This window comes from Natrarchaeobaculum sulfurireducens, from assembly GCF_003430825.1.
GTDB lineage: Archaea > Halobacteriota > Halobacteria > Halobacteriales > Natrialbaceae > Natrarchaeobaculum > Natrarchaeobaculum sulfurireducens.
The window spans coordinates 57,672-115,342 of record NZ_CP024046.1 but is presented as its reverse complement, the minus strand read 5'-3'; the positions used below and the strand labels follow the sequence as shown (position 1 = coordinate 115,342).

The window sequence follows — 57,671 nt, the reverse complement described above, 5'->3', positions numbered from 1 at the left end:
TGTTCCACTATAGTATGATGTTCGATGAGAGTGTATTATCCGACAATCTAAGGGATCGAATCCAGCTGCTCGGCATCCTGTGTATGATCGCCGGTTTCGGTATCGCCCTTTTTTCGATAGTTACTTCTAGATTTGGCATTTGACGACAGTTGTTTGCGGTGAAGTACCTCGGCGATAAGCCCCGAGGCTTCACCGTTTTGCCCATGCCGTCCAGAAACGGACGGATGGGCGCAGGCGAATTGGCTTTGGTGAATCGCCATACAGCATTGGGTTGAAGTGTCTCGCAGTCGTCCTAAGATTGGTTAATCGGTTCGTCACCGTCGGATTCCTAGAGGATACACTCACAATTGCTCCATCGTGACGCCTTGAGTGACAAGATTATACACGGTAAGTCGCCGCCGTCTAGTGATTCACCAAGGTCCTCTCGAAAGACGAAGGTGGTGAGACGGGCCAGTTGAGGCTTTTACAACAGCTGGACGGCAAAGACGAGTCGATTAATCGCTCGTTCCGAGCAAGATATCTATTGGCAGGCATCTCTTAGTAACAGGAGTATGAATGAAATTATCACTGTTATAGTAATTCTGTCGGCCGGAATCATGATGATTGCGTATTCTATCAAACCATTTCGAAAATTGAGAGCGATTAAAAAATCAGATGAAATATCGATATCAGCAGCATTATGTCGGGGAAATATGGTACAAATAAGTGGAACTGTTATAGGTTATGGCAATTCGATAAAATCTCCAATCGAAGGTAAAGAATGTGTTGTATACGAATATAAAATCTCTAAAACTTCAAGAGATAGTGCAGATCCAGAAAATGACCACTATTGGAAAGATTTGGAAAAAACAAAAGAATCTGTTGATTTCATGCTTGAGGACCATACTGGAACGGCCCATATAAATGTCGATAGTTCTGACATTTCACTCACACACGATTCGAGATACACAATATCTGGTTCATCCTCAGTCCCGACTACAGCCACAGGAGACCCGATCCCGTTTGATCCAACAAACTTTGATTTCAAAGACAGGTTGCGATTTACTGAAGGAACCATAAGGCCGGGTGACTGGATATCTGTCATTGGAACATTCAGTGGAACTAAAACGGATGGCCGTGAAAATGTTGAAATAACTTCTGATGATATAATATACATCTTTGATAAAGACACCGGCGACAAAATTAGCAGTTTACAGAAAACAGCAATTGGTACCTTCATATTTGGGTTTGTTTTCACATCCTTTGCATTAGTCTATGTTGTTTTAGAATTATTATAGTAAAATCAAGCATCTAAAGTCCACCACATTACAGCGATTCATCAGAGTCCACGCTTCGGACCGGCATCTTGATACCGGTCAGGCAGCCACCGACCGAAGCTGCTCGAGACGCACCTCCAGCGGGGGATGTGTCGCACGAAAGCCACTCAGATCACCGGCTTCGTTGAGTGTCGGCAGGACGTTGACTGCGCTCCGCGACTGAGTGTGGCGGAGATCAGTCGCTGGTCGTCGTGAGCGACGGTCGGCAAGGCGTTCGAGAGCCGACGCGAGTGTGCCGGGATCGCCGGTTGCCTCAACGGCAGCCCGATCAGCTGCGAGTTCCCGACCGCGCGAGAATACGCCCAGCCCGACGAGCGCGACGGCCGTGATCGTCCAGCCGAATGGATCGAACTGCCACTTCTCGTTCTCGTCGTTCTCGTAGATGAACTCGGCGGCGAACAGTGGGACGAGGAGCCACGAGGTCAACTGCAGATCGTCGTTCCCCACATGGGCGAATTCGTGGGCGAGCACAGCCTCAAGTTCCGCCCTCGAGAGCATCCTGACGACCCCTCTCGAAACTACCACGAACGGCGTTCCTTGCCGTCGAATGGCGACGACGGGATCAGTCGGTCCGGACGTCGTGTACGCAAGCGGCTCGTTCGACGGATGTAGTCGGACCTCGGGTGTAGCGATGCCAAACTGTTTAGCAAGACGGGTCGCCGTAGCCTCGAGTATCCGGGCCGCTTCGGTGTCGACCGAGTCAGTGCTGACAGTTCCCTCGAGCAGATGCTGTCGCTCTCGCCTGATTGCGTGGGCGATGACGAGTGCGAAACAGGGGAGAGTGAGCACGGAACCGACGGCGAGCGCCCACAAGAATCGTGTTTCGGTGATCTCTAGCAGCCCAAGCTGCATCGGGAGAATCATGAGGAACGCCGTGACGAAGACCGTGACCGTGTATGCGCTCACGAGCAACGCCCCGACAGTGATAGTGCCCGCGAGAACGGCACGAGCGGCCAGACCGATTGGTCCCGTCAGTCGCATAGTAGGGCCTCATCCGGCGAGGCGAAAAACAGTTCGACTCCTAATCGTTCTCGTCGGCTGAAATACTATTGTTTGCTCTGTACCGAATCCACGTGTCGTCTCCACCCTTCCGCTCGGCCGATCAGCGGTGGCCTCGAGTTCGTGCAACACTTCTCTCACAGTAGTCTCATCCTCATGAACGAAGTGTGTATTACCCTCAGCTACGTCCGTTCCTGGACATCTTTCCCAGTGTGATCGCTCGTCGAAAGGCAACTCGGTCTCAAATAGACTGTTACTCTCCGAACAGTTTAACTAATTCCGAGAGATATAGTACTCTACCGCTACCCTGCCATGGCCCCTCCACGATTTCACATCACAAGCCCCCACCACACGCAGCATTAAGAGCCAGTGTGTGAAGCGTCTACGAACCCGGCCGGTAGCGCACCCAGCTGTCGATTTCTCGACAGCGGATGAAGTTGACGTGACCGCCTTACGAGAATCCACTTGACTAATGGATGCCCTCGATGTATCGAAACTAACCCTCCGATGCGACCCGCATTTGAAAATGACGAACACGAATTACGCGATCGAGACGTCCGGTTTGACTAAACGATTCGGGACCACCGTTGCTGTCGATGGCGTCGATTTATCTGTTCCCGAGGGAAGTGTCTACGGCTTTCTCGGTCCGAACGGTGCCGGAAAGACGACGACCATGCGGATGTTAACCTCACTGACGAAGCCGACGAGTGGCGACGCGTGGATCGAAGGGAATCCGGTTTCTGACCGTGATGCCATCCGTGCATCGATTGGCTACCTTCCCGAAGACCCACCTGTGTTCGACGAACTCACCGGCCTCGAGCAACTGGAGTACTTCGCTCGATTGCGAGACATCCCCCCGGACGAGGCCGACCAGCGGATCGATCACTGGATGGACCGATTCGACCTGACGGCCGATGCCGGAAAACGAATCGACGATTACTCGAAGGGAATGCGCCAGAAAGTCGGTCTCATTCAGGCCCTATTGCACGAACCTGCGGTCGTCTTCCTCGACGAGCCGACCAGCGGTCTCGATCCTCGAGCGGCCCGAACCGTCCTCGACGTTATCACAGAGGTTACGGCAGCAGGTCAGACGGTATTTCTCTCGACGCACATCCTTTCTGTCGTCGAAGAACTCGCGGATCTCGTCGGCGTCCTCTACGAGGGCCGACTCGTCACGGAGGGGACGCCTATCGAGTTGACTGCTCAGGTCGAGACTGATGCTGGATCGACCCTCGAGGATGTATTCCTTGCTGTCACGACCGATCGTGCGACCTCACCGGACGTCTAATCAATGTTTCAGTGGACACTTCTCAGCACGATTGCCATAACCGAGTTACGTCGGCGATGGCGGGCGCTTACGTCGAACACCGTGCAGCTAGTGGCGAGTGTCGTTGTGCTCGTCGTGTTTCTTCCTTTTTCCCTTGTAGGCCTGGCTGGCGTGTTTTTCTTCGGAGCGGCGATCGGTTCCGGAGAGATCGAGACGCCACTCGAGTGGATTCAGATGGCGTTCGTGTACGGGTGGATCGGAGTCGCTGGCCTCGGGGGATATCGAGCCTATTCGATTGCACTACGTCCCGACAACGCTGACGGGTTACTGACGACCGTGTCCCATCGTGAGTTGGTCGGTGGACTGGTGGTCGCTGAGTTGCTCCTCTGGGGAGTACCGGCGGTGGTGTTCGGTGCGGCCGTCTCTCTGGTGTTCGCGATTGGCCTCGGCTCCCCGTTAGCGACACCGTTTATTCTACTCACCATCTGTGTGGTGTTGGTCACTGCACTCGTGACCGGGTTCATCGTTGCACTCGCCGTGAGAAACAGTGGCGTCCGATCCAAATTCCTCACACGCATTCGGACGGTTCTGCTTGCGGGAGCCGCGATTGCGTATCTGTGGCTGATCGTGACGCAAAATTTGGTATCAGTGTTCGATCCGACATATCAGGTACTTTCTCCAACTCCAGTTGGATGGTACGGTGATCTCGCGACAATTGGCACTAAAGTCGATGGTTCGGCGCTCAGAGCAGGAGGATCACTCGTCATTTCAGGTGTCTTGCTGGCCGCCGCGATTCCTGTGCTCTACCGATTGGCCGAGTGGCTCTGGTACGCAGACGGCGTCTCGATCGAACACGATCGATCCGTGGAACGAACAGAGTCGCGTCGTTCTAGACTTACTGGCATCGTTCCAGCTCCACTGCTCGGTGTAATCCAAGTGGACTGGAAGCGCGCCCGTCGTGCGCCGGTCATGCTATCGTTTACGCTGTACCCGTTGATTATTCTCATCGGACCGATTACGACGGCCGTGCAGACGGGAACCGTCGGCCGCTCGCTCCCATTGTGGGTACTGTTGAGCGGTATCTGGATCACAGGATCGTTGTTTGCGCTGAATATCTTGGGGGCGGAAGGTGCTACACTTCCTGTGACACTGCTTGGAGCCGTTCCTGGACGGGCACTCGTCGGTGGACATGCTGTTGCGAGCGCACTTCTGGGAACTCCGATTACCGTTGGTGCCGTGATAGTCCTCGTTATTTTGAGTCCCCACCAGTCCACAGCGCTCGTTACGTTCTCATTCTCGGCGCTAATACTCGCGGCGGGTTCCGGGTTTATCGCGACGGGGATCGGGACAGTATTTCCACGGTTCGAAGCCGTGAGCGTCTCCCGAAGCACGAAAGCGATTGTTCCCAGCAAGACCGCTTTTGCTGTGTACTCTGTGGTGATTCTCCTGGTAACGCTCCCAACGATTCTCGGTCACTCGGCAATCGTCAGTCATTGGTTGACGTCTGTATTTGGCGTTCACGAAATCGTGATCAACGCTGCTGGTGCCATCTTTTCGGCTCTTCTCGTCGTACTGTTCGGTAGCATCTCTACGTACATTGCGATCCATCGGGTAGAGTCATATCGCTTCGAGTGAACTCGTCTGCCAATCTTCGTTCTGGAATCTGGCTTACGCTCGGCCGACCCGGTATCGAAACGAATCACCGACGCAGAACGAGTACCGAGACTGGTCGACAGAACCGTTGGACTACGTCGTGGACGACCACTCTGAGCTCCAGACTTCGATCGTCGAGTGTGTTCCGTTCGCTATCGATCTGTTCGATCGGGCCACTGCCGTCCAGTCACTCGAGTGAGGCTTCGATCTCGGCGCTCGAATAGTTGGGTCGGCCTCTTCACTAGTCGGTCTCGCGGAGTCGATCGATGCGTTTCTCGGTCGGGGGGTGCGTGCCAAAGATTCGACGCACGATGAACCACCTGGTCCGATCGAAGAAGGGGTGTTCCTCCCACGGTGGCGGCACGATCGAGAACACCGTCGTCGACCGGTGTTCACGAAGGTCCCTCGAGGGACGAGACTTGAGGTCGCGATCCAGCGTCTCGAGGGCACTGGCCAGTGCTGCGGGATCGCCGGTGATCGCGACGGCGCTCCGATCGGCGACGTACTCGCGATAGCGAGCGACGACGGTGCTGACCCACCGACTCAGACCGGCGACGACGAATATGGGAATGGCAACGATCGGGTGGTGGTACGGGTTTCGGTGGCCGTCCTGTTCGGTCTCGAGCATCGTGTGGGCTTTCACCCGCGGGATCGACAGGAACGTCAGTATTGCCGCGTCGCGGTTAAGCACGTGAGCAAGTTCGTGGGCGAGGACGCCCTCGAGTTCACGGTCCGAAAGCTGCTCGCACAGTCCACGCGAGAGGACGATCGCTGACGTCTCTGGCCGGACGCCGACGGTGGCTGCGATCGGCGTCCGTTCACGACCGAGTCGAACGGTCGGGGCCGGAACGCCCGCCTGGTTCGCGAGCCGGTCGAGGCGGGCCTGCAGATCCTCGAGGCGCTCAGTATCGTCGGCGTCCAGTTCGTCGCGCTCAAACACGCAAATCTCCTCCTCGAGTCGTCGCTGGACGCTGCCGCCCTCGCCCAGTTCGTCGGCGATGAGGCGTCCAGTCAGAACGAGCGAACCGACGACCCCGGCGACAACAGCGAGCGGAGCGACGGCTCGAAACGGCGTCAGCGAACTAGTTTCGACGAAAACGAAACCGATGAACCAGGCAACGAGCAGTCCGAAGGCGACGGCGCTTGAGCGAAGCACCTCGCGAGTATCGGGACTCGCGATACCGCGTGCCAGTAGTTCGAACGCTTCGGATAAGGGGTCGTGGCCGAGACGACCGACCACGAGTGGGGCCGGTATCACCCACCGGTAGGCGGTCGCGACGACGAGCCAGGGAACGACGAGAAGCAGGCAGACGGCGAGCGCCCACGGAGCGAGCGTCAAGAACACCACCGTGACGCCAGCGATCATCACGAACTCGATGACGAGCAGCGTTGCAATCCCAAGCGCGGCAATAAGGCTGGCGATAAGCATTCGAAGCCAGAGCCCGAACGTCATCCACAGTGGTTGCATTGGTGTTTTCATCCGTCCCTGTAAACCGGCATCTCTCCGTCCGATTTTGATCTACCATCACACGTTCGACAAAAAAGCGTTCGGTTCCGTCCTCGCGTCCGTCTCTACAGGCGATCCTGGAGGCGTTGAATGCGTCTTTCCGTTGGAGAATGCGTGCCGAAGATCTGACGCGCGATAAACCGTCTGGTCCGATCGAAGAAGCGGTGTTCTTCCCACGGTGGCGGGACTATAGCGAACGCAGCGGCCGTATCCCGTTCGCGGAGGTCTGTCGACGGGTGACGATCGAGGTGGCGTCGAGCGACTCAAGTGCGCTCGCGAGAGGGGCTGAATCGCCGGCGATTGCGACCGCGCCGTCGTCGGCAGCGTACTCTCGGCCACGCGAGATGAGAGCGACGTACCACTGGCTAAGGATTCGAACTAGCATCGAGAGCGGTTCAATGACGGGGTTGTAGCCGTACCGGCTGTGAGCGAGCCGTGCGACGGCACTGGGTACTGACAGTGCAGTGAGCACTGCAGTATCCCGGTTAGCGACGTGAGCAAGTTCGTGGGCGATGACAGCCTCCAATTTGCGATCGCCGAGCGTCTCGATCAACCCTCGAGAGAGAATGAGGGTCGATGTAGTGAGACGATAGCCCACGGTGAGCGCGAGAGGTGTACTGTGCTCGAATATCCGAATCTCAGGGGACGGCAGGTCGGTTTGTCCGGCAAGGCGAGTGACGATCTCATTGAGAGGGGTCTGGTGAATCGCCATACTGCGCCGAGTTGTACTGTCTTGCTCTCTTGCTGAGACCGGCAAATCAGTTCGCCATCGAAGGATTTGTCGAGATTGCAGCCATGATTGTTCCAGCGTGGGGCCTCGAGCGACCTATTTTCCCACCCGGAGTCGCCGCTGTCTAGTGATTCACCAGAGCCCTCGAGAGAGAAATCAGGAAGTGATTTCAACTCTCGACAAAACCGAATTGCTGATCACGGCTACAGCACAGCGATAGCGGCGACGAGGCATCCAAATCCGATAATCCCGACACCAGTTATCGCTTTCCGTCGTGCCTGTTTTTTGATTTGCTCGGCACGTTTCTCGAGATTCCCTACAGCAACGAGCATTGGAACGTTTTCGGTGCCACGAAGCACTGGTGTATCGCCCGTCTCATCGAGTTCACCCTGGACAAGGAGTTCGTCGCCGTCCCGGATGACGGTTGCTTGATACCGGTCTGGAGTCATCGTCTTTCGACCGCTGCTAATCGTAATTTCTAGCTCGCTCAGGAGTCCGTCGTCTCCGGTCAGTCCCCACCGCTCAAGCAGCTTGTTGATCGGGTCGAGTTCGCCAAGTAGGACGTCAAGTTTTGGCTCGCCGAGATAACAGTTTGGTGCCTCGAACGGATCCGTGTGGCCCTGTAGAACACCGACCTCCTCGTCGAGGAGCGAGTCAGTGTCGATAGTAATGTCCTCCCAGTCCTGTCTGAGGGAGAATTCTCCAATCGCGAGACCGCTATCCGAGGTACGCCACGCACTTCCGCCCCTCCTTTTTGCATGTTTCGATCGAACGCGCCACGCCCACAGTGCCGGTTCCCCATCGGTCGTTTCTACCTCCGCAGGCGGGGCTCGATCGGGTCGTCCGGGTGCCGTCACTGAGACTGGTCCTCTGGCTGTCGTCCCGGTCCCGCTATCCTCGAGTTGCTCACCGTGTTCGTGCAGTTCGGTTGCTGTCAAGACTCGATCACGTGTGTTCCGTGCATCACGAAGAACAAGGATACCGAACGCTGCGACCACTCCAGAGAAGACCAGTCCTGCTACCGGCATACGCTTTCATTTTGTGTCCGGAGAATGCTTTCTGACAGATAGTGGTACATTGATAGTATCTAGTGACGTAAACCGAATAAATGTTTTTACGAAGAAAGGTCTGTTGAGCGGCTGAACACTACCAATCGCTACTGGCTGTGAGTGAACGACCGAGGTTGGTACTTTCGAGGTCTGATCAACCTCTGTTCAGGGATACAAAACATTCAAAATTCCAACTTCCGTAGCCAAGTTATGGTCCTCGATAGAGACGACTTCCTCCAGACCAGCAATGTCCACCGTACTACCGAAACCACCACGGTTTCTCGTCGGCGTGCACTACAGGCTGGGCTCGTCACCGTCGTCTCGCTTGCGGGATGTCTGGATAACGAGTCCTCGAGCGACCCAACCAATGGGGGTGGCGACGAGTCCGATAGCAACGGCGGTAGCGACGAACCGGAGGAGGAAGCGACTGACGACGATGCGGAGACAGAAGAGAGTGATGACACGGACGAAGATCCACTGTCCGTAGTCTATGAGTTTCTCGAAGCGGCTGTCGAAGATGACCTCGATCGAATGAGCGAGTTGTCACACTCACTTAATCCATTAGATCCTGTGGCATGGGTCGAGGACGGCTGGGAGTTTCGTGGCGGCGGCGATGAGGAGGACCTCGAGGGACTCGATGCTGAGGTGGTTGACGACGACGCCGTAGTCGAAGATGTGTTTGAGCTAGAAGGCGCGGAGTTCTGGTTTGAAGAGGAAGAACTCACTGAGACGCTTGATGGAGAGGATATGGCAGCAGCGGAAATCACTGTCGATGATCCAACTGAAGATGATACGATCTGGATGCTCGCCACTGAGGATGGTGAGTGGCGGTCTCTGTTTGCTGCACCAATCGATGACAGGCCAGACGATCCTGAAGAAGTGTTTGAGGAACCAATCGAGGACGAAAACGACGACGCAGTCGTCGAGATCGATTGGGAACACGACAGTCCAACAAGCGATATTCAGCAGGCGGCGGTCGTGCTCACCGATGAGCGCGGGGTCGATGCCAATCGGATCGAGATCGAATCTACTATTGAGGGTGCAAGCAACGGGGCGTTTGATCGTGACGATGACGAGTTTACTGCCACGTGGGAGGACGTAACCTTGTACGTTCCTTACGACACTGACGGCGATCAGATCGTCGTCACCGCGATCAATGAGGAGGAAAACGAATCCGAAGTCGTCCACAGAGAGCAGTACATCCCGTAACCGACGTGAATAGTCAGTAGTTAATACAGAGTCAACTTAAAAATCTGTTATGCCGCAGCCAGTGCTCGGTTTGACGGTCGGCTTGATCATCGGTGCATATGCTGTGGGCTGGCTTTGTCGCGTGTTGATTGCAGGCCGCGATTGGCAACCGCGGACACAAGTTAGCGCGATATATTATTCTGGGGTCGGAATCGTCGTCGTGACTGGCTCAGCTATTGTCACGAGCCACTGGTGGTTTGGGATCCGTGACGAGCTCGTGGGATCACTCGCTACCGTTGGTGTACCAGAAGCAGCAGTAGGAATCCTTGCAGAGTCCATCACAGTCCTTTCAGTATTGTTGGCGTTCTCTGCAACGGTTCTCTCTTTGCATCCCTTGTGGGTGGAGACGACAGGTCACGAAGTGTCGATGGCTCAGGCCTCGGCGACCTGGATTTGCATTGCGATTCTCGCAGTCGCACTCTGGATTGGGTTTGACTTCGTCGTGACCGGGCAGTCACTGCTTGGTCCTCTCGGCTTCCTTCTGATCGGATCGTTAGGAGCCTGCATCCTTGCGTATCTCGGTGGCCACCGTCTGCTGGCGAGGGATCCTGAATCACGACCCCCAACGGACGATGAGCGGCGCCGAATCGAGCATGCATTTGATCCACTCCAGGTCGAGCCCGACCGGATCGTCCTCGCGTCTCGTGGCGAGCTCGAGGCGCCAGTCAAGATTCGAGGCCGGCCCGGGAAACGATGGGTAGTCGTCGACGAAGCGTTCCTCGATGAGTTATCTCCTCGAGGAGGGTGTCATACAATAGTTCCCAACAGCCATCGTTCACGGTCTGACCTCTGAATGAAAAAGGCCACTGGCAAGAATTACTGGGAGACACGCGAAATGAGACCAGTATCATCGCCGAGTAGCGGGTATGAGACGTATTCTATGACACGCTCTCCTCGAGAGTTAGGAGTTACTATTGCGCAGGCAGAGGGGCTGTACCGCCGACAGCTGGAACTCCGATATTGGCTCACGCTGTGGATCTTCCTCGCCGGATTTTTGACTTCTCTGTCTCTGCTCATTGGCTGGCTAACAAACTACTGGATCGTCGTTATCTGGATCCTCCTTGCGTTTGTAGCGTTCGCGCTCCACGTCTGGACTGGAATACGAGTCTTTGCCTATGCTGACGATCTTGCCGCTGAGGTCTACGGAGTGGATGCCGTTCGAGAAACGTATGAACGCCATGGGGATACGCTCGCCAACTCCTTCAAAGAGGTTCCCGGCTATCGGTTACTCACGGCAGGGGAGCCGGTTGCGAGACGAATCAATCGGCTCGAGTCCAACCAAAACCGGACCCAGTGAGCATTAGCTGGATCATTGCTTTAGACAGGTCGATTCGATAATATTTTAGACTATTCGTCACAACAGATCTGCGTATGTCACTGGTGGTCACCGCAGTCACCTGGTTCCTCCTCGTTATTTTCGTCGCTGTTAGTGCGATCTGCTCGCTCGGGGTTGGCTACCTGTACGGTCGCTTCTCTCAGAACCGGTCGGACGAAACTGCCGCCAGATGGACGAATATCCTCACGGGTGCAACAGGCTTTCTCGCTGGTGTCGCAACCTGGGTCGTTGGTAATGCCGGCTTCCTCACACCGGCAGACGGACTCCTCGATACACTCGTCACGATTCTTGCCAGCGCCGGCGCTGCGATCGTTGTTGCCGTAGCGACGATCACCGCGATTCTCCACGCCAACCCAGGGTTACCGGGTGTCGACCACGTACCGACGGTCCGTCGTCACTACCTGCGGTATCTGACCGTCCTCTTCGTCCTCATATTCTTGCTCGCTTCCGGCATCCTTACAGCACTTGAGGGTGGACCAGTCGGACTTGTCCTTCTAGTTCTCGGATTCTGGGGTGTAGCCTGGGCTGGTGCGCCGCTGCTGTCCGGACTCTCTTCGAGAACGCGCCGACCAACCGACGACGAGCGAATGCGGATCGATTCGCTCCTCGAGAGCGTCGATCTGTCGGTCCGCGGGGTCCGGGTCATCGAGGCAGATGACAAGTACCTCGCAGTCGAACTATCTGGCGCTCCTGGCGGCCGGTTCCTGTTCGTCTCGAGTAGCGCGCTCGAGACGTTCGACGACGAAACCCTGCGAGCCCTGCTCGCTGCCCGTCGGGAACAAGCGGCCTATTACGAAGCGATCGTCTCGATGATACCATACATTGCTCCCTTGATCTGGGTACTACTGGCAGTCTTTTTCGAGGTAATCTCAATCCTTCCTGCAATACTGGTAGCGATCGTAGCCGTCGTAATCGGCCTTGCTGGAGTCCGGAGATTCCGGTACTACACTGATGCCCGTGCCGGGGAAACCGTTGGGTCGGAGACGCTCGCAGATGCGTTCGAACGTGCCGCGGCGGCCGGTGTCGACGTCGAAGATGGATCACGTCAGAACCTGATCTCGCGAAGACCACCGCTGGGGGAACGCGTTGACCGACTTCGCGATAATCAGTGATCGAGTTGACAGTACTGTAGGAGGGAAAGTATGCCGAAGACGATGAACGGAACCACTTTCGATTGCTTGATGCGTCCTGAGAGCAGTCATAGAGGCTCCTCTCGTCGTAATCCTTGATTCGATATTCACGTACACCGCAGTCTTTCGAATCGGATCGTCCCGTTTAAGTCGCCCTCAAATGCCGGAGTAGAAACATAACACAAGCTACAAATGTGGCAACGGTAAATTTCAATCAATGTCAATTATTGTGAATCCTCGCTCGGTGTCGATGTTCCCGATCGCCAACGTTGCAATCCCTGTCACCCTCATCCTGCTTCTTCTCCTTGTAGGGGGTCTGATTACTGGGGGGCTATTACTCGGTCTCGTCTATCTCTTCCGGAGGTTCACTCGTAGACCTGAAGAGCCTACAGGACAGTGACACGGGAACAGACGCGCCATAGCAAAGACTGGTATAATTGGCTCAGTCGGTACTACGACGTCTTCATCGATCCATTCCAGGGTCGTCTTCGGCGACGCGGAATCGAGTACCTCAACGCGTCTCGCGATGACTTCGTCCTCGATGTGGGCTGTGGAACCGGTCGTGGGGTTGCCAGATTGCAAACCGCTGTTGGAGCCGACGGACATGTCGTAGGGATCGACGTTGCAGAGCGGATGTGCGATCTCACACGTGGTCGCCTCGACAACGGGAGTCCATCAACAGTCGTCTGTGGCGATGCCTTGATGTTGCCATTCGATACTGACAGTTTCGATATTGTTCTCGTGAGCTTCACACTCGAACTGTTCGAGGACAATCACCAGATGACGTTGCTCGAGGAAGTTCGTCGTGTACTTAAACCTCATGGTCGAATCTGTGTCATCAGTCCCTCGAAATCAACGAGCACTATCGTTTCTCCACTTTATGCGCGACTCAACGAGGCTTTTCCGAAACTGGTCGATAGTTCCCCTCTCAGTGTCAGTGCTGTCCTTACCGAGGCCGGTTTCGAGATCGTCCGGACCCAAATCGAGAGGGTACTCATCGTCCCAGTCGAACTCGTCGTTGCTCGCTGTGGATCATCTATATAAAGTCAATCATTCAACACTTCCTGACAGGGTTTGTATGTGGCCCTCCATCCCGTGGGTCGTTCAATGCGCTACCTGGAAAAGACTGGTAAAAACCTCAACACGAGCGGACTGAATGTATTCGGTTCACGCTGAGGACGATCGCTACGACCGCGACGTCGTCAGCCACCGGACGACATACACAAGCGAAGATACCCAAAACGCAGCAAGGAAAACGTACATCGCATCTCCGGCGGGGTTAATCGAGTCAGTGAACGTTCTTGAGAGCACGTATCCGGCAACGGCAACGACGATCGGAGCGCCGATGTACACGACGACCGATGGGTGCCACGCCGCGTCCGCTGGACGGGTACGTTCTCCGTGGAGATACATGGCAACGCCTGCGAACGGAGTCAGTACCATAATCAGGCCGATCAACGCGAGCCCCGATGCCAGGAACATCGCGCCATCTCGTGGACCGAATAAGACGGCCCCGATGACGAGGGGTGTGAAAACAGTGTACACGACGATTAGCAGGGGCCAGCCACCGGGAACCGAAACACGGGGGGCGAACCGATCGACGAGTGCGGGTGTCAGCGGGTATCGCCATGCAGTTCCGAACGTCGCTTTGCCCATTGCAATGAATCCGACAATAAACGTCCAAAACCACACCAGCATCCAGACCGACAGCAATGCAGGGATGAGGACACTGGCGACGGTGGTGAGGGGCGAGGGGAGGACGGCAATGTCAGTGGCACCCTGCCCTGTTAGCTCAGCGTAGGTAAACAGTGAACCGAACGTAAGCACAGTTAATGCCAGTACCGTGAGATGCCAATCGAGCGCATTGCGAGCGTTTCGTTTGGTGAACTCGTTGGTCGAGACGAGATACACCAGCCCGGCTCCGACAGCGCCGGTCGGAATCGCGACGAAATGGACGAAAATACCACCGATCGATCGCTCCTCGAGGAGTTTCGGCCCCTCGGCTGTCGACGGTGGGCCTTGGGTTTGTTGAGGAGGCATGGATATTCTACCAGTATCGTTCGACGAAAGCGATTGACCCAGGATACGTCCAGACCGATCCAAATATCGCCTTTATCGTTGCGACGATTGTGTACACGAACGTAAGCAGAATCGCGATTAGTAGGATGAGCACGAGGAAGAATCCGACGAGTCCAAACACGATATCGAGCGGGGGTGGGAGCAAGGTAACCTCAGTTGTTTCTCCGCCAACAGTGATCTCATCGGCGCCGAGGAAGAACATCACAAAGGCGATGACCATGAGAGCAAAGACGGTGAGATGCCAATTGATAACGTAACGGGCGTTCGTCCGCGTAAACTCGTGATCTGAAACAGCATACAGGAGTATAGGGCCGAAAAATCCAGTAAACAGTCCAAGTAGGTGGACGAGGATACCACCAATGGAGCGTTCATCGAGCAGTTCGGGACCAGGTGGAGTTGATTTAGACGTCATGGGTATGTGGTGATTTGTGATCTGCGATTTGCGGGTGTTTCGTCCATCGATTACGTCGATGGGAGGATATTCAATGGGCCGTATCTCTCGCGAATCCATCGGACCGTCCGCTCTGCAATGAGCAGCGTCAGACTCACGAATAGGAGGTCGAATGCAGTATCCCAGAGGACAATATCGCTCCCCGTACTGCCGACGTCGGTGCCGGTAATCGTGAGCACACCGCCGAGTGCGAACAGTACCAGACTCAACTGGAAGCCAGCGAGCACGAGGGTGCGGATTCCCGCCGTGTCCGAGAGCGTGAGGAATCCGCGGGTGGAGAGCCGATCCAGCGGGGTGTCTGCGTTCAGCGCACGTTTACCCTCAGGCGAGAGTGGCCATTCTGACTCCGGGTGGTTGATGTAGTACAGCGTGATCGAGTCAGGGTACGTCTCCGTTGCGACAACGTCAATCTCCTGTAATTCCCGAAGCCGGTTGCGGACGGTGGCCCTACTGACGTCGGGCTTAATGCGCGCGTGCAGTTGGCGAATCGAGAAAAACGGTCGATCGGACTCGAGCATCGTCTCGACGACGTGTTCCTGTGTGAGCGCATTGTCGAGGTTCCGATCGATTCGTTCGTCGATCCAGGGCGGAATCGCGGACACGGTATCATCGGATAATTGACGGGGGATATTAAAGCAAAGCAGGGATTTCGAGTGCGCGAACTATCGTTTCACGGGCTCGAAACGATCATGATCGTGTTCTCACAAGTTGAGAAAAATCGTATTAAAGCTTGAATCTCGTGATTTCTGGAAGAGATTGCTTCCGTTTCGATTCTACCCACTGTCCGGCAGTTCGAGGTGAAGAAACGCTGCTGACGCCCGTGACTTTGACTCGTGACGGGGTGGGTCAAGCGTCAATCTCCATGACCCGACACCGATACGATCGATTCGGTTCGGAAGCCGACCACTGCAGCTACAAGACTCGGAGCACCCAGCTATCCCCCCGGCTTACGAAACACTATAAAACCCTAGATGGATCAGTCGATGATCTGATGTTATGGCCCTCCAGTTAACGAACGCAGTGTGTGGCGGTATCGACCGGGCAACAACCCGAACCGGCGGGATACTGTTCGGCGTGTTGATCACCCTGCAGTTCCTCACGATCGCGTCGTTCAACACCCTCCTGGAATCTATCGCCCCGCCCGAAGCGATGGAACAGTTCGGACTTACCCTCCCAATTTCGGGATCAGTCGCCGGCATCTTACTTCTCGGGACGTATCTGGTGATGGCTGTGTACTTCGTGGTCGTTGCACGAGCATTCGCTCGTCCAGTCCACCAGCTATCCTCGATTCCGAGCCGACACGGAACGTCGGCGCAAGGCAGCTGCCGAGCGCGGGAGGAATTAAAGTCCGTTGCGTCAGCTGTGCAGGACTAAACGCGGACGCCTCGCGCCACCGTGCGCGGGGTGCTTCACGGCCTACTGGCAGATGCCTACCTCCAACTCTCGGCGGAGAGTGAAGGAAAAACAATCTCAAATGCAATATAAGTAGCCGGCTCGAGGAGATTTATCGGTTTCAATTTAACCGAATGGTTGACTGACAGAGTACCACTGGTGGTCGTGTTCAGATAAGCTGGTTCCATGCGAACGCGAACGATTTGAGCCACTGATCGGCAGTTGTCTCTCTGGCGTTGCTGAAGCAGTTCGAGAACGAGATTGTTCGGCGTTTTATCTCACGAAAGATACGTTCGACGCTGTTCCGATCACCGTGTCGTTCGTACCGAAACTCGAGGCCGTGACGCTCACAGGCGTACTGTAACAAGAGATCACCGTCGATGAGAAACACGGCGTCGTCGACGTCGTGTTTCTCTCGAAGCTCTCGAACGAAGTTGCTTGCAATAACCTTGTTTCTCGTGGGTTCGAGCTTTGTATGGAGCAATTCGTTCGAATCGAGATCGGCGACAGCGTACAGCCAGTACTGTTCGTCGTCGAGTCGAATCACCGTCTCGTCAACCACAACGTGATCCGGATTCCGACCTGATTCCGGCTGTAGATTGGCCTTGTGAGCCCAGTTATGAACGGTCGGTCGAGCCCGTTTAACACCGAAAACATAGAGGACTCGAACAGTATTCGAAAGCGAGAGTCAAGCAAGGTGAAGTTGAATACTGAGCTTCATCAACAGCCGCGGTGTTGCTTCCCGCCCCACAAAATCCAAGTCGATCTGACCGATACTTCCTGCGAGGCGTGCGTTTTCGGGCATACATCACTCAGAAAACGCCACGTCCCACTCCTTGAACCTTATCTGAACACCGCCTTGCTCGTGAGCGTCAAGATTGAACCTCTACTCGGAAAACTGGACGACAGTAGCCCAATCGAACAGATCGATAGCGGTCGGTAACCAGTCGACAAGCGAAGACTGGAACTCAAGAGCGTTGTCCGAAAGGTAAGAGTGGAACTGTTTTTCCCCTGGCCGGTTGAGATTCTACTATGCGACTGACGGGACCGATCGGTCTGGCCGCTCGTGCCGTTCTCGCGGGCACTGTTTACACAAGTACCTTTGTAAGACACCTATATTGAGTTCTCGAACTGCTACGCTCTGCTGTGTTGAATAGCGATTGAATCAGTCGAAATCACGGATTTAGAAGGATGAAGCCGAGGAATTCGATTCTGTCCTATGGAAATCGATCTCCTCGACTTCGTTCAGAAGAGTAAACGGCTGGCCAAACAAGCTTTGGGGAAGCACGCGGGCGAGCCCGCCAGCGGCGGGTTCGCCCGCTGGGTGCATGTTGTTCTTCACTGTTTCAGGCTCGAAGAGGAGCACAGCTTCCGTGAGACTGCAAATCGGCTGAAATACATGGCCGAGATCCGTGAGGTTGTTGAGCTTGATCGAGACGATCTCCCGGACTACACCACGATCTACAAATCGTTCGACCGGCTCAAAATGTGGGTCTGGCGGGCGTTGCTGCGCCTTTCAGCGCAGCAACACCCGCAGTCCGGTCACGTCGCTCTCGACAGCACGTTCTTTGATCGTGGGCACGCCTCAGCATACTACCAGAAACGGTCGAACCGCTCGGTAGAAACGCTCAAAGTGACGACACTGACCGATACAGAGTCACTTGCTGTCCTAGATGTACAGTGCCACGCTCATTGGAGGCATGATACGAAAACTGGACCGCAGGTCGTCCGCCGGAACGCGGACGACCTGCAGTACGTCCTCGCGGACAACGCGTTCCAAAACTGGCAGACAGAATACGAGTACTACACGCTTGGTATTGAGCCCGCGATTTACTACCGCGGCTCGTCGGTGAACGCAGTCAGCAACAACGCACTCATCCAAGAGTACGACTACACGCAGCGATGGATGGCTGAAACGTCGTATTCCTCAGTGAAGCGCTCGCTCGGCGATGCCGTGCGAGCGCGATTCTGGTATCGAGAGTTCCGTGAGATTGTACTCATGTTCGCCATCCATAACATCGAACAGCTTTGTGAGCCACTATGACCGCGACGCCGTACCGCTATTCAACAGAGCACTACGCTCAAGAGTACAATCTCGTAGCCGTCGAAGATCTCAACGCGAAACGGTTGACCGACCTTTATGATAACCCTCGGAATCGTGCTGGAGCAGCGAGGGGGGACGTTCTTCAGCTGGATGAGCCCAAGTGTGAGGGGATAGGACGTACTTCGTCGCCGTTGACCCTACGGAACAACTAAGCGATATGCAGCGGATGCTGGTCCGACAGAGAAACTGTTGTGGATCCGCAAACACTCGTTGTCCGGCGTCCGGGTTCACCATCGATATGGATTGGAACGCAGCGTGGAACTTTTTTCTCGGTATCGAGCACCTAACGGCAGGACGCTTTGGATTAACACCTGTGGAGAGCGCATTCCCCATGAGATCCCTTTCGGGTCCTGCAAGGCATGTCTTGGAAGCAGGAAACCCATCTGTTCACGGATGCACAGCGCCGTTCACATGGTCAGTGGGACCTTCGGTCCCGCGCTCCGTTCAAGGAGCGAGCGCAAGCGAGCGAGTGTGGTGGAGTAATTCACAGGTATTGGATATTGAGCTCGAGTTCGTTTGCAGTCCCAAGTAACAGGTCCGGTAACGTTTGTTCGAGAAGTTCTCCCTGAAATCGATGTGTGGGTCCCGAGATACTCAGGGCACCAAGTGGTTCTCCATTTTCATACTTAACAGGTACACTAACCGCGCGAAGACCAACTGTATTTTCTTGATCGTTGACACTGTATCCCTGCTCTCTAATCTCATCGATTTCTTTTAAAAGAGTGCTTTTACTCGTGATTGTATGTTTCGTCAGTGATGGAAGCCCACGCTGTTCAATGATTTCATCGACGCGACTGTCCGGCAGGCTAGCGAGGATCGCTTTGCCGGCGGCCGTTGCGTGAATTGGAATCCGCTTTCCAATCTCGGAGTCAGTTTGAACAGCATGCTCGCCTATCTCTCTAAAGATGTAAACTCCTCTTCCAAATTCCTCTGTTATAAACTGCGCTCTTTCTTCGGTCTCCGAGGCCAGAGCAGTGACCTTTTCATGAGCTAGTTGATATTCGCTACAGCGCGTTCGTGTTTGCTCTCCGATCTCGAGAAAACGAAACCCCGTTCGATATACATCGTCTTCTTGGATAACGTATTCAAGATCCTTGAGCGTTGAGAGGTGGCGATGAATGGTGCTCTTCGCAAGACCAAGCTCTGTAGCAATCTCGGACAAACGACCACCGTCTCGTTTCTTTAGCAGCTCAATAATCTCGAAGGTAGTTTCGGTGGTTGTGACCCGGTTTCGACTGCTATTGTCTTTCATGAACATTAGAAGCTTCGCTGGTTTATTAAACGTTCCGAATATTCGAACATGGATTACTGAGCCATGTTTGTCATCCGGAGCTTCGAACAGAGCGAATGGCTTTGAGATTCCTATCATCAGCCGTTGGGACCCGTCTATTTCGTGAGTCATCTATACAGCCTTCCGATCTTTGTTCCGTATTATCGAACGTATGGTTTTCCACTCACTCGGTCACGGCTTCTGTTCTTTGAGGGTAAACCGCCTCGGCATAGCTATTCAAAAACCAAATATTTTATATAATAGGGGTCTCGTCAATCAAACGATGAAAATCCTCGTAACGGTCAAAGAAGTTGCGACCGTCGAAGACGAGTTCGAAATCGAGGGGACGGCGATCGCCGACCAGTACCTCGGTGCCGATCTCAACGAGTGGGACGATTACGCCGTCGAAGAAGCTGTCCAGCTTCAGGAAGCCGGTCTCGCCGACGAAGTCGTCACCGTCACCATCGGCCCGGAAGACTGCGAGCAGACCATCCGACAGGCGCTCGCAAAGGGGGCAGACCGCGCGATCCGCGTCTGGGACGACGCACTCGAGGACGTCGATGTACTCGATGTCGGCGCGAAGACCGACATTCTCGAGGCCGTCGTCGAGGACGAAGACCCCGACCTGATCCTGACCGGTGTCCAGTCCGGCGACGATAGCTGGGGGGCAACCGGTGTTGCACTCGCCGAGGACCTCGGCTTCGAGTGGGCTGCCGTCGTCAACCACTTAGAACACGACCTCGACGACGGCGTCGCCTCGGTTCGTCGTGAACTCGAGGGTGGTGTCGAGGAGCTTACTGACGTGGAGCTTCCGGCCGTCCTGACGATTCAGACGGGTATCAACGAACCACGCTACGCGAGCCTCCGCGGTATCCGTCAGGCTCAGCGCAAGCCGCTTGACGTCCAGGGACTGGGCGACCTCGGCGTTGACGCAGCGGCCGTCGAAGGCGCAGTCACACTCACCGAGATGTACGAACCCGAAAGCGAAAGCGACGTCACCGTCTGGGAAGGCGGTGCCGAAGACACCGCCGGACAACTCGCTGAACTCCTCCGCGAGAAGGGGGTGGCACCATGACTTCCGTTGCACGCTTCGCGCGCAACGACGTCATCGCTTTCACCGGAGGTGAGAACCGATGACTGACGTCCTGGCCATTACCGACCACCGACGCGGCGAGCTGCGAGATATCAGCTACGAGATCATCACCGCCGGCCGCGAACTCGCTGACGAAACCGGTGGCGACCTCCACCTCGCGGTCATCAGCGGCACCGTCGACGAGTTCGCCGAGAAGCTCGATCGTGACGGCGTCGACGCCATCCACACCGTCGACTACGGCGAGGAGTTCAACCACGGCGTCTACAGCCAGGCCGTTACTCAGCTTTACGACGAACTCGCACCCCAGTACGTGCTGGCGCCCAACAGCGTCAACGGCCTCGACTACGCACCCGCCGTCGCGAACGAACTCGACCTGCCGATCGTCACCGACGCTGTCGGCCTCGAGACCGACGGCGATACGCTCGCAGTCACCCGCGAGATGTTCGGGGGCAAAGTCGAAACGACGACCGAACTCGAAGGTGAGGCGATCGTTACGATCCGAAGCGCGGAGTGGCCTGTCGCCGAAGGGACCGGTGACGCCGCGATCGACGCCTTCGACGTCGAGATCGACGAGGGTGCGCTCGGCTCTACCGTCACCGGCTTCGAGGAAGTCGGCGGCGGCGACGTCGACATCAGCGAAGCGGACGTGCTCGTCTCGGTCGGCCGTGGGATCGAGGAAGAGGACAACATTCCGATCATCGAAGAACTCGCCGACGCACTCGACGCGACGGTCTCCTCGTCGCGCCCGATCGTCGACAACGGCTGGCTGCCCAAAAACCGGCAGGTCGGCCAGTCCGGGAAGGTCGTCACCCCCGATGTCTACATCGCGATCGGCATCTCCGGTGCGGTCCAGCACGTCGCCGGCATGAAGGGCTCCGATACGATCGTCGCGATCAACACGGACCCCAACGCGCCCATCATGGACATCGCCGACTACGCGATCCACGACGACCTCTTCGATGTCGTTCCAGCACTGACTGAAACATTCGAGTAACAATGACTGACTGGACCGATCCTGACACGTTCGCACAGGCACTCGAGCACGCCGAAACGCGCGAGAAGGGCAACTGCTTCGAGGACTTCGAAGAGGGGGCTGTTATCGAACACGACCCCGGACTTACGCTCACGAAGTGGGGTAACGAGGTGTGGATGGGCCAGACGCTCAACCACGATCCGGCCTACTGGCGACCCGACGCGGCCGCCGACCGCGGCTTCGAGGAGCCACCGATTCACCCGGACTACCTCACCGCCGCAACGCTTGGGATCACCGTCGAGGATCTGAGCGAGAAAGGCGGTTACTTCCTCGGACGGACGGACGTTCGCTTCGCCCAGGACGCCGTCTATCCGGGCACCGATATGTCCGTCGAAAGCGAGGTCGTCAACACCGCGACCTCGAGTTCCCGGCCCCAGTACGGCATCGTCTCCTGGCGCACCCGTGCGAAAGACCTCGAGACCGACGACCTGCTCATGTCCTACGAGCGGACGAACATGATCCCACGACGGGAACCGCTCGAGACGGACGGTGGCGCGACGGCGACAGAGGAAGACGATGACAACGACCTTCCAGAAACGTTCGTCACTCCCGAAGGTGGCTACTTCGAGGACTTCGTCGACGCACTCGAGATCGCAGACGAGGAGAACGGGGCGGTCGCCTACCGGCACGAACGCGGGCGCACCCAGGACGATGTCACGGTCGCCCAGCTCCCACTCGCGACGCTGAACACCGCCAAGCAACACCACAACGTGGACGTGATGGCCGACTCGCCGTCGGGCGATATCGTCACTTACGGCGACGTCACCCGTTCGACCGCGCTGGGTCACGCCCGTTCGGACGAGCGAACTTGGCGCGAGGTCGGTTTCGACGACGAATCGTTTCACACGTTCGTCACCCCTGGTGACACTGTCTACGCCTTCACGCGCGTGCTTGAGGCAGACGACGACGCCTCGAGCGACGTGGCAGGCACCGTGCGCTTCCAGCACATCGCGTTCAACCAGGACGACGTTCCCGTCTACTCGGGAACACGAACCGCGGAGATTCAAAAACGTTCTAACTAACACGATCGAACGTTACAGACGAACGCTGACACGCACGAATTCAGACCCCACTCAGACATGATTGACGACACTGACATCCGACTCTGCCGTACGTTCCAGACTGCACCGGCCGCCGTTCCGAAAGATGACACGGCGAAGTACCTTCGCTCGGGTTTAGAGGCCGAGGGCTTTCAGGCACCTGACTGGCTCGTTCCCGACATGGAAGACGGGACCGCACCGGATATGAAAGCCGAGGGCCTCGAGAACACGATCGAACTCGTCCCCGAGTACGACTTCCCTGGCGAGATCTGGCCTCGCGTCGAGTGGAGTTACGAGGACGAATCGTTCCGCGACCGCGGCCGAGAGCAGATCGACCAACTCGTCGCAGAGATCGGTGACGAGATCGACGGCGTCGTCGTCCCGAAGGTCGGTCGCCTCGCAGACGTCGAACGCGCGGCCGAGGTCGTCGCCGAGGCGGAAGCCGAACACGGCTACCCCGACGGATCGATCGGGATGTCGATCATCGTCGAGACCGGCCGCGCTCGATCGGACCTCCGCGAAATAGCGACGTTCGGTGGCGACTCGCGGCTCACCGCGCTCGTTTTCGGCCCCGTCGACTACGCTGCCGAACTCGGCGCACGCGATCTCGGCGACGGTCGCCCGCGCTGGGATGGCCTGCTCGAGGCGCTCTCGAACGAGGCGAGCGCTGGCGGGCTGCTCTCGATCGGCGGCCCGTTCGACGACCTGTTCAAAGAGCGTGCCGGCTTGACCTACTACAACGCCGACGATTACGCCGACCAGGTCGAATACGAAGCCCACCTCGGCCTCGACGGCTCCTGGTCGCTGTACCCCAAACAGACGATTCAGGCCAACACCATCCACATGCCGACGTCCCAGGAACTCGAGCGTGACGTGAGCAAGATCGAACGCTTCAACGCGGCCAAACGCGAGGGCACCGGCGCGGTAACCCTCGACGGGCAGATGGTCGACGAAGCCACGTTCAAGGTCTTCCGAAACACCATCCTACAGGTCCGTTCGATCCACGAGACCCGACCCGAGCAGACCCAGGCCCACTACGATCAGAGTCTGCTCGAGCGCGCGCTCGAACTCGAACTGTCTTATCAGTAACCCAGTCGCTCATCGGTAGCGACTGCTGCTGTTATCTCTCGAGTATCTAATTTTATCAGGGGCCTGTTTAAGCTCCTGACCGGTGGATGAATACGTTGGGGTTGAAGCAGGCGACTTTGATGAATCGCCATATTTTGCCGGGCTCTAGTGATTCACCAGAGCCGACCAGCCCGAATAGGTGGCTGCTGCTACGGGAGCAGTGAATCAGCGATAATTCGCTTTTGGATTTCGTTTGTTCCTTCGAAGATTCGTGTCAATCGAGCGTCTCTCCAGTACCTTTCGACGTCGAAGTCCGTTGTGTACCCGTAACCACCGTGGATCTGAATTCCTTCGCTGGTTACTTGCTCGGCTATATCGCTTGCAAAGAGCTTCGCCATCGCGGCCTCAGCATTAGCTTGTTCGTCTGAGTCGACAGCGTCAGCAACGAGCAGCATTAACGCTCGTGCAGCTTCAATTTGCGTTGCCATATCTGCCAATTTAAACCGAATCGCCTGAAACTCTGAGATAGGTTCTCCGAACTGTGCCCGCTCCTGTGCGTACTGAAGTGAGTCTTCAAGTGCACCACGAGCCAATCCAACTGACCGAGCAGCGGTGTGAACACGACCTTCTTCAAAAAAATCCATTATTTGATAGAATCCCTTACTTTCTTCACCACCAACGAGCTTGTCAGCACTGATGCGCACATCGTCGAAGTTTACTTCCCACGTTTTCCAGCCATGATATCCAATTTTGTCAATTGGTTGTCCGCTAAGACCATCACGGTCGAATGTGCCAGCTGGTTTCTCGACGATGAAACCCGAAATTCCTCGGTAAGCAGGCTCCGCATCAGGGTCGGTTACGGCGTATGTGAGAATGAAATCTGACCCTTTTGCAAACGTGATCCATGTTTTTTGTCCATTGAGAACGTATTCGTCGCCATCGCGTTCAGCACGGGTCTGCATGTTTGCGACATCGCTTCCCGCACTTGGCTCGCTGATAGCGATGCTTTTGAGCATCTCCCCAGACGCCATCTTTGACAGGTATTTCTCTTTTTGCTCCTCAGTTGCTCCAGAGAGACTTTGACCTCGAGCAATAATACTGCCAACGCTGAGCCACCCGCGAGAGAGTTCCTCGGCAATTACTGCGTATGACTTCAGATCCATCCCGAGTCCCCCATACTCCTCATCAATGAGTATTCCAAAGAAACCCATCTCGGCGAGTTGGTTGATAAGTTCGTTCGACATCGGTTCTTCGTTGGGGTCACGCTCGCTTGCCTCTGATAGTACTTCGTTCTCAACAAACCGTTTCGTCTCATCCCGCAACATTTTATGCTCACTCGACAGTATCGTGTCCGAAATCTGGCTCATACAAGTAGAGGTTCTCGTTGCGGTTTAATAAATCTTCACACCTACTCGAAACGGGTGTTACACTATCATCAGGATTTAGTTAATTAATTGATGGGATTAGATCGCGTTTGACTCCCGCAACGTTTCGATCTCCTCGTCGTCGTAACCGAGCGCGGAGAGTACGTCGTCGGTGTGTTCGCCCAGGTCGGGCATCGGTTCACTCGCGAACTCCAGTTCCTCGAAGTCGATTGGGTTCTCGACGTAGGGGACGGGGCCGTCGCCGGCCTCGAGTTCCTTGATGAGTCCGAGGTGGTCGGCCTGTGGGTGTGAGAGGACGTTGTCGAGTTGGTTGACGTCGCCCTACGGAATGCCGGCGTCAGCCAGGTGTTCAGCCCGGTAGTCCCGTGGGTTCTCGGCGATGATTGATTCGAGCTCGGGTTCGAGCACATCGCGGTGTTCGACGCGTTTCTCGTTGGCGTCGAAGCGCTCGTTTTCGAGGAGGTCTGGTCGTTCAAGGACGTCAGTACAGAGGGGTTCCCAGTGGTGTTCGCTCAGGATGGCGAAGTTGACATACTGGTCGTTCGCGGTCTCGTGGGGACCATACAGGGTGAGCGAGTGGTGGCGCATCCCGACGCGTTCGGGAACCTCGTCGTTGTGCCAGTACTTGTGTGGGAAGTACCCGAGCCAGGAGAGCATCCTGCCAAATATCGTGACGTCGATCTCCCGTCCCTCACCCGTGCGTTCGCGGTGGAGCAGCGCGAGCAGAGTCCCGATTGCGCCGTAGTTGTCCGCGTTGATGTCACAGACCGATAGGGGAATCTTCGCGGGGGCGTCTGGCGAGCCGTTGATAAATGCAAGGCGGTCATTATGAACTTGCGCTCGACATCCAGTACACATAGATCCGTTCCGCATGTTTGAACGGCTCGCTCCTACCGAAAAGTGGCCCATAAGATGTTACTCCCGGCAAATAACCTGTTAAACCACTCTGAACTATAGTATCAAGCCCTCGAATTTACAAAAGTACCTTTGTAAAGCTGGTCTTGTGAGATGGGATATTATATAACGGGCAAGAATACGACGGAACCCAGACAAAACCGAAATTAACGGCGGTGTTCAGATAAGGTTCAAGAAGTGGCGCGTGGCGTCTTCTGAGTGATTCATGCCCGAAAACGCACGCCTCACAGGAAGTATCGGCCAGTTCGACTTGGATTTTGTGGAGCGGGAAGCAACACCGCGGCTGTTGAGGCAGCTCAGTATTCAACTTCACCTTGCTGGACTCTAGCTTTCGAATACTGTTCGAACCCTCGAAATTTTCGGTGTTGAACGGGCTCGATCGACCGTTCACGACTGGGTTCACAAGGCCGATCTCCAGCCGGAATCCGGTCAGAACCCGGATCACGTTGCGGTTGACGAGACGGTGATCCGACTTGACGACGAACAGTACTGGCTGTACGCTGCCGTCGATCCCGATCCGAACGAATTGCACCATACAAAGCTCGAACCGACGAGAATCAAGGTTATTGTGAGCAACTTGTTCGAGAGCTTCGAGAGAAATGCGACGTCGACGACGCCGTGTTTCTCATCGGTGGTGATCGATCGTTACAGACCCCTGTGAGCGTCACGGCCTCGAGTTCCGGTACCAACGACACGGTGATCGGAACAGCGTCGAACGTGTCTTTCGTGAGATAAAACGACGAACCATCTCGTTCTCGAACTGTTTCAGCAACACCAGAGCAAAAACTGCCGGTCAGTGGCTCAAATCGTTCGCGTTCGCATGGGACCAGCTTATCTGAACACTATGGTAACAAGAGACACTTACCTTGTTCGCCCAGTTGGGAGACTCACTTTGACTGTCGTTCCGTCGGTTTCTCCATTTTCGACAACGACAGAACCCTCAGATCGGTTGATAATCCAATAGACAACCCATAGACCGAGACCACTCCCATGATAGAGATCATCAATTGCGTCGCCAGTTTCTAACACAGCACAATCCATCTCTGGGATGCCGTCGCCGTTGTCGGTGACGCGTATTTCAACAACCTCGCCCTTCTTTGCGACTGAGAGTGAGACCACGGGTGTCTCGTTACTGTTGTGGACGAGTGCATTTCCGACGAGCTCGCTCATCGCCTCATGGATATTCGTCGTCGCCGAGACTATCGCTTCGCTGGGAGCGTCTAAATCAACCTGCGCATCCGGGAAGGCTGCAGTAGCCGAGTTAACAATTCGTTTGAGAGTGTCCACGATGTCTATCTGTCGGGTATCTGGTTGGTCACTCAACACAGCAGTAATTGCTCGAGATTTTTGACTCGTCGTTAGTAGGGCGTCTGAGAGGGTGATAATCTCCCCGGCAGCGTCAGCAACTTCTCCCGTGGTCTGAGAGTGGATCTGTTCGGCTTGGCCACGAATCACCGTCAGATCGTTTCGGAGATTGTGGCGTAGGATCTGATCGACTACGCGAAGCTGTCGATGTAATTCTTTTAGTTCGGTAATATCGGCCTGGATTGCGACGAGTGCCTGTACTTCCCCGTCGTACGTGATCGGTGAGATTGTCTGATGGGCGGTATAGAGTTCTCCATTTTTTCGGCAGTCAACGATTTTTTCTTCCCATCCCTCCCCTAGAAGCACCGTCTCCCAAAGCTCCTCAAAGTAGTCAGGCGACATCTCCCCGGAGTTAAGAATATTCGGTGTCTGACCGATCGCTTCTTCACGTTCGTAGCCCGTTAGCCTCTCGAAAGCGGGGTTGACGTACTTGATCGTGCCATCTGGGTCAGTGATGTAGACGGCATGACCCGATGCTTCAACGACCTTCTTGAACCACCGGAGTTCATCCGTTTGCTGCTGTAACCGAAGGGACTGGTCACGAAGCCGAAGTAATGCTTTGATTCGCCATTCGAGTTCGGCCTGTCGCATCGGGAGCGACACAATTTCGTCGATCGTGCTCCCGAATACGTTGTCGGCAATTTTGCCCTGGTCGACCTCAATGATGCTAGAGTGCCGTTCGGGCAACAACAGGAGGACAGGAAAGAGCACTGGCTCAGTTTCGGCTTTGACCTGTCTGAGGTCGTCTGCATGTTGTCGTAGCCCATTGTAATCGACGATACAGAGGTCGCAGTCACCCACCTCACGGTCTGCGTTGGGATCGACTACTTGGTAGGAGCCGTGCTTTGCTAGCCACTCTCCAAGGACGCGGCGGTTTCCATCCTCGGCGACGAACAGATAGATCGTTGCGGATTCGACGGACAAAGACGATCTGGACTCAGAATTCTCGTTCGTGTGTGAGTCATCTATAGTCATCGTTCGTCCCCCTGAGAAACCGTCTCAAGAGTGACCGTAACGGCGGCGCCTCCGTTATCGGAGCCAGTGATTCGAATGGTCCCTCCGTACTGGTCAACGAGTGTATCGACGAGGTATAGCCCGACTCCCGCACTCGGATTATCAAGCTTTTCTTCGGTGCGGCCCAACACCGCGTCCCGTCGATCCGCCGGAATGCCGGGTCCGTTGTCGGCGATCACCACCTCGACACTTGTGTCCTGTTCTGTGACTGTCACCGTGACACGGGGTGTCTTCGAGTCGTTGTGCTGGACAGCATTGTTTAGCAGATTGCGGAACACTGACGGAAGCAGCTCGTTTGCTTGAACTTCGATGGGAGGTATCTCACCATCAACAACGAACTCGGCGTCTTCGAACAGCGAGCGTCGTTTCTCGATTTCGTCGGCCAATGCGGTCTCGAGGGTGATTGGCTTTAGTTTCGGGTCGTTATCCATCTCGAGGACCTCGACGAACTCTCGCACGGCTCGCGTTAACTCTACGACGTTGTGACTGCTGTCGAGAATTCGTTCACAGATCTCTTTGCCGGCTTCGTCGACGTGATTGTCGAGCTGCCCTGCCCAGCCAGTGATGACGTTCATCTCATTTCGAATGTCGTGGCGGGTGATCCGATTCAGCAGCAGGAGTTGCTCAGTTTTCTGTGCGAGCGCGACTGATTGGGTCCGGACCCGACGAAGATTCTCGAGTCGGCTCCGTAGTTCGACGTGCTCGATCGGCGTCGTGACGATTTCGTCGAGGAGGTGCCAGAGATCCTGATCCATGGTGTGGTGAGTCCACGATTTGACCGTTGCGAAGTCTGTGGCAGAACTGACCAACAACATCGGCAGCACACCGGTTTCAGCGCGTCGACGGTCACGAATAGCGACGGCGTTTTCTCGCAGCCTCTTCTCGTCGAGAACACAGATATCATACTCTGCATCACGGAGCCGCTCCGCTCCCCCTGACACCGCCTCGTACTCGTCCTGAGCCTGCATCCACTCGAGGAGGACCCGTCGGTTGCCAGGGTTTTCGATCGTGACCAAGACACGGGTCGTCGCCATCGGTTCTGCGGCGCTTCCGCGCGGCTCGAACTGTTCACTCGTCATCCTGCCAGTTGGGTGTGCCAGTCAGGATCCCACGGAGATTGGACATTGGTTCGCCGACTGTTAGCCCGTGTTCGGTGATATTGAGCTCGCGGAGCCAGTTCTCGTAATCGCTCGTTCGCATCTTGAGCACGCCGATCACCTTGCGGAGTTCGCCCTTGTATTCCACGTGGCGAAGGACAATGATGTTGTCGGCGAGGTGGCTCATCTGCTGTTCTGTGGCCCGAAACTCGCCAGTGATTTGATGAACTTCGTTCGTGACCAGGCCAGTTACACCCATGTTCCGTAGATACCGTCCGATCTTGATGAGATGATGAGTCTCCTTGCCGCCGGTCCCTCGAAGTGCTCGCTCGTATCCGCTCACACCGTCAATCATGATGATTTCCGACCCATGCTCTTCAACCTCCTGCTGGAGGTAATGGGTAAATTCGTCGATCGTCAGTTCGTCAGGGCTGACTTCCTCAATACGGAGTGTTCCCCGCTCAATCATCGCTTTGACTGGAATGTTGACAGCCTCTGCCCGTTCGAGCATGGTCGACCGATTTTCTTCGAAGCTGTAAAGTACAGATCGCTGCCCACGGCCGGCAGCCTCTTTCATAAATTGGAGACCAGTGGTCGTTTTCCCGACACCGGTTGGGCCACTGAGAAACGTGACCGTCCCGGTCGTGAGCCCTCCACAGAGAAGCGAGTCAAGTTCCGGGACGCCCGAAGAAAGCTTCTCCGAACTGAACTCCCGTTGATGGTCGCTGGGAACCAGCTGCGGCCAGACGTGCATTCCGTCGTCAGAAATCGTTACCGTATGCGGCCCTCGCTTGGAAGAAGAACCACGGAACTTCGAGACGTCGAGCGTCCGCTGACGCTGATCGCGCTCAAGTGTGATGACCGTATCGACGAGAAACTGCAAATCATCGTCGGGAACGGAGTCGGCAGCCTGTGAAGTCAACAAGACGGTCGCTTCCTGCGATTTGAGAAAATCGATAAGTGCGAGAACCTGCGTCCGGAACTGGTGGTCGTCCATGGTCAGATATCGAAGTTCTGTGATCGGATCGATGACGACCCGATCCGGTCCGACTGTTTCGACTTCACCTCGAATATTCTCGACTAACGGTGGGTTTTCTGTCTCACCAGACCGAAAGAGGTCATACGTCTGGTCGGCCCGAAACTCTTCCCCAGAGGGTGACAGCGTGAGAAAATTGACCGGATCGATATCCAACCCAAAGCTATCGGCGGTGTCGCGAAGATACGCAGTCGGTTCACCGAGATTGATATACAGTCCCGTATCGTCAGCCCGTACCCCTTCTGCGAGAAAATGGAGGCCAAAAATCGTCTTTCCTGATCCGGGTTCTCCCCTGAGAAGCGTCGCAGAAGCAGGGAGCAACCCGCCGTCGAGTATCGTGTCGACCTGTCGGATTCCAGTCTCGATTCGGCTGGGGCTACTAAACTGGCTCATGGGTTCAAGCTATCCTAATACAAAATGTAGGTTTTGGCTACTATAGTAGTCGTTAGAACTATTTGTTCGCAGAGTGTTACGAAAGACAGTGGATCACCTCGACGAGATCTCTGCCGAAGAGTTGTGACTCAGTATCCATTCAACACAAGGCGCTAAATCGTATCGTATGCCAAGACCACAATGTTACTGGGCCCATATATCTAATTACCGACACTGTTGGGAAGCGCACTTAAATAGCCAACTTGTGTGTTTAGACCATGAAATCGGTGACTGTTCTTCATCTCGACGATGATCGCTCGACTTGGCCGTGGTGAATCGCCATAGGGCGTTGGATTTCACTGTTTGACGGCACGCTTGATGTTGTAGACGACACACATCAGGGCGATTTCACGGAACTCTCGATACCAGGATCGCGCACGCACGGCATCGCCGAGCGTGCGCTTGATCACCGAGAAGACGGTTTCAGACAGTGCTCGCTGGCCGTAGAGAGTCTCATCGATCCGCGCATTGTGCGCGTGATCGATGGGGCGGAACTCTCGATGCTTGATTAGCGGTCTCACGCCTTCTTGCCGAAGCTTATCGCGTAATCGTTGCCAGTCGTAGCCTTTGTCTGCGGCGAGGCTATGCAACTCGCCCGCGTTGCGGCGGGCGAGTTGCCAGCCAATTTGCGTGTCGTGACGTTTCCTCGTCGTACAGTGGACGTCAAGGACAGCTTGTGACGCTGTATCGACGAGGGCAGTGGTTTTGAGCGTCTGCACGCGATAATTCATTCGACGGCAGTAGTGCTTGCTTGCGTTTTCGCGATCGAAAAACGTCGCGTCCATTGCTGCATGACCAGATGACTCGTGAAGCTGCGCCGACAGGCGCAGCATCACTCGCCAAACGGCCATCTTGATTCTATCAAACGCATTAACTAACGTCGAGTGATCTGGGAGATCCGCCGCGTTGAGGCCTATCTTAGCCAGTATTTGTGGCATCTCACTCAACAGGTCGAGCGCTTCGCGGTAGGATTTCCCCAGGTAAATCCGCAGACAATGCAGCGAAACGACGGCGTAGTCGGCGAATCCGCCGCCACCCTGCGGGGCGGCGGATTCGTCTCGGCCACCAACAGCACTTTTAGCCAGCGACACGACCTTCCCAGTGAAGCGGGAAATCTTGGACATAGGATATCCGCGGTCTCCCGCTTCACTTCCTTAGATTTAGTGATCCGTTCCGCCGCCGTCTAGCGATTCACCAGAGCCCAAATATGAAAAGTCAGGCTTTTGAGTCGTCCACACGGTCAAACGTCACGTTTTCGAGCAGTTCGCGAAGCCGTCGTTCCCCCTCTTCCGGATCGTATCCCTCCTGTCTGAGGTGGGCTATTGGGGCGACGTTCGGATTCAATTCCCAGTGACACCAGACATCCGTCTTTCCCTCGGGCGTCGGGAACAGTCTGACGTGTAGCTGCCAGCGCCCGAAGACACCACTGGGTCGGTAGGAGCAGCTGGCAACTTCGTACAATACTGTCCCATCACGCTCGTATGCGTGGAGATACGCCCGGATCATCTGGCTGAAGTCGTAGTCCTCGATGAGTCGATCACGTGCGGTTGCAGGCGATACGTCCCATACGCCGACGTACTCGCTGTCGGGCGGAGGAAGCACGCGGAACGGTTTCGGGACGAGCCTACCCGGGAACCGTCGTGAGATCCGCGCACCGTGTAGTCGAACCTTCCAGAGGGAGACGTAGGTGAGGATGATCCACGCGAGCATACCGCCGAACCAGGGGAGACCAGCGCGAACTAGCAGATCACGATATTTGGAAGCCATTCAGTAGGTCAACACCACCTGTACCGCCGACTCCGCGCGCTCGTCAAGCAGTTCGTAGGCCCGTTTGGCTTCTTCGAAGGGGATCCGATGACTGACAAAGGCGTCCGTGTCGGTCCGTTCGAGCCACTCTCTGGCCGTGTCCATCCGTCGGTCGGTGTCCCATCTGCCACGGAGTTCGGGTGTGATGGTACTCACCTGACTGGAGACGAGGTCGATCCGGTTGCGGTGGAATCGCCCGCCGAGGTCGATCGGAGCTCGCTTGGTCCCATACCAAGAGCCAACAATGACCCGACCGTCATAGCCAACAACGTCGATCGCATCGTCGAGCACGTCGGGCTGGCCCGACAGCTCGACCGCGACGTCGACTCCGGTGATGTTCTCGTCGAGTCGCTCGGGAGGACAGACGGTATCGGCTCCTAACTCCGCAGCGAGTTTTCGACGGTTCTCGATCGGATCGACGACGACAAGATCTGAGAGTGGAAACTCGGACAAGAGCCGCACCGTCCACAACCCGATAACCCCGGCACCGAACACGACGACTTGCTCGTTCAGGCGTGGACCGGTATCGAGCGTCAGATTCGTCGCTGTCTCGACGGTCGGCAACAGCGTAGCGCTTTCGGCGTGGACACCTGGCGGTAGCTTCAGGACGTCGTCCGGGTGGGCACTGAACCGCGTCTGGTGTGGATTGAACCCGAATACGCGCGTGCCGATCCAGTCGCTATCGACATCGCGACCGACACTGGTCACCTTGCCGACTGCAGCGTAGCCGTACTGCATTGGATACGAGAACTCACCGCTGAGACTCTCGATGGTCTCGTCGACCGCGATTTCAGATGGGGTCTCGTTACGGTATACGAGCAATTCAGTTCCCGCGCTCACCGCCGAGAACTCCGTCTCTATCAGTAGTTCGTCCGATTCGGGGCCGTCAATCTCGATTGAACGGGTCTCAACGGTCCGTTCGCCGGTAAAGTACAGTGCCCTCGCACTCATCGATCGATGGTTGCCCGTAAACCAACCCGGTCGATCCGCTGTCCTGTCTCCCGGCACTCTTCAAGCGCTAATTTCGCACGATACCCCGCCTCGTGTGGCGTTTCACCTTCGCCAATTCCGACTTGTAGATCGATCCCGGTCGTCGCCTGCACGTGCTCTCTGGCCGCTTCGAACGCCTCCAGATCAAGCGAGGGACAGAGCGCGATGATATTATCGCCACCGACAAAGCGGGTGACCCCATCGTGTTCTTCTCGCAAGTACGACGAGAGCGAAACGGTCGCTCGCTGGATCGTGAGGGAAGTCTCGCCGGCGTCTTTGCGGTCAGTGAACTCGCTCGTGACATCGACGACGTCAAAGTGGGCGATGGTCAGTGGCCCCGGTGTGTCTCCGATTGGTCCTGCTGTCGCCAGTCGCTCCGTTCTCTCCGCATCCTGTGCACTACCTTCCGCTTGGAGCGCCTGCGAAGCAGCACCCAGCGCGTTGGTCGGTGTTTCGCCGACACCGATCCCGATGCTCACCGTTACTGGGTACTGGTTTCTGACCTGCTCTTGGAATCGCTTGTGATCCGCTACAGTCATCCCGTCGGTGACGGCGATCATGTTATCGAACCGGTCGAAGAAAGCGTAGCCGTCGTGAGTACTGACAAAATCGGCGAGCGTGGCGTACAGGCGTGCCTGAAGCGCTTGCAGATCTGTTTCCCGTCGTGGTGATGGCGTCACCGTCCACGGCCCGTAGTTGTCCAGTTGGACGAGCGAGATCTGGATCGACTCTCGTGTGCTGGTCACGTTCATATTCACGATGCTCACGCCTTAACCGGTCTTATTCCGGCAAAGTGTCTCTCGTCGCCCAAAGACTGGTGGTTCAATAACCGACCGGAGCAACGCAATCCCCAACAATAACACGGATGTGCGTTCGCCCGAAGACCTTCGCAATGACCGACGCGGGTGGCGAGTCCCGTATCCAGGCGCTCGTCTCCATTGCACGTGGGGCCTCCCTCTACACTGTCGGGAAAGTCGTTTCCGATGCTGGTGAGTTCGTCCTCCACCTGCTCGTCTCCCGCTATCTCGGAGCTGGACTCTACGGGCTGTTCGCGTACGGAAAAACACTCGCGTTCACTGCCCTGCTTCTGACGAACCTCGGCTCCGATACGTCCATCCTCAAGTACCTCCCACAGTACGAGGATCAACCCAAGAAACGCCGGTTCCTCCTTGGCCTTGCATGGGTCACTTCATTTCTTGGCGCGCTCGTCGTCTCGGTGGCCCTGTTCGTATTCGCCCCGACAATCGCGGCGCTTACTCTTGACGAGGCCGGGTTTGTCGCCGTATTGCGTCTGTTCGCCGGGATACTGTTTCTGGATACGCTCGCAAACCTGCTCTACGCGACGTTCCGAGCAGTCGAGTTGATTGAGTACGAGGTGCTCACCGGCCGAATACTCAAACCCATCCTTCGCGTCGTCGGCGTCGGGGGTGCACTGCTCGCTGGTGCCTCGGTGTACGGGGTCGTCGTAGCGATGGTCGTTGCGAGCGCGGTGACACTCATCGTTGCGATTGCCTTCTTTTTTCGCCGACTTGAGATCCGTCCGACCCTGCATGGTCCGCATGCGACACGCGGGACCGTCACAGAGTACTACAATTTCTCCTTACCATTGACGGCCAAAGAGGCGGGCACGGTCATGCAAGGGCGGATTGACGTATTAATTGTCGGTGTCTTCCTCTCATCGACTGCGGTCGGCATCTACAACGTTTCGGTGCTCGTGTCGAGTCTGCTGTACATTCCGATACTGGCGTTCAACCAGCTGTTTCCGCCGATCGCTGCACGGCTGTATGCCAACGACGAACGAGCCGACTTGGCGGCGATCTACGGCGCGACGACGCGCTGGATCTTTACAATCAGTCTCTTGCTTGGCCTCATCGTGGTCGTCTTCCGCACCGAGATTTTGATGGTATTTGGTTCCGAATTCACCGCTGGAACACTCGTATTGACGCTCTTTGTCGTAAGTCAACTATTCAATTGTGCCACCGGTCCGAGTGACTCTCTGCTAATGATGACGGATCACCAGTACACCGTGATGGCCAACGAGTGGGTGTTTGGGATCGCTAACGTCGTCCTCAACATCGTACTGATCCAACAGTACGGCTTCGTCGGTGCAGCAGTTGCCTCGGCCGGTGTGCTCGCCGTCCGAAACCTGACGAAAGTCGCCGAAGTGTGGTACTTTGAGCGTCTCCATCCGTACTCGCGATCGTTTTTTAAACCTCTTTTTGCGGGCGTAATTGCGGCAGTGGGAATGCTCGTCGTCAGTGCGTTGTTGCCACCGCTCCCGGCTGTCGTTCTCGGCGCCGTAGTCGGTATCGTGCTGTACGCTGGTGTTTTGTTCTTATTTGGCATCGAATCGGTTGATCGTCAAGCCTACGAGAAGATTGTTGGGGCACGTAAATCGGCTGAATGAGTATGACCGCGGTACAGACAGTTCCGCGACTGTCAGCTTCGCGCACGTACGGCGTCAATGAGGCGGTGTTCAGATATGGATCAAGGAATAAGGCGTGGCGTTTTCTGAGTGACCTATGCCGAAAACGCACGCCTCACAGGAAGCATCGGCCAGATCGACTTGGATTTTGTGGAGCGAGAAGCAACACCGCGGCTGTTGATACAGCTCGGTATTCAACTTTACCTTGCTTTACTCTCGCTTTCGAGTACTGTTCGAGTATCTTAGGATTTCGGCATTGAACGGGCTCGCTTGACTATTCATAACTGGGTTCACAAGGCCGATTTACAGCTGGAATTAGGTCGGAATTCGGATCACATTGCGGTTGACGAGGCAGTGATTCGACTCAACGACGAACAGTACTGGCTGGACGCCGCCGTCAATCTGGAATCAAACGAATTACTCCATACAAAGCTCGAGCCGACGGGAACCAAGGTTATTGCGAGTGATTTCGTTCGAGAGCTTCGAGAGGAACACGACGTCAACGACGCCGTCTTTCTCATCAGTAGAGATATTTCGTTACAGTACGTCTGTGAGCGTCACGATCTCGAGTTTCGGTACGAACGACACGGTGGTCAGAACAGCACTAAACATGTCTTCCGTGAGATAAAACGACGAACAACCACGTTCTCAAACTGCTTCAGCAACACCAAAGGAACAACTGTCGATCAGTGGCTCGAGGTTCGCGTTCGTATGAAACCAGCTTATCTGAACACGACCGTGTCCTGCAACCCAAGACTTACTTCCCAGTGAAATCTGGTTCCCGCCCTTCGAGGAATGCGTCGATTCCCTCATCCTTATCCTGAGTCGCAAATGTTTGGACAAACAGTTCAGACTCGTATTTGAGCCCTTCCTCGAGACCCATGCGTGAGCTTCCCTTGATCGCTTTCTTGGCCAACTTCAGAGCGATTGGGCTCTTTTCAGCCATCGAACTCGCGAGTTCGTAGACTCTATCGTTGAGCTGTTCCGCGTCGTAGACTTCATCGACAAGACCTATCTCTTTCGCTTCCTCGGCGTCAATCAATTTCCCGGATAAGACGAGTCGCATCGCGTGCCCCTCACCAACGAGGCGAGTGAGTCGCTGTGTGCCGCCGCCACCAGGAATGAGTCCGAGGTTGATCTCGGGTTGGCCAAGCTTTGCGCCCGCTTCGGCGATCCGAATGTCACAAGCCTGCGCGAGTTCACAGCCACCGCCAAGTGCGTGACCGTTGATCCGAGCGATAATAGGAATTGACGCGTCGTCGACGGTCTCGTAGATGCGAGGCCGTTCACTGGCCTTGCGTTGATCGACGAGGTCACGGTCCCGAAACTCGGTGATGTCAGCGCCGGCGATGAATGAGCCAGATTCTTCTCCCCCTGTGAGTACGAGTACACGCACCCGATCATCTTTATCGGCAGTCGTAACCGCATCTTTCAACTCGGTCCGCACCTGTTCGTTAAGCGCATTTCGGACATCCGGACGGTTGATAGCGATCGTCGCGACGTGGTCAGCACGATCTCCGACGGTGACCGATAACAGCTCGTACTCATCCACCAATTTAGTCATTGTTTTCCTCCCTCGTTTGGCGCTTTTCTACACGCTTGCCATCCTTCCAAACGTAGAACCCCTCACCGGTCTTCTTCCCCAGTTTTCCCGCCCGGACTTTTTGGCGGAGCGACTGAGGCGGCTTAAATCTCTCTCCCAGTTCCTCACGTAGGTGTTCTGCTATGTGAAGACGAACATCGAGGCCGACGTGATCGCCGAGTTCGATCGGCCCCATCGGGTAGCCGTACCCCAGTTTCATCGCTTTATCAATGTCCGCGGGACTCGCAACGCCTTCCTCGACCATTCGGATTGCTTCAAGCCCTACTGCGAGACCAAGCCGCGAGGTCGCGAAGCCAGCGCTGTCACGGACAATAACCTCTTCTTTCTGGATGTCACGAATGTAGTCAACTGCAAACTCTTCGGTACGGTTATCAGTTTGTTCGGCAATCACGACCTCAACTAGATCCATCAAGTGTGGCGGATTAAAGAAATGAAGGCCAATCGCACGTTCAGGGTGGTCGAGTACGCTCGCTATTTCCGTTACTGAGAGCGAAGAGGTGTTCGAGGCGATGATTGTCTCGCTGTCTATGATTTCTTCGACATCTGAAAAGACGTCCTGCTTCAACTCCACGCTCTCGGGTACCGCTTCGATTACGAGGTCAGCGTCACCGACAGCGTCCGCGAGGTCAGTCGTTACCTCGATACGCTCGAGAGTTTCCACCATCTCCGATTCCGTGAGTTTGTCTCGGTCCACGCCACCCTGTAGGTTCTCCTGAATTCCCTCAAGCCCCTTCTCGACCAGTTCAGGTTCGATATCCCGTAGAATGATTTTGTGTCCTGCCATTGCGGACACTTGCGCGATTCCGTGCCCCATGCTACCGGCACCGAGAACTGCGATTTGCATGTGATACAGAACCAAACAGATAGTAAAAAACGTTCTGGTTCATCCATTTTCAGTCAAATCCCGGATCAAAAGACGCAGCATCTTTACCCAGGGGGTGAGTTGTAAAACTGATGTCCGAGCAGCAACCAGTAGTCGTACAAGCAGTCAGAACGCCACAGGGAAAACAAGGTGGAGTCTTCGCTGATACTGGGAGTGAAGAACTCTCCGTTCCACTTGTCAATGCGATGCTCGAGCGAACGGGTCTCAGCAGTGAGCACGTAGATGATGTTCGTTGGGGCTGTGCCAAGCCTGTGAACGAGCAGAGCAACAATATTGCCCGTGTTATCGCTCTGCTCTCAGAACTGGGTGAGGACGTTCCGGGAACGACTATTAATAGGCTTTGTGCGTCCTCCGCAGAGGCAATATCCAGTGCGGCAGACTCCATCCGTGCGGGCCAACGCGAAGTAATCGTCGCCGGTGGCGTTGAGAACATGACCCGAAACGAGCGACGGAAAGGGATCGATGTCTACGATGGCATCGCTGAGCAATACGATGTCGCGGGCCTCCAAATGGGACAGACCGCCGAGACGGTGGCCCGAGAATATGATATCAACCGAGAGGAGCAGGACGCCTACGGCGCCCGTAGCCAGCAGCGCGCCTGTGCAGCGGCCAAAAGGGGGAAGTTTGACGACGAAATCGTTCCGATCGACACGGGCAAGGAAGTTGTCGAGGAAGATGAAGGGCTCCGTCCAGGTACCACGAAAGAATCGATTGCAGACCTTCCACCAGCGTTCGAGGAGGACGGAACCGTCACGGCCGCTAACGCCTCCCAAATTTCCGACGGTGCTGCGGGCCTGCTGATCACCTCGCGTGCGTTTGCCCAGGAGAACGGGCTCGAGATTCGGGCGGAAATCCTCGGGCATGAAGTTGCGGGCGTCGATCCGAGGGTCATGGGAATTGGTCCAGTCCCTGCAGTCCGCGGCCTGTGGGAGCGCAACGGCCGTTCTGCTGCGGAGTACGACCTCGTCGAGCTAAACGAGGCCTTTGCCAGCCAGACGCTGTACTGTCAGCGTGAACTCGGCTTCGATGACGACGTCTTCAACGTCAACGGCGGTGCGATCGCTATCGGCCACCCTCTCGGGGCCTCGGGTTCGCGCCTACCCGTTACCCTCATTCACGAACTCGAGCGCCGCGGCGGCGGACTCGGCCTCTCAACGATGTGTGTCGGCTATGGTCAGGGAATGGCGGTAGAATTCCGCGTGCCCGGTCAGTAGCGGGCTGACGTTCAGGGACAACAGGGCAGGTCGGATTCCTCGCACGACCAAGGTTGTGCGCTTCCTCCTTGCATTTCTGTGAATTGCCGGGCGTACAGTTGAGAGACGGCGTTTCGACCGAAAATCAGAGAACGCGGTCGGCGATAATGTTCTTCTGGATCTCGCTCGTACCCTCGTAGATCTTCGTGATTCGGGCGTCGCGGTAGTAACGCTCGGCAGGATAGTCGGTCACGTAGCCCGATCCACCGTGGACCTGGATGCCCTCGTCCGCGACTTCAACCGAGATCTCGGAGGCGAACAGTTTTGCCATGCTCGAATACTTCGCGGCGACGTCCTGGTTCTCCTGTTCAACCTGGGTCGCAGCACGGTAAGTCAGCGAGCGGGCGGCCTCGACCTTGGTCGCCATCTCCGCGATTTTGTGTTCAATGGCCTGGAAGTCGCCGATTTTCTGGCCGAACTGCTCGCGCTCGTTTGCGTACTCGACGGCGGCATCGAGGGCTCCCTGGGCCGCGCCGACTGCCTGCGCGGCAACGCTGGTGCGCCCGGCTGCGAAGAACTCCATGAGCTGGTAGAAGCCCTCATCGACCTCGCCAATAACATTCTCTTCGGGGACGCGAACGTCGTCGATGAGTACTTCCGCGAGGTCCGAGGCGCGGATACCGAGCTTGTTGTCGATCTTCTCGGTCGAAACCCCATCCCGATCCATTTCGACGAGAAACGCAGTGATGCCGCGGTGACCCTCGCTAGGACTGGTCTTGGCCATCAGGACGCCGACGTCGGCGACGGTCCCGTTCGTGATCCACATCTTGTTCCCGTTCAGGACGTACTCGTCGCCGTCGGCTTCAGCGACCGTCTCGATGCCTGCAACGTTCGAACCGTGGGCCGGCTCGGAGATCATCGAACAGGAGGCCGTCTCACCGGCGGCAATCTTCGGAAGCCACTCTTCTTTCATCCACTCGTCGCCGAACTCGAGGATCATGTTCGTCCCGAAACCGGCGCTACCGACTGCGGAGCCGATACCGGGGTCTGCACGCCACAGCTCCTCAGTGACGATCGTGCTCGAGAGCTTGTCCATGCCGGCACCGCCGTACTCGAGCGGAATGCTCGGCGCGACGAAATCATACTCGGCAGCCGTCTTGCGGAGGTCCTCGGGATACGTGCCCTCCCTATCGTACTCCTCAGCGACAGGTTCGATTTCGTTCTCACCGAACTCGCGAACGGCATCACGGATCGCCTCGTGTTCAGCTGATAGACTAAACGCCATACTAAACGGTTGTAGAGGCTACACAAAACAGTTCCGGTGAATAGCGGTATTCACAGTAATGACCAACCACAACTGGAGGGCATAACGTAGTAACTAGTCAGACCGGTCGTCAATCGGGCGAGCGCAATCAAAACCGAGACCGAGGTCTGTCACAAGAACGGGGCTAGCCGTCCGCGTCTTCGCCGCTGATCTTGAACTTCTGAACCTTGCCGGTCGTTGTCCGCGGAAGTTCTTCGACGAACTCGACCTCGCGCGGGTGTTTGTACGCTGCAATGTGCTCAAGACAGTACTCTTTGATGTCCTCGGGTTCAGCCGTCGCATCGGGCATCGGAACGATAAACGCCTTCACCGTTTCACCACGGCGCTCGTCCGGTACACCGACGACTGCGGCGTCGGCGACGGCTTCGTGTTCGAACAGTAACTCCTCTATCTCACGGGGATAGACGTTGTAGCCGCCGGTGACGATCATGTGCTTCTCCCGGTCCACGACGTAAAAGAAGTCGTCTTCGTCCCAGTAACAGATGTCGCCAGTGTGGAACCAGGTTGTTCCGTCCTCCTCAGTGAAGGCCTCCTCGGTGGCCTTGGGTAGGCCGTAGTACCCCTTCATCACGTTCGGTCCGCTCACAACGAGCTCTCCCGTGATTTCGTGTAGTTCCGCTTCATCTTCGTCTATCGGTCCCTCCTCAATTCGCGGGACCGTCTCGAACAGTTCGGTGACAACCTTCGCGTCGACGCCATCAAGGGGGGTACCGATCGAACCCTTCCGACGGGCGCTGCCACGGTTGGCGTGGGTGACCGGACTTGTTTCAGTGAGGCCGTATCCTTCGTAGAGTTCGATATCGTATAGCTTCTCGAAGCGTTCGAGCACCTCGAGCGGCAGGCTCGAACCGCCAGAGTTGACGAAGCGCAGCGCCTCGAACTCGTACGTGTCGGCGTCGGGCTGGTTGATCATGTCGTTGAACATCGCGGGCACGCCGAACATGATAGTGATCGCATCCTCCTCAAGTACGTCCATCACCGCGGAGGCGTTCCACTCGGGTATAGGGTAATAGGCGCCGCCGCTGTACATCGCGCCGTTCATCACGACGGACATCCCGTAGATGTGAAACAGTGGGAGCGTGCCGACGAGTCGATCAGAGGACTGAAACCCACCGTGAGGGACGTTCGCGTTCGCGTTCGTCGTCCACCGGATGTTGCGGTGGGTGAGCAAGACTCCTTTCGGCGTGCCCGTCGTCCCTGAGGTGTATGGCTGCACCGCAACGTCGTCATCCGCACGCTCGACGACGTCGAGCGTTTCGTCAGCCAGGAAATTCTTGAACGCAGTCGCACCGTCGACGGCTCCACCTACACTGACGACCTCCTCCACGTCGGTTTCACTGAGGACTTCGACAACCTCGGGAACGTTGTCGGCCAGCGAGATGACAGCCTTTGCGCCGCTATCGCCAAGCAGATGACTAATTTCGCGAGCTTTGTACTGCGGATTCATCGGGACGACAATGCCGCCTGCACGGAGGGTGCCGTAGAAGGCCGTCACGAACTGGGGGAGATTCGGGAGGTAGATCCCGACACGATCGCCCTCGCCGATACCGTGGTCGGCCAACGCCTGTGCGAATTGTCCAGTCCGGTGCCAGAACTGCCTGTAAGTCTGTTCAGAACCGTCAAAAACGATCGCCGGCGAATCCGGAGTCGACTCTACCGTCTCGGCGACGTCAGTTATGAGACTTGCCATCTAATAGCTAGACCGAGTGAAGATCACAAAAGAATTTTCATCCCGGCGAGCCGAAGCCTGCCAAGTCAGTCGAATGAGGATGCGTCAACGTCTGGGCGCCTGCTATCGACTTCGTAGCCAACGAGGTACCGTGCTCGAAGCAACAGCAGAGCGATGGTCACCGCTGCAGCGATCTGAATCCCCATTCCGACGGCGCCGGCTGCGACCGAGCCGAACATTGCAGCGAATCCGACGACAAGGTAGAAGACACGGACAGGAATAGAGAGAGTACGAGCACCGTCGAAGCCGACCGTCGCAACGATCAGTCCGATAGTCCCCGCGAGGACGACCGGGAACTCGTACAGTGTCGCCGTCGACCACTCAATCAAGCTGTTGTTCGCGACAAACGCGAACGGAATAACGAACCCGGGTGCACCGATGCGCAACGCTTGGACACAAGCGTTCATGAAATTCGTCCCAGCGATTCGAGCCCCCACTGCGACGGAGATAGCCACCGGCGGCGTGATCGCCGACAACATCGCGAAATAAAACACGAACATGTGGGTCGTAATCTCCGGGACGGCCATCTCTGTCACCGCATCCGCGATCAGAAACGCAACCAAGATGTACGCCGCCGGGGTCGGCATACCAAGACCGAAAGCAATGCTGGCGATCATCGCAAGCACCAACACGAGTGCCAGTCCGCCCGTAACCCCAAGGACCGTCACATCTGCAAAGCCGATGATTCCCGCACCGAGACGGCCGGTTAGTCCACTCGTCTCGAGCAGTTCAACGATCAGTCCCATCGCCGCGAGGACACCGACAAGTGGTGCCATCTCGAGGCCGCCCTGTTTGAGTCCATTGATACTCTGTCTAGCCGTTCGCATGGCGGAACGGTAAGATGCAGTGACGACCGACACGTTGGTCGTCGCGGTGCCGGTCCCATCGTCGCCGGCACCAAGTTTCGACCGCACCACTCGATCGATCTCGAACACGTCGATAAGGTAATTGCGGACGAAGATGACCGCCACGATAGACAGGATCGTGTAGAATCCCGCCGTTAAAGGCGTAAAGCGGAGGTAGATAAGGGTGTACAGGAGCACTGCCAACGGGATTGCGAAGTGGACTCCGCCAAGAAGAACTCGCCAGTCGAACGGCGAGAGGCTGGTTGAGGTCCAGCCGAACTTGAGGATCGTGAAGTGAACTGCCACACAGACGCTCACATAAAACAGCATTGCTGGAATTACGCCGGCCTGAACGATGTCCAAGTACGGGACGCCAACAATGTCGGCCATGAGGAACGCTGCGACACCCATCACTGGTGGGAGCATCTGGCCACCAGCGGAAGCGACGGCTTCGATCGACGCCGCGAAGTCATCGCGAACGCCTTGGTCCTTGATCATGGGGATTGTGAAACTTCCGGTCGTCGCAGTGTTCGCGGCCGCGCTTCCGGTGATCGAGCCCATGATCATACTCGAGACGACCGCAATTTGGACGACGCCGGTTCGAAGCGTAGAACCCAGTTCTGTTCCGACTTCCCGGATGAATTCCATGAGTCCGTAGGACTTGGCAATTCCGGCGAACATGATGAAGATCGCGACCCACGTCGCGCCGATTCCCATGATGGTACTGTCGAAGATGCCGGACTGAACTCCGAGGGCAGCCTCTTCGACGATACCCGTTAGGTCTTCGCCAGACCAAGCGAGCAACTCAGGAAGAACCGGAAGTGTGCTGACCGACTCGTGGGAGTAGATGATCGCGAAGACTGCTACGGAAGCAATAATCCAGCCGAACGCTCGCCGCGTCGCGTCGGTGACGAGGACGATGAGTGCTGCGCCGATGACATGGTCCATCGTGGTGAAGCCAGCGATGTACGCCTCACCGTCTAGTCGGGAGAACTCCCCGAGCATGTAGGCCATTGTGACGAGCGAGAGGAAGGCGAGCGCGATGGCGACGAACGGATCGCACCTGCTGTAGGCTCGTTTGAACCCGTCAACCCTATCCATGAGTTGACGATCGCCTTGGTCACCGAGAACCGACAGCTGATCGGACACTGCTGCGAGACTCTTGGGGTTCGACTCGTTGTCGTCCGCGGTATCAAGCTCTCGGCGGTCATCTAGTTGCCGACGCGCATAGTCCAAGTAGTAAACCGCCAATCCCCAGCCGGTAAACACGACGACGTACTCCGCCTGCTCGGAGAAGACGAGTACCGACGGAACCAGCGGCCGAAGGGAGACACCGGCGATTGTCAGATTTGTCAAGATGAAGAACGCGTAGTAGAGCGTAAAGATCGTAAACGACGCCGCCATGCCGTACGTGACGCCAGCTAACAGTCGATACCGTGTTAGCTGTCCAAGACGGGAGCTCACAGTTGACATCGATCGTTAGTCGTCCAGGGCGTACTCAAGTGCGCGCTCGAGGCCGGGTGCAGTGCCAGATCCGCTCGGCGTCGGCGAAACTGCCATATCGGGCTCGATGTCGGACAACGTCTCGAGATCCATGTTATTGGTAATGAAGTACCACGGCAGGTCGTAGTAGTGAAACACTTGTGTCATCTCAAAGTCGAGGTCGTCGAACGGGGCAACGCCCTCACGGAACTCCCGGGCAGTCCAGTTCTGGAGGAATCCCATTTCGATGTTCTCCGAGGCGATGTCTCCAATGTTCTCTTCCGATCCATCGCTCGTCTGGGCTTCGATCGACAGCTCGTCCAGATGGTCGTTCATAACCGCGGCCAGCGCCTCATTGGCAGCATGTCCCGTTGTCCCCTGCTCGGAGGTCTTCATCCTGATCGTATCGGCCTCGAGTACGTCGTCGGATTCGTCGGCACGCTCGAACTCATCGCTCCAGACGTCAAGTTCGTCCTGGTAGAAATCCGCTGCAGCGGGGTGAAACGGGATGCCCTCGTAGTGGTTCTGAACCCAGAACTCTGGATCCTCGTGAAACGCAAAGATTCCAAACTCGTCAGCGAGGTCTTCACGCACGTCCCACATTGTCTCGAGGAACGTATACACGACATCGTAGTCGAGTTCCACTCGAGAGACGAAGTTGTATGCAAACGTCGGGCACGGGACCTCGCCGGGAACGTCCACGTGATCGTTATCGGCGCCTTCGAGTTCGTCGGTGTCAAGATCCTCGATGAACAGCGTGTCATCGTCGTTCCAAGCATCGGCGGTCGCGTCTTCCACGTCAAGAATACGAAAGTCGTCGACTGAGGCGACGGCCTCCTGGACCCAGCCCGGAGTGATAGAGAAATTCATCATCGTCCCGACACCGATGTCGAGACGTCCCTCGTTCAGCGCACCACCCTGCTCGGAGAAGCTAACGCTGATGCGTTCGTATCTGGAACCATTGTCGCTTCCGCTGCCGTCCACGCCGTCTTCCTCTCCGTTGCCAAGACAGCCCGCCAATGCCACCGTCGATCCGACACCTGCTGCCAGGAAGGACCGCCTACTCAAGCCTACCTGCGTGATCTTTTTTCCTGAATCCATATCTAACACTCACAAATTCCATTAGTATAATTGTTCCGCCCCAGTGTGATGGAGTCAACAAAAGCGTAATCGACGTCTATCCCGTTATCCGGTTTGGTTCGCATTGTATCTCGAATTCAGATATCCATCAACGACGGCCAGCAAAAACGTCGTGCTCTCGGGGCCACACGTATCGGCGCGTCTATTGACTGAAACTCGTTCAGTGACAACAAATTGGAGGGCGTCTACACCCACAAACCGGAAAGACGTCAATGCAAACTCTCGAGAAGAATTCACGTGGAGGGCCTTCGTGCAGGGAACAATATCAGCCATTAGGCCCTGTTGAATCGTTTCCCAGTGACGGCTTTGTCTGGCTCTGTGAGAACGGTCAGTTGCTTCGTCAACGCTGGTTGCATTGAAAGTTAGAACCAGGTGTTCCTACAGGAGATCTCAGGAGACACGATAGTACACCAGCGGTTGCTACTACAGACCCGTTCACCATTCTAGTGACGTCTTGTTTCGTTTAGTGGAACAAAATCACCTCCGAAAGCGTAGGATCCGACGGTCGTTTCACATAATGCACTAGCTGTTTTATTTTCCGGAACATTGATTGGGCTACCGCCGTACACTCTCCGTATGGGAACAAACGGTGAGCAGGAGACGACCGCAGGGGTGAGCACGACGCGGAAAACTTTCGATATCATCGAGAAAGTTCGCGACGAAGAGGGACTTAGCATCACGGAACTAACGCGGCGGACGGGGCTAACAAAAAGTACCGTTTACCGGCACGTGACGACCTTGTCGGATCTTGGCTACCTGATAGAGCGCAATGGCGGCTACTACATCGGATTCCGGTTTCTCCAGTTAAGCGAGACCGCTCGGACGCGAAAAAGGGGATACACCGCTGCCAAGCGGAAAGTGTTCGAACTCGGTCAAGAGACCGATGAGCGTGCGGTGTTCATCGTCGAGGAGGACTTCGAAGGCGTCTATGTCCACCGCTATGGCAGTCTCTCGGACACAATGATCGGCAAGCGCCGACCCCTGCACAGTCTCGCGTCGGGAAAGGTCATCCTTTCAGAGTGGGAAATCGAGCGCGTCGAAACGTTTATTCAGGAGCGTGGCCTCGAGCGGATCACGCGGAACACGATTACTAACCCCGACGACCTCTTCACGGAACTCGAGACGATCCGCGAGCGTAGCTATGCAATCAACGACGAAGAGCACATGAACGGCCTACGCGGCGTCGCCGTCCCGGTCTACACGCCCGATGATGAACTGCTCGGTTCACTCGGAGTATTTGGCCCGACAAGCCGGTTTAAAGGCGACTATCTCCGGGAAAAATTGCCCAAACTGCTGTGGGACAAAGCCGGCGAAATCAGGGTAACGCTTGCATATGGCTGATCAGACCTTGCCCATAACCAGCAGTCGCCGCCCTCGTCGAGCAGTAAGGAACTCGAAGGAATCGACTCTTCAGGTGCTGATTCTACCGTCGATTCGAATCCGTCAGACTGTATTTCAATATTCGGAACGGCAGAACTTCGAAGGTCGGTTGCTAGCCATTCCGACGATCCAATCGCGGCGCATTTCACATAGTGAACCCATCAATTCGAGGTTGACAACGTAACATAACGTCGGTCAGAGTCCAAACTCACGGTCTGGTGGGGGACAATTCAAGCCGGATAGAGTTTGTAGGTGTCGCGACTTCGATTAACGCGCTAGGTACTGAATCCTCTCCTAAAGGAGACCAGAAAACGAAGTAACGCTGATAGCATAAGCACAGAACTCACGTTGCTTTTCAAAAGGCCACAAAGATTACAACAGTACGGCCGTAAAATCCGAGGAGTGGTTTGTCGACTCGTGTAATTCGTTGCCTTCCCTTGTAGCGAAAATCTGTGGAGACTACCTTGGGAACAGGTGGTGCGAGAGAGAAAGCTTCCCGTCGTATATGGTGAACCGCCTCGGGGTCAAGCCCCGAGGCACTCGCCTTGCTTATCTGTAGACGTTAGAGATAATTGCTCGTCTTTGGGTCGTGTTCAGATAAGCTGGTTCCATGCGAACGCGAACGATTTGAGTCACTGATCGACAGTTGTTGCTCTGGCGTTGCTGAAGCAGTTTGAGAACAAGATTGTTCGTCGTTTTATATCACGAAAGACACGTTCGACGCTGTTCCGGTCACCGTGTCGTTCGTACTGGAACTCAAGGCCGTGATGCTCACAGCCATACTGTAGCAATCGATCACCACTGATGAGAAACACGGCGTCGTTGACGTCGTGTTTCTCTCGAAGCTCTCGAACGAAATTGCTCGCAATAACCTTGTTTCTCGTTAGTTCGAGCTTCGTATGGAGCAATTCGTTCGAGTCGAGATCAGCGACAGTGTACAGCCAGTACTGTTCGTCGTTGAGTCGGATCACCGTCTCGTCGACCGCAACGTGATCCGGATTCCGGCTGGAGATCGGCCTTGTGAACCCAGTTGTGAACGGTCGATCGAGCCTGTTCAACAGCGAAAGTCTAGAGGACTCGAACAGTATCCGAAAGCGAGAGCCCAGCAAGGTGAAGATGAATACTGAGCTGCCTCAACAGTTGCGGTGTTGCTTCCCGCTCCACAAAATCCAAGTCGAGCTGGCCGACACTTCCTGTGAGGCGTGCGTTTTCGGGCATGAATCACTCAGAAAACGTCACGCCTTACAGGCGGAGTAGCGCAATGCCACGGCCTTTAGTAATGAAGAGAAGAAATGAAGGTGGCCACATACAGTATTCGTTTCTATCACGCTTCTATCAACTGTGTCTCTCGAGCCTATTTTCAGAACTTCTCCTAACTACTACAGGCCGTGGATAGGCGCGTAAGCTTGATCAGGCTGTGTTCCGTAGACGGCAGTACCGGAGTTCCCACGTTGAGAAACGCCGTCTTTGACGACACCACGGCTTCGCCGTGACTTCTCGCGTGGTAACAAATCCGACTGAACCAGTCCACGACGTAACGGCTTGGCCGACGCGAATCGTGGTACCGTGCGGGCTGAATACCCCGCCGTGGAGCGACGAGCGGTATTCGTCGCGTCGAAACGCCGACCGCGCGTCGGACGGAAGGCCCGTTTGGCTGGGCTATACGCGCTGTAACGCACGTCCTTGGTCACAACTGGGCGGCGACCGTCGACGTGGGACGCGAAAGCGTACTTCGCCACCGAGGAAACGCGCAACCTTGAACTCCGCTTCGCGGATTCCCGCGTCTTCAGGCGCGGGAGGAGGTCAATTCTTGAACCTTATCTGAACACCGCCGGGATGGCCCGAAGGGACGCCTGTGGAGACTGCGCTCCCTACGGACACCACTTCGGTGTCTGCAAAGCGCACCATCGAAGCAGGAAGCCTCGGGATCGTTCGAGAGAGCCTCGCTCTCTCGTAATGACGAGAATCTTTGATTCTCGAACCACTTGACCCGAGACGATTCACCGCTATCGATACTGGAGTAATTGTATGTACAAGCAGTCATAGTGATGTCCAAAGTGATTTACCGGTCTGAATGCAACGAGATGTGATGGGTCGTCTGGACGATATCTCTATAGAAGAGCTTCACGAGCTTCGAGAGCAGACAGAGGGAGAGATTCCACGGGAGCGAGTGCTTGCGGCGATCGGCCGCAAGCAGGGCGACAAGATCGCGACGCTGGCTGAACGTCACGGGGTTGTCGAGAAAACCATCCGTAACTGGCTCGATCGGTTCGAGGAAGAACCGATCGAGCAGGCACCCTACGACGACCCTCGACCGGGTGGACCATCGAAACTCACCGCTGACGAACGCGAGCAGTTGGAAGAAGCTCTCCAGCAGCCACCGACCGAACTTGGCTACGAGCACCAAGCGTGGTCGCCAAAGCTTCTGCTTCACTACGTCAAAGAAGAGTTCGACGTTGAGTACACCGAAAGCCACGCGCGATATCTCTTGCACGAGGCCGGGCTGTCCTGGCGGACAGCGCGGCCTCGCAATCACGAAGCCGATCCCGAAGAAGAAGCCGAATTTAAAGAGACAGTCGAAAAAAACGGCCCGAACTGAGCGAGAAGACTGTCGTTGTCGTTGATCAGTTCACCAAGCGAGTCGGGACGGTTCAACGACGTGGGTGGTATCCGATTGGCTCGAATCCAACAATAGAGACCTCGAACTCTTGGAAGAAGGTGACAGTGCTCGGCGCTGTCACCGACGACGGTGACAGCTTCTACTTCTGGACGGAAGAAAACCTGAACAGATTTCACGGGATTCGGCTGTTAGAAGCGTTGAAAGAGAAGTTTGGGGAGGAGTTAGTGGTATTTCTTGACCGGGCAGGGTACTTCTATGCACGGGATCTGTGGGAACACGTTAGTGGTGAGCGGGCGACCGAAACTGTCGGAGACAGTTCGGTCGCCTGCGTGCGTGGAGACGGCCTCGAAGTGTGGTACTTTCCGTCGAAACTCCCCGAGCTGAACCCTGTCGAAGGTTGCTGGGATCAGCTAAACGAGTGGTTCAAACATCGGTTGATCCCAGATCTCCCGAGGCTGAAACAACATCTAGCGAGAGGAATCTCACAGATCAACGAACCAAACATCTGGAATTATCTGTGTCCCTGATGAACGGTAAAAATACATCTGCATCACTATCAAAACTACTCGATGAAGAGAGCGACCGACTCGAACAAGCGGGCACCGCGAGTGTCTGGAGGAACGACCATGCCTGAATGCCAAAACTGTGGATCACACGTTACGGCGCGGTTCGAACGGGTATTCGGAGATAACGATGGCAATGTGCACGGCTGCCGAGAGTGTATGGGGACGACAGAAATAGTGAACGGTGAGGCAACTCGAGGACCATGACTGGCGAACCACCTTCCGGTTCTACCGGCGTTCATGCCGAGGATGAACAGGTTGGTGACGACGATCCCGAGACAGTTCGTGAGTTTCTCGAGGAGGTGGGTGTCGACCCGACCGACCTCGAGAGTGTTGCAGACCTGCAGGAAATCCTCGAGTTGGACCTCTCCGCCGACGGTAAGACGGTTGATCCCGATGAGGCCGATCTGGAGGATGTCCTCGAGGCTCCCGTCACCGTCGAAGAGAACCAGACTCCGGCGGGGGTCGTTCGCCAATCGACCCAGGACTACCCGCCTGACTGGGATCGACGTCGACGACGCGTGTACGCCCGTGACGACCACCAGTGTCAAAACTGCCGTCGTCGGGGCGGGCCGTATGGTGATGTCGAATTGCACGCCCACCATATCGTTCCGAAGTCACGCGGTGGGGTTCATCGAATGGAGAACCTGATTACACTGTGTGAACCATGCCACAACGCTGTTCACTCGAGGAACGCGGTCGCACCGACGGCGATTACGGACGCCGAAGCCGAACCCTCGACATTCGCGGAGCTGCTTGCTGGGATTAAGTCTGCAAAAACCGCCTTCCGTCGGTGGAAGCGGATGTATCGGAAGTTCTCGAGGCTTGGACCATGAACCATATGTGATCTGTCAATGTTCAAGCCTATATGTTCTGTGTTAGCACGCTTCTGTCGAACGCCTCCACCACATCCTTAGTGCCGAACTCATCAATGGCTTCGGCGGCCGCATGTGCCTAGAAGTTGAACAGGCACAATACCGCGCCGTTCACGACGTGGATAGGCGCCGTCACGGCGGTAATTCTCGAACGCTTTTGCTACACAAGGACAGTCGTCTATGTGTTGGCACACTGGTTACGACCCCAGTGTAGCCGAGCGCCCGACAGGTGGCGGTTCGAGTGTCCACCCACGCTGGAAACAGGGTGTGCCCCGACGCGGAAATCAAACAACAAGCACCGGGCGAGCGAGCTGACGCAAGTAACTCCAAGTCCGTTGACGGTAACTCAACCCTCTCCAGGCATAAACAACCACGAGGGCCGAACCCAACCGAGGATAGGAGTACCGGGAGGTTGGCACTCCCAGGAGGCTGCCCATCGATCCGCATCACACCGATTCGAACGGAGTGGTGCTTACAGTCTGCAAACCTGAAATTCCCAACTCAACGGTGCGGCGCCGTGCGATTCCTCCCACCTTCAGGCGGAGGAAGGTGTCAATACGCTACATCGGCTACCAACGTTTGTGCGCCGGCCAGCGGGTGAATTCAGCGATTGACTGTCACTGATGTGAAGACGTATCGGTGTCAGACCGGTGAGTAGGAAAGATTTTACCGGGATTAAGAATACCGTTTGGATCGAAGCTCTTTTTGATAGATTGCATGAGGTCGACCGCTACCTCACCATGCTCGGTGACGAGATGGGCTTGTTTTCCCACACCGACACCGTGTTCACCGGTCGCAGTTCCACCTAACTGAATAGCATATTCCACGATCTCTTTCGACACCGCTTGGCCCGTTTCAACCGTTTCAGGATCGTCCGGATCGACCATCACGAAGTAGTGGATATTCCCGTCTCCCGCGTGTCCGAAGCATGGGATCAACAGCCCGTGTTCGTCGCCAATATTTTTGATGAAACGGACGATGTCCGGCAATGCGCTGATCGGGACAGTCACGTCACCGGGAGTGAGCGACGAGAGATTTGGATCGAACGGTTCGACGGCCTCAGCAAGCTCGCGTCGGGCTTCCCACAGCTCCGCCATCTCTTCGTCGCTTTCAGCGATCTCGAAGGTAGAGACGTTGTGTGATTCAAACACCGTTTGGCAAAACTCGACTTCCGACTCGATGCTATGGTTGGCATGGAACTCCAGAAAGACCATCGGCGAGTCCGGAAGATCAGTATCTAAGCTTGCATTGGCGATTTCTGCACTTATCGAGTCAATAAGTTCTATTTTCGCTACATCGACACCTGACCGGACGGTATCGAAAACAGCCGCCGACGCATCTTCTAAGTTCGTGAACGTTGCACGACCAGCCCAGACTTGCTCTGGCCTGCCTTCAAGCCGCAAGGTCAGTCTCGTGATGATGGCAAGCGTTCCCTCACTCCCGATGAGCAAATCTAACAGATTATATCCCGATGACGTCTTTACAGCTTTCGTTCCGGCCGTCACTACTTCACCGGTAGGAAGAACTGCTTCGGCTTCGAGTAACCAGTCAGAAACTTCTCCGTACTTGACCGTCTTCATTCCGGAGGCATCGTTGGCGATCATTCCACCGATAGTCGAGATGGCTCCTGAAGAAGGAAGCGACGGAAGCATGAGACCGTGACTTTTCAGTGCTTCGTTGATCTCGTCACCATAGATGCCTGGGCCGACGTCGATCTGTAAGTCGTCAGGTCGAATCTCGTAGACATCGTTCATCCGTGTTAGATCGAGGCTGATACCACCAGCAACTGGAACGGGATTTCCCTCGAGACTCGTTCCAGCGGCATACGGAGTGACTGGAATCCTACGATCGTTGGCTTCTGATAGAACGGAGGAAACGTCGTCGGTGTCCTCTGGCCAGATAACGACGTCGGGTTGTACCCCCTCTTCTAGCTCTGTCCCCCAATCGACCGCGCGTTCGTCGCGGTCAGCCTCGATAAACGAATACTGGTCTGGAGAAAGCTGTGAACAGATCTCTTCGAGTTCACTCGGCATATGTGTTCAGGTGTGGGTCTGGGTATTAAATGCAGACGGTTTGAGGGACGACCGGGGCGGACATCCCGAGGTGTGCCCTCGAGCGGGGCGGTGGTACATTGAACGATAGATGTCGCCATCCAAAACGAAACAAGTGCCCCGAGGGATAGCGAATACGAACTTTTCTGCACCTCGGGTAATGATTTTTGAACAATTCGGTTCAGGATGGATTGCTGGCGATCGCTCCCCTCAGAACGATTGGCCTCCTGCTAAGTCACTCTGTAGACTCGATTGTCGTTTCGTACAGTGACTCGTCATCCTGACTGGCGAAGTAGGTTGCCAGAACAGGGCCAGTAAGCTGGTGAAGCACGACTGCGACCGCTGGAACAAGCGATGCAAGCGGCGAAAAGAATGCCGCTGCAATCGCGACAGAAAGCGCACTGTTTTGCATCCCGACTTCGAAGGACAATGCTCGAGATCGATCCTCGGCCATGTTCGTCACAACCCCGGTTCCGTAGCCAGCGGAGAGCCCGAGCACATTATGAAGCAGGACAGCCACGATCACGATTCCGCTTGCGGTTAGGAGGTTCTCAACGTTCCCGCCGACAACAGCAGCAACGATAACCACGATTGCGAAGACGCTGATAACGGGGAATACAGAGAGACCGACTTTCGCAGTCGTCGGGGAGTACCGCTCAAGGAGATACCTGAGAGTGAGACCAAGAAGAACCGGGATCACAACGATAAGAACGATCTCTTGGAACATTTCGCCGAAGGTGACCTGAATTTGCTCTCCTGCAAAGAGGATAACCCAAGCTGGCATGAGTATGGGAGCCATCAACGTCGTTACTGATGTGACGGTTACCGAAAGCGCGACGTCACCCTTGGCTAAATACGTATAAACGTTCGAAGCCGTTCCCCCAGGTGCTGCACCAAGAAGGATAAGACCGACTCCGATCTCTACCGGTAAAGAGAGGGCGACGACCAGTAGATATGCAGAAACGGGCATAATCAGCCACTGAGCTGTTGCGCCGAGAACAACATCACGTGGCCGTTCGACAATTCGCCTGAAGTCCGTGATGGTGAGGGTAAGCCCCATTCCTAACATTACAACTGCGAGTAGTAGCGAGATGTATTCACCAAGCCACACAAAGCTATCTGGCTGGGAGAAGGCCAATATTGCAGCCAATATGACCCATAATACAAACAACTTATTCACGAGTGCACTTATTCGTCGAACGACATCCAACAGTGCCATAGAATCCAATTAACAAAAACAACTTATTTATAATTATCGTACTCGTCCATAGAAGCGAACGATTCTTCTAGATATATAATGAATTAACAACAAAATAACTTATTATATCAAGAATGTACTTCAATCTAATAAGTGTAGTAATACAGAACGGTGGGATAGGCCCACTCCATCAATGTTTGAGTACCATAAAACCGTCCTAACAGTGGCGACGAACAGGATTTCACTTTCCGCTGAGCGCGTTTAGCGTTCTGGTACCGATAAATGTAACCTTCGACATCTTTCAGGGTGGAGGCGTCTCGAGGCGTTCCAGCCCCGGTTGCTGTGTCTCTCCCCTAGAGGGTACACTTAGGCGATAGTGGTCTTCGTCAACGGCGCGTCTGACATGCTTCAGGTGATTCTGTGAAATCTCGAATGCGCGAAGGGCGACGTACCCGCCGAGTTGGATGAGTAGTTCGACGCTGCTCGCCGCAGCCCCTCGAGTTTCTGGTCGGTTGTCCAGACATTATACCCGTCTTCTTTCACCGTCAACCCCAACGGCATGTAGGCTCCTATAACAAGCTTGCACAAATCGGCATGGGTCGACGTGTGATCACCCCGGTTCAGCGGGCAAATTCGGGGGCACAGTGACGACTTATTAAACAAGTCGGCACTCAATAGCAGTTGTCCCCACAGGTGACGAATAGCCTTTCAGTACACCCGCTACTGTTCGCTAGAAATCCATCAACTTCACCACCCCGGTTTGCACGAGCCAAATGGTTATGTGTGCCCATCACGTTACTCGGATTATGAGCCAAGGACGCGATGACGCGGGCCGATTTGAAGAATCGGTCTCTGAACAAGAAATCCTCAAAGTGTTTGACTACGAGGATGACCCGGTTCTTACAGCACCAGAAGTTGCTGAGGGGCTTCGCCGGTTTGGGAAACAAATCACCCCTGAAGGTGTCCGTAACCGGCTCGGAGAGATGGACGAAAAAGGCCTCGTCAGCCGCAAAAAGCTCGGTGCGAGAGCTGTCGGATGGTGGGCAGAGGTTGCCCCTGAATTAGATTCTACCACTGCTGAAACTATTGACTCGAGAAAAGAGTCTGACGAGTGGGAGGAATTGTAGCGACGGATGGCGATAGTGCTGTTGCATCCTGATGTGGAGAAGAAGTTGCAATCACTCCCAAACGATATTGAGGCTCGAATTCGATCGAAATTGACTGAGGCCGGGGAGAATCCGGGCCGGCACCTCAAGCCGCTCAAAGGACGAGAAGAATACTCGCTCCGCATCGGGAAACGACGAGCAATTATCGATTGGGTCACCGAACAAAACGAACTTCGCGTCCTAGAACTCGATACTCGAGACACAGTCTATCAGTGAACGTACGAAAGGTCACGAATGCCACATTCGAGATAGTGTCGAAATTATCGACTTCCCCGGGATGCTGACGCTGTACGACCGTTTCATACGCGAGACCGAGGAGATGTCGCCCATCTCGTGGGACTGGCCAGGTAGGATGCCTCCAGGAGGAACACACCATGCCCACGCTCAAAGTCACCGTCGGTGAACGCGATCGTCTCGACCAGCGCACGCGGAGCCGTATCAAAGCTGCCCAAGAGGGTGAAGATCTCGACGACGCCCAGCCGGTACTGAACCTCGGATCGTATGCAGAACTCAGTCGCCTGCTCAGCCCGAAAAATCTGGAACTGCTGCAGGCGATTTCCGAACACCAGCCTGACAGCATCCGCGAAGCTGCTGAATTAGTTGAGCGAGATTACAAGCAAGTCCATCGGAACCTTTCCGAACTCGAAGACATCGGCGTCATTGAGTTCGAAGGCGGAGGATCGGGCCAGGCGAAGAAGCCAACGCTGGCTTACGACGGTCTCGAGATCGACATCCCATTTGCAGGGTCGAACGGGAATGTCGGTGCAGCGGCACCGTGAAAATCCCTCCCACTTGACCTGATCCGACTTGAACCACGTCCGCGAGTGAACGTCAGGGTTAGCTCCAAAGTGGAACGTTGATCACATGGAGTGCTTGCGTGAGTTTTTATACGATTATGTAACCAAACTGGTTGATGCGTACACCCCAGCAAGACCTACTCGTCGTTGAGGCGCTCGTCGACTATAGTTGGAAACTCGAGGACGCTAATCCTGACCGCTCCTATCGTGCATGGGTGTTAGCTCAAGAGTTTGCTCGCCAGCACGGACTCACGACCGAGGACGCACTGCGGCAGCGTGAGCAAATAAGCAAATTCAGCTCTGGGAGATCTCTAACTAATAATGAATTTCAACATTCGTGCTGAATACATAGCGCGAGTGTGGCATATCTCGAGCTATGGTGTTCTCTGTAGTGGTCAGTCAAATCCACAAAATTAACTCCCACCCACTGTCACGATTACGCGTGCATCCGTCGTGGAAACGAGCAGAGTGGTCGTTCGTCGGGGTACTCCTGGCAAACCTCGCATCGCTGGCCGTGATTTGGTGGTCCGACTGGCAAGTCCATGCACTCCTGATAGTCTACTGGCTTGAGGCTGGTGTTGTCGGGGGTGTC

47 protein-coding genes and 7 pseudogenes (1 of these 54 only partly in view) are annotated in these 57,671 nt (G+C 55.7%); 27 read left to right on the top strand and 27 right to left on the bottom strand.

The features are described 5' to 3' along the window. The first annotated feature begins 551 nt into the window (after positions 1 to 551). Positions 552 to 1,277, top strand: coding sequence for a GIDE domain-containing protein (locus tag AArc1_RS00885; protein WP_117362488.1), 726 nt, complete (start codon positions 552 to 554; stop codon positions 1,275 to 1,277). 78 nt (positions 1,278 to 1,355) lie between these two features. On the opposite strand, the gene AArc1_RS00880 is transcribed toward AArc1_RS00885, so the two are convergent. Then, entirely contained in the window at positions 1,356 to 2,297 is a 942-nt protein-coding gene (locus AArc1_RS00880; RefSeq protein WP_117362487.1) for a M48 family metallopeptidase, read from the bottom strand. A 544-nt stretch (positions 2,298 to 2,841) separates the two neighbouring features. Here AArc1_RS00880 and AArc1_RS00875 point away from each other — a divergent pair. Next, positions 2,842 to 3,603: an ABC transporter ATP-binding protein gene (locus tag AArc1_RS00875; protein ID WP_117362486.1), complete on the top strand. Its 762-nt coding sequence runs from the start codon at positions 2,842 to 2,844 to the stop codon at positions 3,601 to 3,603. A gap of 3 nt (positions 3,604 to 3,606) precedes the next feature. After that, positions 3,607 to 5,217, top strand: a complete 1,611-nt coding sequence (locus tag AArc1_RS00870; protein WP_117362485.1) for a hypothetical protein — start codon at positions 3,607 to 3,609, stop codon at positions 5,215 to 5,217. A gap of 259 nt (positions 5,218 to 5,476) precedes the next feature. Here AArc1_RS00870 and AArc1_RS00865 read toward each other — a convergent pair whose 3' ends face one another. The 3 genes and pseudogenes from AArc1_RS00865 to AArc1_RS00855 all read right to left on the bottom strand — a co-directional run bounded on the left by AArc1_RS00865 (position 5,477) and on the right by AArc1_RS00855 (position 8,410). After that, positions 5,477 to 6,703 carry a M48 family metallopeptidase gene (locus tag AArc1_RS00865; protein ID WP_228442302.1) on the bottom strand — a complete coding sequence of 409 codons (1,227 nt, stop codon included), beginning with the start codon at positions 6,701 to 6,703 and terminating at the stop codon, positions 5,477 to 5,479. Between the two features lie 104 nt (positions 6,704 to 6,807). Further along, a pseudogene (locus AArc1_RS00860) lies at positions 6,808 to 7,433 on the bottom strand (M48 family metallopeptidase); the annotation flags it as partial. Between the two features lie 242 nt (positions 7,434 to 7,675). Next, positions 7,676 to 8,410, bottom strand: coding sequence for a hypothetical protein (locus AArc1_RS00855; RefSeq protein WP_117362484.1), 735 nt, complete (start codon positions 8,408 to 8,410; stop codon positions 7,676 to 7,678). A gap of 231 nt (positions 8,411 to 8,641) precedes the next feature. Between AArc1_RS00855 and AArc1_RS00850 the strand changes: the two genes are divergently transcribed. The 5 genes from AArc1_RS00850 to AArc1_RS00825 all read left to right on the top strand — a co-directional run bounded on the left by AArc1_RS00850 (position 8,642) and on the right by AArc1_RS00825 (position 13,279). After that, positions 8,642 to 9,730, top strand: a complete 1,089-nt coding sequence (locus AArc1_RS00850) for a hypothetical protein (RefSeq protein ID WP_228442301.1) — start codon at positions 8,642 to 8,644, stop codon at positions 9,728 to 9,730. A 49-nt stretch (positions 9,731 to 9,779) separates the two neighbouring features. Further along, a complete protein-coding gene (locus tag AArc1_RS18425) occupies positions 9,780 to 10,562 on the top strand; it encodes a hypothetical protein (protein WP_133412312.1) in 783 nt (260 codons plus the stop codon). Next, entirely contained in the window at positions 10,563 to 11,066 is a 504-nt protein-coding gene (locus AArc1_RS00840) for a hypothetical protein (protein WP_117362481.1), read from the top strand. It begins immediately after the preceding gene. 74 nt (positions 11,067 to 11,140) lie between these two features. After that, complete coding sequence (locus AArc1_RS00835) at positions 11,141 to 12,217, top strand: peptidase (protein ID WP_117362480.1); 1,077 nt, start codon at positions 11,141 to 11,143, stop codon at positions 12,215 to 12,217. 414 nt (positions 12,218 to 12,631) lie between these two features. After that, positions 12,632 to 13,279 (top strand): class I SAM-dependent methyltransferase, encoded by a 648-nt coding sequence (locus AArc1_RS00825; protein WP_117362478.1) that lies wholly within the window; start codon positions 12,632 to 12,634, stop codon positions 13,277 to 13,279. A 141-nt stretch (positions 13,280 to 13,420) separates the two neighbouring features. Here the strand turns inward: AArc1_RS00825 and AArc1_RS00820 are convergent, their stop codons facing one another. The 4 genes and pseudogenes from AArc1_RS00820 to AArc1_RS00800 form a co-directional block, all read right to left on the bottom strand. After that, positions 13,421 to 14,275, bottom strand: coding sequence for a DUF4870 domain-containing protein (locus AArc1_RS00820; protein WP_117362477.1), 855 nt, complete (start codon positions 14,273 to 14,275; stop codon positions 13,421 to 13,423). A gap of 7 nt (positions 14,276 to 14,282) precedes the next feature. Continuing rightward, positions 14,283 to 14,726 (bottom strand): DUF4870 domain-containing protein, encoded by a 444-nt coding sequence (locus AArc1_RS00815; RefSeq protein WP_117362476.1) that lies wholly within the window; start codon positions 14,724 to 14,726, stop codon positions 14,283 to 14,285. A gap of 50 nt (positions 14,727 to 14,776) precedes the next feature. Continuing rightward, positions 14,777 to 15,367, bottom strand: coding sequence for a helix-turn-helix domain-containing protein (locus AArc1_RS00810; RefSeq protein ID WP_117362475.1), 591 nt, complete (start codon positions 15,365 to 15,367; stop codon positions 14,777 to 14,779). Positions 15,368 to 16,326: 959 nt separating this feature from the next. Beyond that, a pseudogene (locus AArc1_RS00800) lies at positions 16,327 to 16,962 on the bottom strand (IS6 family transposase). A gap of 414 nt (positions 16,963 to 17,376) precedes the next feature. Here AArc1_RS00800 and AArc1_RS00795 point away from each other — a divergent pair. After that, positions 17,377 to 18,201 (top strand): IS5 family transposase, encoded by an 825-nt coding sequence (locus AArc1_RS00795; protein WP_117362474.1) that lies wholly within the window; start codon positions 17,377 to 17,379, stop codon positions 18,199 to 18,201. Positions 18,202 to 18,745: 544 nt separating this feature from the next. On the opposite strand, the gene AArc1_RS00785 is transcribed toward AArc1_RS00795, so the two are convergent. Further along, entirely contained in the window at positions 18,746 to 19,513 is a 768-nt protein-coding gene (locus AArc1_RS00785; protein ID WP_117362536.1) for an IclR family transcriptional regulator, read from the bottom strand. Positions 19,514 to 19,814: 301 nt separating this feature from the next. Between AArc1_RS00785 and AArc1_RS00780 the strand changes: the two genes are divergently transcribed. Genes AArc1_RS00780 through citE form a run of 4 tightly spaced genes read left to right on the top strand, consistent with a single transcriptional unit; the run spans position 19,815 to position 23,786 of the window. Next, the gene (locus AArc1_RS00780; RefSeq protein ID WP_117362472.1) at positions 19,815 to 20,606 is read left to right on the top strand and encodes an electron transfer flavoprotein subunit beta/FixA family protein; all 792 of its coding nucleotides are present in this window, start codon (positions 19,815 to 19,817) and stop codon (positions 20,604 to 20,606) included. 58 nt (positions 20,607 to 20,664) lie between these two features. Continuing rightward, entirely contained in the window at positions 20,665 to 21,618 is a 954-nt protein-coding gene (locus tag AArc1_RS00775) for an electron transfer flavoprotein subunit alpha/FixB family protein (protein WP_117362471.1), read from the top strand. Between the two features lie 2 nt (positions 21,619 to 21,620). Beyond that, positions 21,621 to 22,679, top strand: a complete 1,059-nt coding sequence (gene mch / locus AArc1_RS00770; RefSeq protein ID WP_117362470.1) for a 2-methylfumaryl-CoA hydratase — start codon at positions 21,621 to 21,623, stop codon at positions 22,677 to 22,679. Positions 22,680 to 22,736: 57 nt separating this feature from the next. Beyond that, positions 22,737 to 23,786, top strand: a complete 1,050-nt coding sequence (gene citE / locus AArc1_RS00765; RefSeq protein ID WP_117362469.1) for an L-malyl-CoA/beta-methylmalyl-CoA lyase — start codon at positions 22,737 to 22,739, stop codon at positions 23,784 to 23,786. A gap of 188 nt (positions 23,787 to 23,974) precedes the next feature. On the opposite strand, the gene AArc1_RS00760 is transcribed toward citE, so the two are convergent. Next, the gene (locus tag AArc1_RS00760; RefSeq protein WP_117362468.1) at positions 23,975 to 25,132 is read right to left on the bottom strand and encodes an acyl-CoA dehydrogenase family protein; all 1,158 of its coding nucleotides are present in this window, start codon (positions 25,130 to 25,132) and stop codon (positions 23,975 to 23,977) included. 96 nt (positions 25,133 to 25,228) lie between these two features. Further along, a pseudogene (locus tag AArc1_RS00755) lies at positions 25,229 to 26,008 on the bottom strand (CoA transferase). Between the two features lie 262 nt (positions 26,009 to 26,270). Here AArc1_RS00755 and AArc1_RS00750 point away from each other — a divergent pair. Beyond that, positions 26,271 to 26,904: pseudogene (locus AArc1_RS00750) on the top strand (IS6 family transposase). A 22-nt stretch (positions 26,905 to 26,926) separates the two neighbouring features. Here AArc1_RS00750 and AArc1_RS00745 read toward each other — a convergent pair. Further along, entirely contained in the window at positions 26,927 to 28,405 is a 1,479-nt protein-coding gene (locus AArc1_RS00745; RefSeq protein WP_117362467.1) for a PAS domain S-box protein, read from the bottom strand. Beyond that, complete coding sequence (locus tag AArc1_RS18805; protein ID WP_161958280.1) at positions 28,402 to 28,902, bottom strand: sensor histidine kinase; 501 nt, start codon at positions 28,900 to 28,902, stop codon at positions 28,402 to 28,404. Before AArc1_RS18805 ends, AArc1_RS00745 begins: the two co-directional genes overlap by 4 nt. Before the next feature lie 24 nt (positions 28,903 to 28,926). Here AArc1_RS18805 and AArc1_RS18800 point away from each other — a divergent pair, with 24 nt between their 5' ends. Further along, a complete protein-coding gene (locus tag AArc1_RS18800; protein ID WP_161958279.1) occupies positions 28,927 to 29,094 on the top strand; it encodes a hypothetical protein in 168 nt (55 codons plus the stop codon). A 418-nt stretch (positions 29,095 to 29,512) separates the two neighbouring features. Here the strand turns inward: AArc1_RS18800 and AArc1_RS00735 are convergent, their stop codons facing one another. The 5 genes from AArc1_RS00735 to AArc1_RS00715 all read right to left on the bottom strand — a co-directional run bounded on the left by AArc1_RS00735 (position 29,513) and on the right by AArc1_RS00715 (position 34,524). Further along, a complete protein-coding gene (locus tag AArc1_RS00735; RefSeq protein WP_117362465.1) occupies positions 29,513 to 30,970 on the bottom strand; it encodes an ATPase domain-containing protein in 1,458 nt (485 codons plus the stop codon). 335 nt (positions 30,971 to 31,305) lie between these two features. Beyond that, positions 31,306 to 32,133 (bottom strand): IS5 family transposase, encoded by an 828-nt coding sequence (locus AArc1_RS00730; protein ID WP_117362464.1) that lies wholly within the window; start codon positions 32,131 to 32,133, stop codon positions 31,306 to 31,308. Positions 32,134 to 32,224: 91 nt separating this feature from the next. After that, positions 32,225 to 32,776, bottom strand: a complete 552-nt coding sequence (locus AArc1_RS00725; protein WP_133412190.1) for a hypothetical protein — start codon at positions 32,774 to 32,776, stop codon at positions 32,225 to 32,227. Next, positions 32,777 to 33,766, bottom strand: a complete 990-nt coding sequence (locus tag AArc1_RS00720) for a zinc-dependent alcohol dehydrogenase (protein ID WP_117362462.1) — start codon at positions 33,764 to 33,766, stop codon at positions 32,777 to 32,779. Then, on the bottom strand, positions 33,763 to 34,524 hold the full coding sequence (locus tag AArc1_RS00715) for a GTP cyclohydrolase IIa (protein ID WP_186336584.1): 762 nt from the start codon (positions 34,522 to 34,524) through the stop codon (positions 33,763 to 33,765). The genes AArc1_RS00720 and AArc1_RS00715 overlap by 4 nt, the downstream gene beginning before the upstream one ends. A 146-nt stretch (positions 34,525 to 34,670) precedes the next feature. Between AArc1_RS00715 and AArc1_RS00710 the strand changes: the two genes are divergently transcribed. After that, the gene (locus tag AArc1_RS00710) at positions 34,671 to 36,212 is read left to right on the top strand and encodes an oligosaccharide flippase family protein (protein WP_117362460.1); all 1,542 of its coding nucleotides are present in this window, start codon (positions 34,671 to 34,673) and stop codon (positions 36,210 to 36,212) included. Positions 36,213 to 36,320: 108 nt separating this feature from the next. After that, positions 36,321 to 37,001 (top strand): annotated as a pseudogene (locus tag AArc1_RS00705) (IS6 family transposase). On the opposite strand, the gene AArc1_RS00700 reads toward AArc1_RS00705, so the two are convergent. Continuing rightward, on the bottom strand, positions 36,988 to 37,794 hold the full coding sequence (locus AArc1_RS00700; protein ID WP_117362459.1) for an enoyl-CoA hydratase/isomerase family protein: 807 nt from the start codon (positions 37,792 to 37,794) through the stop codon (positions 36,988 to 36,990). The pseudogene AArc1_RS00705 and the gene AArc1_RS00700 sit on opposite strands and share 14 nt — an antisense overlap. Further along, positions 37,787 to 38,677 carry a 3-hydroxyacyl-CoA dehydrogenase family protein gene (locus AArc1_RS00695; protein ID WP_117362458.1) on the bottom strand — a complete coding sequence of 297 codons (891 nt, stop codon included), beginning with the start codon at positions 38,675 to 38,677 and terminating at the stop codon, positions 37,787 to 37,789. Before AArc1_RS00695 ends, AArc1_RS00700 begins: the two co-directional genes overlap by 8 nt. Positions 38,678 to 38,787: 110 nt before the next feature. Between AArc1_RS00695 and AArc1_RS00690 the strand changes: the two genes are divergently transcribed. After that, positions 38,788 to 39,930 carry a thiolase family protein gene (locus AArc1_RS00690; protein WP_117362457.1) on the top strand — a complete coding sequence of 381 codons (1,143 nt, stop codon included), beginning with the start codon at positions 38,788 to 38,790 and terminating at the stop codon, positions 39,928 to 39,930. Positions 39,931 to 40,054: 124 nt separating this feature from the next. Here AArc1_RS00690 and AArc1_RS00685 read toward each other — a convergent pair whose 3' ends face one another. The 4 genes from AArc1_RS00685 to AArc1_RS00670 form a co-directional block, all read right to left on the bottom strand. Further along, entirely contained in the window at positions 40,055 to 41,194 is a 1,140-nt protein-coding gene (locus AArc1_RS00685) for an acyl-CoA dehydrogenase family protein (protein ID WP_117362456.1), read from the bottom strand. A gap of 163 nt (positions 41,195 to 41,357) precedes the next feature. Then, positions 41,358 to 42,923, bottom strand: a complete 1,566-nt coding sequence (locus AArc1_RS00680) for an AMP-binding protein (protein ID WP_117362455.1) — start codon at positions 42,921 to 42,923, stop codon at positions 41,358 to 41,360. A 65-nt stretch (positions 42,924 to 42,988) separates the two neighbouring features. Continuing rightward, positions 42,989 to 45,280 (bottom strand): TRAP transporter permease, encoded by a 2,292-nt coding sequence (locus AArc1_RS00675; protein ID WP_228442310.1) that lies wholly within the window; start codon positions 45,278 to 45,280, stop codon positions 42,989 to 42,991. 6 nt (positions 45,281 to 45,286) lie between these two features. Beyond that, entirely contained in the window at positions 45,287 to 46,390 is a 1,104-nt protein-coding gene (locus AArc1_RS00670) for a substrate-binding domain-containing protein (RefSeq protein WP_117362453.1), read from the bottom strand. Between the two features lie 615 nt (positions 46,391 to 47,005). Between AArc1_RS00670 and AArc1_RS00665 the strand changes: the two genes are divergently transcribed. Continuing rightward, the gene (locus tag AArc1_RS00665; RefSeq protein WP_117362452.1) at positions 47,006 to 47,770 is read left to right on the top strand and encodes an IclR family transcriptional regulator; all 765 of its coding nucleotides are present in this window, start codon (positions 47,006 to 47,008) and stop codon (positions 47,768 to 47,770) included. Positions 47,771 to 48,441: 671 nt separating this feature from the next. Here AArc1_RS00665 and AArc1_RS00660 read toward each other — a convergent pair. Beyond that, positions 48,442 to 49,027, bottom strand: a pseudogene (locus AArc1_RS00660) (IS6 family transposase). 871 nt (positions 49,028 to 49,898) lie between these two features. Between AArc1_RS00660 and AArc1_RS00655 the strand changes: the two are divergent. The 4 genes from AArc1_RS00655 to AArc1_RS00645 are packed head-to-tail and all read left to right on the top strand — an operon-like array spanning position 49,899 to position 51,828. Further along, positions 49,899 to 50,408 carry an IS630 family transposase gene (locus AArc1_RS00655; protein WP_117362371.1) on the top strand — a complete coding sequence of 170 codons (510 nt, stop codon included), beginning with the start codon at positions 49,899 to 49,901 and terminating at the stop codon, positions 50,406 to 50,408. Then, the gene (locus AArc1_RS00650; RefSeq protein WP_117362370.1) at positions 50,405 to 50,956 is read left to right on the top strand and encodes a transposase; all 552 of its coding nucleotides are present in this window, start codon (positions 50,405 to 50,407) and stop codon (positions 50,954 to 50,956) included. Before AArc1_RS00655 ends, AArc1_RS00650 begins: the two co-directional genes overlap by 4 nt. Before the next feature lie 42 nt (positions 50,957 to 50,998). Continuing rightward, positions 50,999 to 51,199 (top strand): DUF7563 family protein, encoded by a 201-nt coding sequence (locus AArc1_RS19730; protein WP_133412191.1) that lies wholly within the window; start codon positions 50,999 to 51,001, stop codon positions 51,197 to 51,199. Continuing rightward, on the top strand, positions 51,196 to 51,828 hold the full coding sequence (locus AArc1_RS00645) for an HNH endonuclease (protein WP_117362451.1): 633 nt from the start codon (positions 51,196 to 51,198) through the stop codon (positions 51,826 to 51,828). Before AArc1_RS19730 ends, AArc1_RS00645 begins: the two co-directional genes overlap by 4 nt. A 656-nt stretch (positions 51,829 to 52,484) precedes the next feature. On the opposite strand, the gene AArc1_RS00635 is transcribed toward AArc1_RS00645, so the two are convergent. Then, positions 52,485 to 53,900, bottom strand: a complete 1,416-nt coding sequence (locus AArc1_RS00635; protein WP_117362449.1) for an FAD-binding oxidoreductase — start codon at positions 53,898 to 53,900, stop codon at positions 52,485 to 52,487. A gap of 253 nt (positions 53,901 to 54,153) precedes the next feature. Further along, complete coding sequence (locus tag AArc1_RS00630; RefSeq protein WP_117362448.1) at positions 54,154 to 55,137, bottom strand: bile acid:sodium symporter family protein; 984 nt, start codon at positions 55,135 to 55,137, stop codon at positions 54,154 to 54,156. Between the two features lie 785 nt (positions 55,138 to 55,922). Here AArc1_RS00630 and AArc1_RS00625 point away from each other — a divergent pair. The 4 genes and pseudogenes from AArc1_RS00625 to AArc1_RS00600 form a co-directional block, all read left to right on the top strand. Further along, complete coding sequence (locus tag AArc1_RS00625; protein ID WP_117362535.1) at positions 55,923 to 56,243, top strand: winged-helix domain-containing protein; 321 nt, start codon at positions 55,923 to 55,925, stop codon at positions 56,241 to 56,243. A gap of 253 nt (positions 56,244 to 56,496) precedes the next feature. After that, a pseudogene (locus AArc1_RS19635) lies at positions 56,497 to 56,685 on the top strand (hypothetical protein); the annotation flags it as partial. Beyond that, positions 56,657 to 57,061 (top strand): HVO_A0114 family putative DNA-binding protein, encoded by a 405-nt coding sequence (locus AArc1_RS00610; RefSeq protein WP_117362446.1) that lies wholly within the window; start codon positions 56,657 to 56,659, stop codon positions 57,059 to 57,061. The pseudogene AArc1_RS19635 and the gene AArc1_RS00610, both read left to right, overlap by 29 nt. A gap of 460 nt (positions 57,062 to 57,521) precedes the next feature. Continuing rightward, positions 57,522 to 57,671 carry the 5' portion of a DUF6498-containing protein gene (locus tag AArc1_RS00600; protein WP_133412310.1) on the top strand. Its footprint extends 510 nt past the window's final position, so the window shows 150 of its 660 coding nt (coding positions 1-150); it begins with the start codon at positions 57,522 to 57,524; the stop codon falls past the right edge of the window.

What these genes read in the sequence shown, in the direction of transcription:
- mch (WP_117362470.1), top strand. Translation starts at nt 21,621, where the DNA reads ATGACTGACTGGACCGATCCTGACACGTTCGCACAGGCACTCGAGCAC.
- AArc1_RS00745 (WP_117362467.1), bottom strand. Translation starts at nt 28,405, where the DNA reads ATGACTATAGATGACTCACACACGAACGAGAATTCTGAGTCCAGATCG.
- AArc1_RS00685 (WP_117362456.1), bottom strand. Translation starts at nt 41,194, where the DNA reads ATGGCGTTTAGTCTATCAGCTGAACACGAGGCGATCCGTGATGCCGTT.
- AArc1_RS00730 (WP_117362464.1), bottom strand. Translation starts at nt 32,133, where the DNA reads ATGTCCAAGATTTCCCGCTTCACTGGGAAGGTCGTGTCGCTGGCTAAA.
- AArc1_RS00680 (WP_117362455.1), bottom strand. Translation starts at nt 42,923, where the DNA reads ATGGCAAGTCTCATAACTGACGTCGCCGAGACGGTAGAGTCGACTCCG.
- AArc1_RS00625 (WP_117362535.1), top strand. Translation starts at nt 55,923, where the DNA reads ATGAGCCAAGGACGCGATGACGCGGGCCGATTTGAAGAATCGGTCTCT.
- AArc1_RS00675 (WP_228442310.1), bottom strand. Translation starts at nt 45,280, where the DNA reads ATGTCAACTGTGAGCTCCCGTCTTGGACAGCTAACACGGTATCGACTG.
- AArc1_RS00880 (WP_117362487.1), bottom strand. Translation starts at nt 2,297, where the DNA reads ATGCGACTGACGGGACCAATCGGTCTGGCCGCTCGTGCCGTTCTCGCG.
- AArc1_RS00610 (WP_117362446.1), top strand. Translation starts at nt 56,657, where the DNA reads ATGCCCACGCTCAAAGTCACCGTCGGTGAACGCGATCGTCTCGACCAG.
- AArc1_RS18425 (WP_133412312.1), top strand. Translation starts at nt 9,780, where the DNA reads ATGCCGCAGCCAGTGCTCGGTTTGACGGTCGGCTTGATCATCGGTGCA.
- AArc1_RS00655 (WP_117362371.1), top strand. Translation starts at nt 49,899, where the DNA reads ATGGGTCGTCTGGACGATATCTCTATAGAAGAGCTTCACGAGCTTCGA.
- AArc1_RS00720 (WP_117362462.1), bottom strand. Translation starts at nt 33,766, where the DNA reads ATGAGTGCGAGGGCACTGTACTTTACCGGCGAACGGACCGTTGAGACC.
- AArc1_RS00700 (WP_117362459.1), bottom strand. Translation starts at nt 37,794, where the DNA reads ATGACTAAATTGGTGGATGAGTACGAGCTGTTATCGGTCACCGTCGGA.
- AArc1_RS00645 (WP_117362451.1), top strand. Translation starts at nt 51,196, where the DNA reads ATGACTGGCGAACCACCTTCCGGTTCTACCGGCGTTCATGCCGAGGAT.
- AArc1_RS00865 (WP_228442302.1), bottom strand. Translation starts at nt 6,703, where the DNA reads ATGCAACCACTGTGGATGACGTTCGGGCTCTGGCTTCGAATGCTTATC.
- AArc1_RS00690 (WP_117362457.1), top strand. Translation starts at nt 38,788, where the DNA reads ATGTCCGAGCAGCAACCAGTAGTCGTACAAGCAGTCAGAACGCCACAG.
- AArc1_RS00630 (WP_117362448.1), bottom strand. Translation starts at nt 55,137, where the DNA reads ATGGCACTGTTGGATGTCGTTCGACGAATAAGTGCACTCGTGAATAAG.
- AArc1_RS00725 (WP_133412190.1), bottom strand. Translation starts at nt 32,776, where the DNA reads ATGGCTTCCAAATATCGTGATCTGCTAGTTCGCGCTGGTCTCCCCTGG.
- AArc1_RS19730 (WP_133412191.1), top strand. Translation starts at nt 50,999, where the DNA reads ATGAAGAGAGCGACCGACTCGAACAAGCGGGCACCGCGAGTGTCTGGA.
- AArc1_RS00710 (WP_117362460.1), top strand. Translation starts at nt 34,671, where the DNA reads ATGTGCGTTCGCCCGAAGACCTTCGCAATGACCGACGCGGGTGGCGAG.
- AArc1_RS00870 (WP_117362485.1), top strand. Translation starts at nt 3,607, where the DNA reads ATGTTTCAGTGGACACTTCTCAGCACGATTGCCATAACCGAGTTACGT.
- AArc1_RS00820 (WP_117362477.1), bottom strand. Translation starts at nt 14,275, where the DNA reads ATGCCTCCTCAACAAACCCAAGGCCCACCGTCGACAGCCGAGGGGCCG.
- AArc1_RS00840 (WP_117362481.1), top strand. Translation starts at nt 10,563, where the DNA reads ATGAAAAAGGCCACTGGCAAGAATTACTGGGAGACACGCGAAATGAGA.
- AArc1_RS00835 (WP_117362480.1), top strand. Translation starts at nt 11,141, where the DNA reads ATGTCACTGGTGGTCACCGCAGTCACCTGGTTCCTCCTCGTTATTTTC.
- AArc1_RS00635 (WP_117362449.1), bottom strand. Translation starts at nt 53,900, where the DNA reads ATGCCGAGTGAACTCGAAGAGATCTGTTCACAGCTTTCTCCAGACCAG.
- AArc1_RS00760 (WP_117362468.1), bottom strand. Translation starts at nt 25,132, where the DNA reads ATGAGCCAGATTTCGGACACGATACTGTCGAGTGAGCATAAAATGTTG.
- AArc1_RS00780 (WP_117362472.1), top strand. Translation starts at nt 19,815, where the DNA reads ATGAAAATCCTCGTAACGGTCAAAGAAGTTGCGACCGTCGAAGACGAG.
- AArc1_RS00815 (WP_117362476.1), bottom strand. Translation starts at nt 14,726, where the DNA reads ATGACGTCTAAATCAACTCCACCTGGTCCCGAACTGCTCGATGAACGC.
- AArc1_RS00875 (WP_117362486.1), top strand. Translation starts at nt 2,842, where the DNA reads ATGACGAACACGAATTACGCGATCGAGACGTCCGGTTTGACTAAACGA.
- AArc1_RS00885 (WP_117362488.1), top strand. Translation starts at nt 552, where the DNA reads ATGAATGAAATTATCACTGTTATAGTAATTCTGTCGGCCGGAATCATG.
- AArc1_RS00785 (WP_117362536.1), bottom strand. Translation starts at nt 19,513, where the DNA reads ATGAAAGACAATAGCAGTCGAAACCGGGTCACAACCACCGAAACTACC.
- AArc1_RS00695 (WP_117362458.1), bottom strand. Translation starts at nt 38,677, where the DNA reads ATGCAAATCGCAGTTCTCGGTGCCGGTAGCATGGGGCACGGAATCGCG.
- citE (WP_117362469.1), top strand. Translation starts at nt 22,737, where the DNA reads ATGATTGACGACACTGACATCCGACTCTGCCGTACGTTCCAGACTGCA.
- AArc1_RS00795 (WP_117362474.1), top strand. Translation starts at nt 17,377, where the DNA reads ATGGAAATCGATCTCCTCGACTTCGTTCAGAAGAGTAAACGGCTGGCC.
- AArc1_RS00735 (WP_117362465.1), bottom strand. Translation starts at nt 30,970, where the DNA reads ATGAGCCAGTTTAGTAGCCCCAGCCGAATCGAGACTGGAATCCGACAG.
- AArc1_RS00665 (WP_117362452.1), top strand. Translation starts at nt 47,006, where the DNA reads ATGGGAACAAACGGTGAGCAGGAGACGACCGCAGGGGTGAGCACGACG.
- AArc1_RS00775 (WP_117362471.1), top strand. Translation starts at nt 20,665, where the DNA reads ATGACTGACGTCCTGGCCATTACCGACCACCGACGCGGCGAGCTGCGA.
- AArc1_RS00670 (WP_117362453.1), bottom strand. Translation starts at nt 46,390, where the DNA reads ATGGATTCAGGAAAAAAGATCACGCAGGTAGGCTTGAGTAGGCGGTCC.